The organism is Desulfobacter sp., assembly GCA_028768545.1.
Lineage (GTDB): Bacteria > Desulfobacterota > Desulfobacteria > Desulfobacterales > Desulfobacteraceae > Desulfobacter.
In genome coordinates, this window is sequence record CP054838.1 from 387,501 (window position 1) to 444,701 (window position 57,201).

A 57,201-nucleotide genomic window follows, 5' to 3' on the forward strand; every position below is an offset into this window, starting at 1 on the left:
TTCGACTTGCATGTGTTAAGCACGCCGCCAGCGTTCATTCTGAGCCAGGATCAAACTCTCCAGTTATAATCCTTTTACTAAAACTTGCGGTCACAGCTTCCAACGAAGCCGGACCTGCTCTTTTCTTCTTCACTGACCAATTTTCAAAGATCAAAAAAAATCTTCCCGGCAGAACCCGTAGGAGTTATCCCGTGAAGACCGACGTAATATGCATTAATTTTATTTGTGTGTCAACGATTATTTTAATCTTTTTTTAACAAACCCGTTTACATTCTGTTGCGGATTTTTGAGAAGTCCAAAAAATCAGAAACTTACCCCTTGCTTTCCTTAAAAAACAAAAGGCATAAACCTAAAAGGTTACAATTCAACAAAAATGACACAGCACTGCAAGTGTATACAAAAAAATAATTTACCTTTATAAAAAAGGTCAACATCTGTTCTCCAGGTTTTAAGACCAGGGATGGCTGCCCGAGGGCTTCCATATTATAAAGCAACTGGAACCCAAGGGCCCGGGCATGATATATATTGCCCACAAAATAAAGCTGCCGTCCCCAGCGCGGCAGCCTCTGAATTTAAATTTTATCCTGGATGGAATGAATCATGATTGATTTGAGAAGCGATACTGTTACCCAGCCTGTCCCCATGATGAAAGAAGCCATGATGGCTGCCCCAACAGGGGATGATGTCTACGGAGAAGACCCCAGCATCAATGAATTGGAAAAAAAAGCCGCCCGGATTACGGCAAAAGAGGCCGCCCTGTTCTGCTCATCCGGTACCCAATCCAATTTACTGGCCCTGATGACCCACTGCCAACGGGGGGATGAGTATATCGTGGGCCAAACCGCCCATACCTATAGATATGAAGGCGGAGGGGCTGCCGTTCTGGGTAGTATCCAGCCCCAGCCCCTGGAATTTGAGGCAGACGGCAGCCTGAATCTTGATCGGGTGGCCCGATTTATCAAACCCAACGATTTTCATTTTGCCAGGACTAGGCTTTTTTGCCTTGAAAACACCCAGAGCGGCAAGGTTCTGCCCATGGATTACCTTAAAGCTGCCCACAGTTTTGCGGCCTCCCACGATCTTGGATTCCACCTAGACGGAGCCCGGGGCTTTAATGCCGCAGTCAAACTGGATGTGGATGTCAGAAAGATTACCCGCCATTTTGATACGGTGTCCTGCTGCCTGTCCAAGGGCTTAGGCGCACCTGTGGGATCTGTTCTCTGCGGTCCCCAGGCCTTTATCAACAAGGCAAGAAGATGGCGGAAAATGCTGGGGGGAGGAATGCGCCAGGCCGGAATTCTGGCCGCTGCGGGCAGTTACGCCCTGGACCACCATATTGACCGCCTGTCAGAGGATCATGAAAATGCACTCAGGCTGGCCAAGGGATTGTCCGACATAGAAAAAATTGGAGTGAATCCCAATGAGGTTCAAACCAATATTCTCTTTGCCTGCATCGGGGACAAGATTGATGCTTTAGCCGATCACATGGAAACAAAAGGCATCCTGATAGACCGGGCCCAAGACCTTCGCCTGGTCACCCATCTTGATGTGGATCAGGACGGCATAGACCAAACCATCCGGGAATTTCGTTCCTTTTACAGATGATGGCCTTTAAACAATCGTTTTTTTAGACACCTCATCCTTTGCGCCTGGAAAAATTCACCAAAGAAACCGCTGGGGAAAATCAGTGATAATACCGTCAGCCCCGACATTGACAAACCGCATATAATCATGGGGGTCGTTTACGGTAAAAAGGTTCACTCGCTTCCCCCGTTTTTTAAGCGTTTTAAGCTCCTGGGGAGTGATCAGTTTTGCATTGATATTGAGAACCGGAAACTCTTCAGAGGTAAACTCAGGCGCTGAAAAATCCAAGGGGATATCATCATCATCTCCCACAAGGACATGAGTTTCAATATTTGGCATTCGTTCTTTTACCCATCTGATCCATTGGTGGTTAAAAGAAGATATCGCCACTTTTTAGATATCCATGCCCGCCCTTGCCAGTTCTGCCAGGGTATGGGAGGCTGTATAGTATAATTGAGGATCATTCCCATGATCCTTGAGTTCCAGATTGACTTTCCAGTTCAGCTTTCGGGTCAGCATCAGTCCCTCAAAAAGAGTGGGGATGGATTCTCCCTTAAAAGCTGCCAAATCCTTTGGATCGATTGCCTCAACCGTTGAAAAGGGATTATTCTTTTCAAAATAGCTCCCGGCATCCAGAATTTCAAGATCTGCCAGGGTATGGGAGTCCAACCGGTCTATGGTCTGCGCAGGCAGACCGGGCCAGAAGGTTTTTTCCGGATGATCCGGGTCATACCCCAGCACCTCAGGGGCATTGGTGCACCGGGTCAGCACTGGGTCATGAAATAGCACCAAACCGCCCTCCCGGGTCAGGGAAACATCGGTTTCCCAACCATGGGCACCGATCTTGTGTGCCAGGCGGGCTGCTGCCAGGGTATTTTCCGGGGCAAGGCTCCTGGCCCCCCGGTGGGCAATGATTTCAACCATTTTTCCTCCGCAAATACCGATCAGAACTCCTGGCCGGCATTCCGCTGTCCAATGGGGGTATAGTCATGGATAGTGGCCCCGGTATAGATCTGCCTGGGCCGGGAAATCTTCATCTCAGGATCCGCCATATCCTCTTTCCACTGGGCGATCCACCCGGGAAGGCGGCCAATGGCGAACATGACCGTGAACATATCGGTGGGAATGCCCATGGCCCTGAGTACAATACCCGAATAAAAGTCCACATTGGGATACAGATTTTTATCTTTAAAATAAGATTCCTCAAGCGCGGCCTCTTCCAGCTGCCTTGCAATATCCAATAAGGGGTCATTTCGTCTGACCTTGGAGAGTACAATATCACACATTTTTTTCATGATCTTGGCCCTGGGGTCATATGTCTTGTAGACCCGGTGCCCAAACCCCATGAGCCGGAACTCATCGTTCTTGTCCTTGGCCCGGGCAATACATTGTTCAATGGTAAGTCCTTCTTTTTGGATTCTCTCGAGCATCTGAATCACCGCCTGGTTTGCCCCCCCATGAAGGGGTCCCCACAAGGCAGATATACCGGCTGAAATTGCGGCATAAATATTGACCTTGCCCGATCCGACCACCCTGACGGCGGTTGTGGAACAATTTTGTTCATGATCGGCATGGAGAATCCAAAACACATTCAAGGCCCGGACCAGATCATCATCAATGCGGTAGGGCACCACTTTGGAGTCAAACATCATGTTAAGAAAATTGGTGCAATAGCAGAGATCAGGCCGCGGATACACCACCCGCTGGCCGATGGAAATCTTATATGCCATGGCTGCCATGGTTCTTATCTTGGAAATAATCCGCAAAAAGGTTTTGTCCATTTCCTCTTCAATGTCTATGAGTTCGGGATAAAAACTTCTCATGGCATTGACCATGGCGGCCAGGATCCCCATGGGATGAGACCGGGACGGATAATTCCGGTAAAAAGACTTCATGTTTTCATGAAGGGCGGAAAAATCATTGAGGTAAACAGAGGTTCTTGTCAGTTCCCCCCGTGTGGGCAACTTGCCTGTAATCAGCAAAAAAGCGGTCTCCACAAAGGTGGAATGCTCTGCCAATTGCTCAATGGGAATCCCCCGGTATCTGAGAATCCCCTGTTCTCCGTTCATAAAGGTAATCTGGCTTTTACAGGCACCTGTATTCCCGTAACCCGGATCAAAGGTGATGCAGCCAGTCTCCTGCCTGAGGCGTCTGATGTCAATGGCTTTTTCCCCTTCAGACCCTGTAAAAACAGGCAGAAAGATCTCTTTTCCGTCTATGATAAGTTTTGCCGTCTCTTCCATATAACCTCCTTAAGGCGGGCTGCCGTATGTTCGCTGATCACTTTGGTATAAGGGAAATGCTCTCCGAAGGGAGAACCAGTCGATTCAATAAAACTTATTTGGCAACAGGGAACGCCAATGGGAGCCTACCCCTTGGTTGCCCCCGGTACGGTGTAGGTTTTGCAGGTTCCGCTGGAACAGGTTCTCTCCTGGGTATGAACCCCCTTTGATCCTGCGCCGGGACCCGAATCGCCCATGGCATAATTGGTGGCGGAAACCACCCGCTGGAATTCCTGGGATTTGCATTTGGGACATTTAATTTCCTTGTCATCACCTGACCCCATGACAAGGACTTCAAAAAACTCTTCACACTCGGTGCACTTAAACTCAAAAATCGGCATTCTTACTCCTTGGATATACGCTTTGGTACAAATTTACAATAGCTTGCTAATATAATCATTTTTCAGGGGTTGTCAAGCAGGGGCTGTGGAAAGCCAGGGCTCACGCATGTAAATATTGTAAAGTGCCTATAGTTTGGGAATGTTCAGAATTCTGTGTCACGGTTTCGGTTCCCGGATCTGTCTCGGCGCCAGCGGAAGTAAAAGCCAGGTCCGAGAATGGGCCTTCAATCTGCCACGTCGGAGGAGTTGGCTTTTGCTGGAGCGGAGTTCCTGGAACCATCTTTTCCATCTGTAAATAAATCCCTATCAAATTCCCAGCTCTTTATCCAGCCGGCCTTCAAAGAAAATTGCCAACTGGGAAATTGTCAGTGACCAGTTTTGAACCGGCATTGTCCATTTCTTACTGGCGTTCTGGATCCCCATGTAAAGCAGCTTTAACAGGCTGTCCTGGTTAGGAAACGATCCCTTTGTTTTGGTCAGTTTTCGAAACTGTCGATGCACAGCCTCAATGGTATTTGTGGTGTATATTATCCGTCGGATCTCTTCTGGATATTTAAAGAAATGACTGAGGCGTTCCCAGTTGTTCCGCCAGGATTTTATCACAATCGGGTATTTGTCATTCCATTTATTTTCCAAGATATCCAGTTCTTCTTCGGCCAGATCCTTATTGACCGCTTTATAAACACGTTTTAGATCTGCCATAAATTCCTTTTTATTTTTGGAACCAACGTATTTCAATGAATTTCGGATCTGGTGGACTACGCAGAGTTGAACTTCTGTGTCCGGGAATATGGTCTCAATGGCCTCGGGAAAACCTTTTAGACCATCAACACAGGCAATCAGGATATCTTTTACCCCTCGGTTTGAAAGGTCTGTTAACACCTGCAGCCAGAAGTTCGCACCCTCATTCTCGGATATGTACAGCCCAAGAACCTCTTTGCGGCCCTCGATATTCACCCCAAGAATTGTGTAAACGGCTTTGCTGCCGACCTTTCCGTTTTCTCGTACTTTATAATGTATGGCATCAAGCCATATGATTGGGTACACATTTTCCAACGGCCTGGCCTGCCATTCTTTGACGGTATGGATGATTTTATCGGTAATGGTGCTCAGAGTGGCATTTGAAATCTCAAGTCCATAGATTTCCTGTAAATGGGAAGCCATATCATTATAACTCATGCCCAGGCCGTAAAGGGCTATTATCTTTCTTTCAATTTCATCGCTGAGCGTTGTCTGATGTTTTTTGACGATCTGTGGAGAGAAGGTTCCGACCCTGTCACGCGGGGTTTCCAGCTCAAATTTACCATCCAGGGATTTAATGGTCTTTTTGCTTTTTCCATTACGGCGGTTGGCAGAAACTTCCTGCCCAAGATGGGACTCCAACTCTCCTTCAAGAGCAGCTTCAGCAAGATTTTTGATTAATGATGTAAGGACGCCGCCCTTACCTGTGAAGGGTTTACCTTCCTGGATGCCTTTAAGGGCTTTTTGAAAATCAAATTCGGTGTTTTCTTCGGTCATGTCAGTTCTCCTTATTTAGCTGAGTATATCAGCTTTCATTCAACTGACACAGAATTTTGAACGCCCTTTCAGGGAACGCAATATCCAATACCCAATGCACTGAATTTTCAATTCCCCAATGCCTCCTGACAGCATTACCAAAAATATTGGGGTCGCTATCCAGGCTCGATATATAATATCGCTTTTCATGACTGATCTGGCCGTCCATTTCCCGGGTGGATTCAATCATTCCAATACTTTTCAAACCTTTCCAACTTTTTTTATCTTCAAACCAATCAATATCAGAGGTTATCACAGCCCTGCGCGTTTCGACTCGACCGTGCCCTCCGTCAACACTGGTCTGTTCATTAAACTGGTACCCCTGATTTTTCATTTCTTCCATTTTATTGAAAAAAAGTACCGCTTCATCATGCAAGGTTTTATGATTTTCTTTCAGGGCAAGGACATAGTCACACCCTTTGTTTATTATGGTTTCAGCGATTTTCTTTTGAGTGCCCATGGCATCAATGGTTATAATGCAGCCCGAGATATCTAAAAGTTTTAAAAGATTTGGAATGGCCGTAATTTCATTTGATTTTTCTTCGGTTTTTAATTGCCCTAAAACCACTTTATTAGACGAAGCCCACGCACTGATCATATGAATGGCTTTCTTATCATTGGAGGTATCGTGTGAACGCCTTAGAGTTTTGCCGTCGATTGCAATGACTTGACCTTTGGTCATCTTTGCAACCGACTGAACCCAGTGCATAAAACTGCTCTGAAATTCATTCGGGTTCATCCTTTCAAAAATTCTGCCAAAGGTGTCATGGGAGGGTATCCCATGGGGAAGGCTTAGAAATTTTGACAACCACCTTTTTCTCTTTTTGCCAAAGTTTTCAATTTGCTCATAAGTGTCTGCGCCAGCAACTACCGCACAAATTGCGATGATGACGACATCAATTAAATTATGAAGCTTATTGTGGTGTCTGGGGTCCTGAATATTGTCAAAAAAAGTTTCAAGAGATTTTTTTTCGTTCATTGGCAACTCCTTGTGTTTATTGCCATATATATCGTATCTGTGCAGCGATGTCTAGGAAAATTTTGTTCGATGCTCATATACTATAGCAAGCCAGGAGAGCCAGGCTGGGATAGGGTGAAGGGGGTGGAGTGGCGTAAATGAGCGGCCCGCCAGGACGGCATAGGTCCGATCATTTCCGCTTCTTAAGCGGTCAGGACGACCGCTTAAGATTTAACGGAATCCCCCTCACCTATTCCAGCCGGGTAAGGACGAATCTTAATAAAAGTTACATGCGATGACCCTGACGGCGTTCATTCTCTACCTTGTAACATCCAACGCATTGAAGTCAAAAAACATATGGGAACAGCTTATGGCTATTTTCGTCATTGTTCCTTTTCTCATGCGACTATTTTTCATCAAGTAAGGGAGATGCAACATGACGATCAACCATAAAAAAACAGGTTGGGGGATACTTGCGCTCTCCGTGCTCATAAGTGTTCTGCTGACCATAAATTATGTTAAGATGTGGAAGGATGACACCATCATTCCCGGTCCGGGCGTGACCCAGATTAAATGGCTCAGTGACTACCTGCCGGAACTGAAAGGAACCCTGGGAGATACCCGGGTTTTTATCATGGAGGGGGAAAAGCCCGGGGGAACATTTCTGGTGCTTGGCGGAACCCACTCGGACGAACCCTGCGGCTGGGGTGCGGCCCTGATACTGGTGGAACATTGTAAAGTGGCCGCAGGCAGGGTTATTGTTCTGCCCCACACCAGCAACACAGGCTTTACCAACAACTACCCCCAGGAAGCCCACCCTCAGTTTATCAGCTTTTCTCTGCCGGACGGCAGCAAGCGAAAGTTCCGTCACGGCTCACGCCTGGGTAACTCTGCCGAGCATTGGCCTGATCCGGAAGTATTTATCCAGTATCCCAGCAAGCAGAAATATTCCGGCGAGGAATTCCGCAACCCCAACCGCGCTTACCCGGGCCGTATGAACGGCACCTTTGCCGAGCGCGTTGCCTTTGGCATCCAGCAGCTGGTTCGCACCGAAAAGGTGGACATGCAGGTGGACATGCACGAAGGGCAGCCGGAATATCCCTTTGTCAACGCCCTTAGCGGTCATCGCCGGGCCCAGGATCTGGTTACCATTGCGACGCTTGAAATGCAGATGGCTGACCTGGCCATTGGGGCGGAAGTATCTCCCGATTCCTTTCGGGGGCTGAGCAACCTTGAGATGGGGGACATGTTTCCGAATCTTCTGGCCGTGACCTCTGAAACCGTTAACCCCACCCAGGGCAAAATGCGCGGTATCACAGATGAACATCTGCCCGTGGACGGCATTGATGCCTTCTATGACAAGGCTGCAGAACTGGGTTATCTGTTTACGCCCTGGGAAAACGGCAGCCCTCTGAAAATGCAGGTTGGCCGTAATATGCAAGAATTGCAGGCCATGTGTGTTGCTTTGGAGGAGGTGGCAGAAAAACAGATTGTGTTTGAAAAAATTCCTTCCTATGAAGATCTCATGGAAAACGGTGTGGGTTACTACTTAAACCCATTGCCGAAACAAGGTGTGCCCGATCCCGGGTTTCGTGCCCTGCCAGGTATATGGCGGCTGATAACCCAGGGGTAAGACTTTTTTTTTGCCTCCATAAAAGGTGCCCGGCCTATCCTAATCTTTTTGGACGGGCACCTTCCAGGGAGATCTTATGCTGTATTGGATTTGTTTTGTTTTAGTCATTACCCAGCTTGTGCTGGAGCGCTTAAAGCTTTACCGCAACCGCGCAAAGGTGCCGGTGCGCATCCATGTACACGGCACCAGGGGCAAGAGCAGTATCACCAGAGAACTTGCAGCCATTCTGCGCTCCCAGGGCCTATCGATACTTGCAAAAACCACAGGAGACAGCCCGGAATATATCCTGCCGGATGGTGCCATTATCCCTGTACCCAGAGTCAGCCCTGCCCGCATACAGGAGCATATCAGCATGCTGGACAAAGCCGCTTCCATGGGGGCGGATGCCGTTGTGGTGGAGGGCATAGCTCTGCAACCTGAAACCGTGTACCTCTCTGAAACAATTTTGCAGGCCAGCCACGCGGTTATCGTAAACATGCGGCCTGACCATGCCGAAACCATGGGGATAGGTCGCAAAGGCGTATTCCAGACCCTGGTACACATGATCCCGTGTTCGGGAAAACTTTTTACCGCAGAGGAAGCCGGAGCGGATTTTCTCAAAGAAGAGACCACCCGAAAAAAAATTGACTGCTCTGTTTTAAAAGCATTGCCCACAAGACAGGTCACGGTGCTGGCCCAGGCTGTGGCAGACGCTGTACTTTTGAAAAAAAAATTATCCCAGCCCCAAGGCCCCCTGGGTTTTTCAAAGCTTTCCCCTCCTTTTAAAACAGAAATTTTGGGAATACCGGTAGGGATTTATGATTTTCTTTCGGCCAATGACCTTGTTTCTTCACAATTGCTGCTGGAAGATTGTTCTTGGGGTGAAAATTTTTTAAGGGTGGCGCTTATTGCCACCCGGGGGGACAGGCCCCTTCGCACCCGGGATTTCATGAACTGGATACTGTCCGACTCCCGTTTTAACGCTGTTGCGATTATGGGCAGCCATGCAGGATATGCCCTGGTGCACGGTCTGCTCAACCCTAACCGCAAAAAAATTTTGCGGGCATGGCCCTGGCTTTCCCCGGATCATCTTTTAAAAACCATGGACAAAAAAGCCCTGAACCAAGGCAAAAAAGGCATGACAATAGTCGCTTTGGGTAATTTCCACGGCTATGGTGAACAATGGCGGAAGGCTGTACAGAATCCGACTATTTTCCCCCCTGTCCCTGATCAGGGTGCAAAACAGAATTTAGAAGATAAACATGCTGATTGAAGCCATTGCCATTGGTCTTGTCTATGGTTTTTTCTTTTTAGAGTGGACAGGACTTGTTGCCGGCGGTCTTATCGCTCCAGGCTATTTTGCCCTGGCCTTTGACCAGCCCTGGGCTATTGCTCTCTGCCTGCTGACAGCCCTGGCTAGCATGATTGCGGTGCGCCTTCTTTCTTTTGTCACCATCCTTTACGGGCGGCGCCGTTTCATTCTCAGCGTTCTGGTGGCCTTTGCACTGCAATGGAGTGTGGGGGCCATGGTCATGGGCACGGAACTGGCCCAGGGCAGGGTGGAAGTGGTTGGGTACATCATCCCCGGGTTAGTGGCCCATGAAATGGATCGCCAGGGAGTAGGGCTGACATTGTTGTCGCTTCTGGTTCTTTCCTGCCTGGTCTTTCTTTCGCTGAGGGGGATAGAATGGATGCGGATTTGATGAAATCTCCCCTCTGGGCGAAGAAACCCGGCCCCAAGTGCCTCTGGGTAATTTTTTTTATGGGGCTTACCTCTATTATTTTGACGTTTGCCGTATATTTGCTGACCCCTCCTGTCGTGTTAGACGCAGATGCCGGAAAGGCCATCAGGCAAATGGAAAAGGGAATAAAAGAATTGAAAGCCATGCGCCAGAGCATGGGCATCCCCCTGGAACCGAAACTCGATCCTGCCCTGTCAGGCCTCATTGGTGTTGATTATTCGGACATTACAAGCACCCTGGGGGATTTACGCGCCAAACAGACTTCCCTTAATCCACAATTTGCAGGACTTCTGGTTGTGTGGCTCAAGCAGGCAGGGATAAAAAAAAGGGACCGGGTGGCCCTCTCCTTTTCCGGCTCCTTTCCCGCCCTTAACCTGGCAACCCATTGCGCCTGCGACGTGCTGAACCTGAACACTTTCATCATCAGTTCCGTTGGGGCTTCCTGTTACGGGGCCAATATTCCCGGCTTTACCTGGCTGGATATGGAGTCCCGGCTGTTTGACAAGGGACTGATCCGTACCCGTAGTTGTTACGCCTCTCTTGGCGGCATCATGGATACTGGGGGAGGAATTGATGAAACCAGCATAGAGGCAGGGGAAGCGGCCATTATGCGGCACGGGGCCAGGTATCTTCGGGAAGGCACACCCCGTACCGTGGTCTTCGATGTGAAACGCCGCATGGATTTATATACAACAGGGGGACTGCCCAAGGCCTTCATCAATGTGGGCGGCAATGTCATGTCCATGGGCTGGGTAAGCGAGGCAGCCCTGCTGGACAATGGATTGATCAAGCGGATTCCTGATAGTTCAAGCCCTCAGAGGGGAACCATCTTCCGCATGTTTGAAGCGGGCGTACCCGTTATCCATCTAATCAATATAGAACGCCTCGCAGCTGCGTATCATCTGCCCATTGCTCCGGTAAATTTGACCCCGGGGGCAGACCTGGGCATGGATATGGATACTGGGTGGCGCGGGCATCTGTGGCAGCTGGGAGTTCTTTTGGCTGCATGGTTTTTTATAGGTTCTCTTTTTTTATTCTATGAACTTTCGCTCTGCCGCAAAAAGGCGGAGTAAAGACGAATATCCCTTTGAGGCCCCGGTCAACCATGTATTTACCGACGGTCAGGGATCCTGCCGGCTCCTTTGCCGGGGCTTTCAATACCATTGAAATCATCTGGACAGCCTTGCACAATGAAAATTCAAACACCAGTCTGTTTTTGGACTGTCTTAATCAACTGCCCAGGCCGTCATTAAGTAAATTGCCCTTGAGTTCAAGACCCAGGTGTGAGTCTTTCATAGGCTGTATTATGTCCTTTCTATCAGTTCCAGCTGCATTTCTCGGGTCAGGTTCACAAAAGAGTAAATTCACATAGGCGGACTATGGTGTCAACGGGTTTCTCCCGGGGATCTCTTGCCCGAGGAACCTGTTTCACATTAAAGGCAATGTTCTTATCCGTGTAATGGGGATTGAGTCCTGCCATATCCCGGATGCTGCCAGACAATTTTTCGAGGCCGAAGGAGGGTGGGATCCGGGTGGTATGATCAACAAGAAATTGCTGCTGAAGGGCAAAGGCTCCCGTAAAATTCAATGCCGGCCAGATCAATCAAACACCCGGGGATTGACCAAAAAGGGAACCCGGCCTGTTCTATAAAATTCAACAATATTTTCTGCCGCCCGAACGGACATATTGTCCCTGGCCTCCTGGGTGGCAGAACCCACATGGGGAAGGATGCAGACATTTTCCATGGAGAGCAGTGGATTGCCCCTGTCCATGGGCTCGGTATCGGTGACATCCAGCCCCGCCCCCCAGACCTCCTTTAATTCCAGGGCCTGTAAAAGATCTGCCTCATTATGAATCGGGCCCCGGGCCGTGTTGATAAAAATGGCAGAGGACTTCATCCGGGCAAAGGCCTGTCCATTAAAAATGCCCCGGGTTTCAGGGCTGAGCACTGAATGGACAGAAACCACATCACTTTGGGCCGCAAGGGTGTCAAATTCAACCCATTGGGCGTTGAGCAGATTTTCTGCCTCCATATTCCTGGACCGGTTATGGTAGATCACCTTCATATCGTAGGCTGCCTTGCAGAGCCGGGCCATTTGCATCCCGATCCTGCCCATGCCGAAAATCCCCAGGGTCTTATTCCGAAGTTCCATGCCAAGATTGGCCCTGGGCCTGAAAAAACCCCATTCCCCCCTTAAAATTTTTTTATGGAGAAAAAACATTTTCCTGGCCGTGGCAATCATGAGGCCAAAGGCAATGTCAGCCGTGGCCTCTGTCATGGTATCCGGAGTGAATCCCACGGGAATCTTAGCCTTTGTGGCAAAATCCACATCAATATTGTCAAACCCCACGGCAAACTGGGAAATCATCTCAAGCTGGGGATTGGCAGTGATAAAGGCCTTGTCAATTTTCTCTGTCAGGGTGCAGACCATGGCCTGGCAATTTTTGGCCCGTGATACCAACTCCCGGGGAGTCATGGGTCTGTCCTTTTCCCATGGATCCAGGTCAAAGCCGTTCCGGTCCAGAATTTCTAGGCCGGCCCCGGGAAAATCACGGGTGATCAGCACTCTTATTTTTCCATTCATCTGGTTTTCCTTTTAATCTCTGAATGAATGTTTAATTTATCTCCAAAATGGCCCATAAAAAACAAGGTTAAAAACATCCGCCCTGCACCAGGCAGGTCCAATCACCGGGCGTTTAGATCCAGGGTCATGAAAAGCACATCAAAGGGAAGATGGTCAAAAACCTTGGTGCCTGAAATCTCAAATCCCAGAGAAAGATACCAGTTTTTTAACGATTTATGGGCCTTGATAATACCGATACTGACCTGTTTTTTCTCATCTTTTCGGGCCCTATCAATAACATGGGAGACCAGTTTTTTGCCAACGCCTTTATTCTGAAACCCGGGTAAAACAGCCAGACGGTTCAGGTAGGCAATCTCCGGCTCAGGGCTCTCGTATGCCACACATCCCACGGCCTGGTCCCCCATCTGCCCCAAAAAATAGGCCTCACCCCTGTCCATGCCCGCAATGATCCACTCCGGGGTGCCAAAAGACGGATGGGAAGGGGCATTGTCCTGAAAAATTATTTTCCTGGTATTTTTACCCACCCTCTGGTTAAAGTCCAGTCGATTTTAACCAGAGGGAGATATCTTTGGTTAAAATCTACAAAATGGGTTAGAATGTGAATCATGAAACCCAAGCAAAATATCCTTGTTGCAGGCCAGGGCCCGGGATGGCTCTGCGTTGAAAAGCCCTCTGGCCTGAGCGTGCACAATCAGCCAGGCTTTGACCTTGTCTCCCGTCTCAAATCCTGCCCAGACCTTGAGTTTTCCATGATCCAGCCGGTCCACCGCCTGGACAAAGAGACCTCGGGGCTGTTGCTGATGGCCACAGACCCTGCCGTGCTTTCACGGCTTTCGGATCTCTTTGCCCGAAAAAAAATCCAAAAAAGGTACAAAACCCTGGTTCACGGGAATTTTGATCTGCCTGACCAGGCCCAAGGCCTCTGGGAGACCCCTTTGTCCAAACAGGCCGGGGGCAGAACCAATCCCGGGGGAAAAGGAAAAAAAGTCAAGGCAATGACCCGGTATCAAGTAGAGGCCCAGACCCCTCACTATGCCCTTTTGGACATTGAACTGATGACCGGTCGAAAACACCAGATCCGCCGCCATGCAAAACTGGCAGGCCATCCAGTTATCGGGGATACCCGGTACGGCTCTGCCCGGTCCATTGAATTTTTAAAAAAGAAAAAACAGGTGTACACCATGGGCCTGCACGCTTATTTCCTGGAATTTTACGATCACGATCAAAAGATCACCCTTGAAATTGAGGGCATTACCCCGGACATGGCGCGTCTTTTAACAGAAGAGGGGGAACGTGGATGAACCTTTTGGCAAAAGCGAACACTTATAAACGGCTTGCCCGCATTCCAGAACGATACTTTTTGATTACCCGAACCTTTCACTCGGGCATATTATCCGAGGCCATATACCGGCCCACCATTTCAACGATTAAGCTTTGGCAAGCATCCAGGTCCACAGCAGATTTATCTGCAATCCACTGAATTCCGACCCCATCCAGCATCCCCTGAATCACAGCAGAAAGAGCCTGGCCTTCTCCTTTGGGCATACCCTCCATTTGAATAAGTTTATCAAGACGCCGCCTGCACTCGGCATATTCCTGGGATCCGAAAAGCGAGTGCTGACTCATGGTATTCAGGTTGAACCCCACTTCCATAAGGATGCTGAATTTTTTTTGATTTTTACGAATAAAATCAAAATAGGCTTTCACATAGGCATTGAGCTGGCCTTTTCCCGGGGCCTGCTTTTTCATCTGCCCGATGGTAAAACTCCGGAGTTCTTCAAGCAGGGTCAACCCCGTTTGAGAGATAAGGTCTTCTTTATTTTTAAAATAGTAAAAGATCACCCCCTTGCTGAATCCGGCCTCCTTGGCAATGGCCGCCATAGTTGTCTGCTGATAACCGTTTCGGGAAATCATATCCACAGCAATGTCTAAAATTTGTTTTCTGCGGTGGATCTCAATGAAGGATCTGTTTTCTTTAGTTGTATTTCTCATTTTATTTCAAAAAATTATAATCTCACAGTATTTTTTTTGACCAACGTTCAATTTATAAATGCCAGGCAAAATCTTGTCAAGCCTTATGTAAAAAGGATGCCGAGATGGCATTCAATGCCAGTCGTTGATTCTTTTTAATAAAAGCTTGACAATTTTGATTGTCACTCATAAATTTAACCAATGGTCAGTTTTTTAATTTGGGGTATTTTTTATGACTGTCGTATTGAAGTTCTAAATCAACCCATTTATGCGAGAGGGTAAAATGAAAGCAAAAAGATTTTTATGGCAATATGTAGAACATTGGGCTTCAGTAGATCCTGATTTCACGGCCATGCGTTGTGATAAAAAATCATATACGTATAGTGACTTTGACGAAATGACGGAAAACATGGCCACGGCATTCCTGTCCGCCGGTATTAATCCGGGAGACATGATCGCCACCCTGCTTCCGGCCAGCATAGAGTATATCACAGCACTGGTTGCTGCGGATAAGATCGGGGCCGTTGTTACGGCTTTGGATGTGAAGTACAAAAAAGCGGAGTTAAAACGATTCCTTTCCCATGTCCGTCCTAAAGCAATACTTTCTCTGGCCAGAACCCAAGACTTTGACCTGGAATCGGCTTTGGAGTCCGTGATCCAAGACCTGGAATCGGAAGATACCATTGCTTTATACATGGTGGGAAAAACGTCTATCGGCCAGCCCTTTGACACCCTTTACATGTTGGATCCGGAACAACGAACCCGGCTTTTGGAATGCAAAGCTCGCCAAAAGCCTGACGACGGTCTTTTGGTTATATTTACGGGCGGCACCACTGGTGTCCCCAAGTCAGCGATGCTCAGCAAAGAGAATGTAACTGCCATGGCTGAAGCTGAAGCCCGGATATTGGCCAATTCAATGGAAGGCATTGGCATCAAGGGGAGAATCAAAAGCCTGGCCTATCTTCCCCCCAGTCATGTCGGCGGCTCTGTGGAGATGATCTGCAGCGCAATTGCTGCCGGGAATGAAATTATCATCCACGACACTTGGAGCCCGAAACGCTTTTTGGAAACCATTGAGAAGGAAAGCATCCCCTGGATCGGAGGTGTGCCTACCATGTATGCCATCATCCTCCTTTTACCCGAACTGGACAGCTATGACCTCTCTTCTTTAAAACTTGCAATCTTGTCAGGTGAAAAGGTAAAACTTGACCTGCTCAATCAGATCAAATCACGAATCTGTCCTAACATCATGATTGGATATGGCAGTACAGAGGCCGGTTCTGAGATTAGCTTTACCAGGCTGGACGATCCCCTTGAAAAAATTGCCAGCGGAACGGATTGCAGATCCAGACGGCAATCCTCTGCCGGCCGGAGAAAAAGGAGAAGTCCAGGTCCGGGGAAAGCTTACCATCAATTCTTATTTTAAAATGCCCGATGAAGATGCTGCCGGGTTTACTAAAGATGGATTCTGCAAAACCGGAGATCTCGGTATCCTGACCAGGAAAGGGAACCTCTATATCCATGGCCGCCTCAAGCATATCATTCGGGTCGGCAGTTACACGGTCATGCCATCCGAGGTTGAGGAGGTGGCAGTCCAGCATCCACAGGTCGGAATGGCTGCAGCCATTGGTATACCGGATGAAATATACGGCGAAACGGTCGTACTGGTGGTTTCGCCGGCACAGGGGCAGACCGTGGACGCCCAGGATATTATCACCCATTGTGCAAGTCAGCTGGCCAAGTTTAAAGTTCCCAAAAAAATAATTGTAGAACCCAATATGCCTGTCACCCGGGTCGGTAAAGTCCATCGTGTTGAAGTCCAAAACCGTATCACTAACTTATTGAAAGGTAACGCATAATGTCTACACCTGTCCATTACCAGACAAAAAATCGTATCGGCACCATTTCTCTGGGCAATCCGGAACAGTCCAATCGGGCGCATTCCCATTTTCCCGGTTTTAAAAAGGCCTGTCTTTTAGAGCAAAAAGAATGATATCCTCTGTTACGCTGAAATGAACATAAATGGATTGTGCTAATGAAGAAAGCTGAAGATTGTAATACTGTTGATGAAGTCCTTGCATGCCTCAAAAAACTGGAAGAAGATCCAAATCGCTTGGTTCGTAACGCTAACGAATTAGAACAGATAGAGCAGGAAATCCTTGAATATACAAATCGGATAAGCGCCTTTTTTTTAAAAAAAAGATCCAGGCCTCAGTAGATTCCTCTGAACAGGTCGACCAAGAAAAAGAATTGATGTCCAATTGGCCGGGACGGATGAAAAGCGAAGGGCTTGAGACAGTTTGGATTCAGCTTTGTACAGATAGTTCGGTTGATATTCATGTTCGATACTATCGAAGGTCCTGTGACCGCCGAAAAGGAAAAAGATATAAAGGTGCATACGCTGGTTTAATCCTTCTTGGAATCCATGATCGCTGCTCGCCTGCTTTGGCTTCTATGGTGAGTTCTTGGTCAGCCTTATTAAGTTCTTTTGAAGAAGTCCGTCAAGTGCTTTGTGACCGTGGGATGACGTTGGGTATAAAGGTCATCCGTAAACTGACCTATCGGTACGCAGAGCGGGCTCGAGCCGAACAACAAGCGGGCCGAATCCCATTAAATGATGGAGATTTACTTGAAGGGCGGCGAGTCGTTATCAGCACTGATGGTGGCCGCACTCGGCTCAGAGAGAAGAAAAGGGGACCAAAAACCCAAAAGGATAGAACCCGATTTCGTGGGGCATGGCGAGAACCCAAGCTTTTGATCATTTATGTAGTGGACGCCCATAGAAAACAAGAAAAAAGCTTTTCACCATTTATTGATGGCTGTTTCAATGGACCGGATGGTGTATTCCACTTGTTAAAGGGTTATTTGAACTCCCTTCATATTCAGAACTCAGACAAAATACTGTTTGTTGCAGATGGGGCACATTGGATTTGGAATCGAATCCCCGGACTGCTAAAAGCATTGGGTTTGGCTCCTGAGCGTGTGTATGAACTTCTCGATTTCTACCATGCAGTTGAGCATCTGGGTACAGTAGCAGGCTTAAGGAAGACCTGGTCATCCAAGGAACGCAAACGCTGGGTATCGAAGCAGCGAGGTCTTCTGCTGAAGGGAAAGGCGATTGAGGTGGTACAGGCCGTCCAGAAGCTTTGTAGAGGCAGAAACAGTAAGGCTATCAAGACGGAACGGGATTATTTTGTGCGCAATGAACTGAGGCTTAATTTTTCAACTGTAAAAGCGTTGAACTTACCTATTGGCAGCGGTGCTATTGAAAGTTCGATTCGGAGAGTCGTGAATTTACGTCTTAAAGGTCCATGCATCTTTTGGTATCGGGAGAATGCAGAAAAAATGATTATGCTGCGATCATTTTATAAAGCAGGGCGTTGGAACTGCCTGAAGCAGATGGCAAACATGCACAATCCAGTGCCAGCGGTATAACCGGGAAAATGGGAATGCGCCCGTCCAATCCGTTTGATCTCACCACGCTCACCGACCTGGTCCAAGCATTTAAAGAGAGCAGAGCCCAAAAAGATATCTGTATGATCTACCGTGCCCAGGGAAAAAATTTTACCTTTGGTGCCAACCTCAAGTACACCAATACACTCATAACAGAACCCGGGCTGGAATCAGAGGCAAACCGCTTCCTCTGGGCCTGGCAGGATGTGACTTCAGCCATGACTGAGCACCCCGGGGTTATTATCGTCGGATATCACGGCTGGGTTGTCGGGGGGGGGTCGAACATACTCTGGGAAGTGATTTACGAATTGCTGCTGACAACACCAGGATACTGATGCCTGAACTGGATATGGGAATCTTTTTTTCAAACGGTTCCATAAATATCCTCCCCCGTTTGATCGGGGAAAGCCGGGCCAAACAGATGATGCTTCTCGGAGAAGAGATTACGGCAGAAAAAGCCCTGGAATTCGGCCTGGTTACCGAGGTCTGTACACCTGAAACCCTGGATGACCACCTGCGTTGCCGTGCTGAGAAACTGGCGGCCAAGGATCCGTATGCTTTAAAACTTGCTAAACAGCTTATCCACGGGGCCAGGGAGGATACGCTGAACGGCAGCCTGTATAAGGAGGGCTGTGCCATGGTGGACACCGGCCGCTCCAAGGGGGCCAAGTCAAGAATTCAGGCATTTTAAAACAATAATCTTCCCACAATCAACCTTTTTTAACACAGGAGGTGCCATGCCAGAAAAACTTGAAAGATCCATTTCCCTGATGGGGGCTGTCGGATTGATCGTTGGTTTCGTCGTCGGCGGATCCATTTTTGTCCTGATTCCAAGCCTTGCAGGCATGACAGGCCCCAGCCTCTATCTTGCCTATGCATGTTCGGCCCTGCCCGCCTTATTTGCCGCCCTTTACCTAATCCAGCCGGGTTCGGCTCTGCCCGTGACAGGGGCGAACTATATTGCCATTACCCGCTGGGTTTCTCCTGTGGCCGGATTCACTTCATCTCTGGCGGTTTGTATCGGAATTATCTGCACCAACTGCCTTGTAGCCTGGGGATTTGGGGAATACCTTTCCGTTTATTTTCCCCAGATACCGGTCATTGTTTATGCGGTACTGGTGATTCTTTTTCTTTCCCTGATCAATTGGCTGGGAGTGGGGGTGTTTGAAAAGATCCAGGTGGCTATGATGGCCATTTTTATTTTGGCCATGCTCATCTTCGGCATTGGCGGCTGTCTTAACATGGACCCCGGATTGCATACCGAACTTTTTCCCAAAGGGATGGGGGCCTTTATAACGGTGGTCGCCATTGCCTCTTTTTCATGGGGCGGGGTTATTGCCGTTGTCAAGGTGGCAGGTGAAGTGAAAAATCCCAAAAAAAATATCCCGAGAAGCATCATTATCTCCATGATTATTATTGGAACCCTGTACGTCCTGCAGACCTATGCCCTTACCGGTAATTTATTGTGGAGTGAGGCCTCGGCCCTCGGGTCCACTGCCATACTGACGGCGGCGGCAACCTTTCTGCCCCAGTGGGGCGTTAATTTTCTTGCCTTAGGAGCGCTGCTGGCCATGGCCACGACTGTGAACACCATGATTCTCATGGGAGCCCGAGAAATATTTGCCTGGAGCAATGACAAGCTGATTCCGGAGGTCTTCATGAGAATACACCCAAAATACAAAACACCGGAGATGACAATCTTTCTCATTACTTTGCTTTCCATTATTGGGGTTCTGTTCTCGGCAGATCTTGAGAAATACGCACTTATGGTTGTTTTTGGCCTCATGGTGATCCAGTTGCTCGGTGCTTTTGCCGTATTTCGTATGCCAAAGGTTGCCCCGGAGGTCTTTGCCCGTGCGGGTATTCAATTTTCGCCCTTCTGGCGCGGGTTTACCTGGATCGGTTGTTTTATTGTATTTTTGGGAATTTTCATATTCGGATTCCTGGCCGACTACGTCACCGGTTTTGTCTTCTTAGGCATTTGGTTAAGTTCCATACTGTATTGGTTTGTCCGAAAAAAGTATCTTGAAAGACAGGGAATAAAAATATCTGATACCCTAAGGCAAAAACTCCCACAGACTTCACATACAGAAACATAGGTATGATAAATGACTTATCCGAAGAACAGATCAGAACAATGCTGCATCAGTGGTTGAAAGCCTGAAACCAATATGATCTTGTGGGAGACCCCTTTGTCCAAACAGGCCGGGGGGCAGAACCAACCCCGGGGGAAAAGGAAAAACAGGTGTACACCATGGGCCTGCACGCTTATTTCCTGGAATTTTACAATCATGATCAAAAAATCTCCCTTAAAATTGAGGGCATTACCCCGGACATGGCGCGTCTTTTAAAAGGGCGTTCAAAATTCTGTGTCAGTTGAATCAAAGCTGATATACTCAGCTAAATAAGGAGAACTGACATGACCGAAGACAACACCGAATTTGATTTTCAAAAAGCTCTTAAAGGTATTCAGGAAGGTAAACCCTTCACAGGTAAGGGCGGCGTCCTTACATCATTAATCAAAAATCTTGCGGAAGCTGCTCTTGAAGGAGAGTTGGAGTCCCATCTCGGACAGGAAATTTCTGCCAACCGCCGTAATGGAAAAAGCAGAAAGACCATTAAGTCCCTGGATGGTAAATTTGAGCTAAAAACCCCACGTGACAGGGCCGGAACCTTCTCTCCACAAATCGTCAAAAAACACCAAACAACGCTCAGCGATGAAATTGAAAGAAAGATAATAGCCCTTTACGGCCTGGGCATGAGCTATAATAACATGGCTGCCCATTTACAGGAAATCTATGGACTTGAGATTTCAAATGCCACCCTTAGCGCTATTACCGATAAAATTATTCATACCGTTAAAGAATGGCAGGCCAGGCCGTTGGAAAATGTGTACCCAATCATATGGCTTGATGCCATACATTATAAAGTACGAGAAAACGGAAAGGTCGGCAGCAAAGCCGTTTACACAATTCTTGGGGTGAATATCGAGGGCCGCAAAGAGGTTCTTGGGCTGTACATATCCGAGAATGAGGGTGCGAACTTCTGGCTGCAGGTGTTAACAGACCTTTCAAACCGAGGGGTAAAAGATATCCTGATTGCCTGTGTTGATGATCTAAAAGGTTTTCCCGAGGCCATTGAGACCATATTCCCGGACACAGAAGTTCAACTCTGCGTAGTCCACCAGATCCGAGAGGGCGTTCAAAATTCTGTGTCAGTTGAATGAAAGCTGATATACTCAGCTAAATAAGGAGAACTGACATGACCGAAGAAAACACCGAATTTGATTTTCAAAAAGCCCTTAAAGGCATCCAGGAAGGTAAACCCTTCACAGGTAAGGGCGGCGTCCTTACATCATTAATCAAAAATCTTGCTGAAGCTGCTCTTGAAGGAGAGTTGGAGTCCCATCTCGGGCAGGAAGTTTCTGCCAACCGCCGTAATGGAAAAAGCAAAAAGACCATTAAATCCCTGGATGGTAAATTTGAGCTGGAAACCCCGCGTGACAGGGCCGGAACCTTCTCTCCACAGATCGTCAAAAAACATCAGACAACGCTCAGCGATGAAATTGAAAGAAAGATAATAGCCCTTTACGGCCTGGGCATGAGTTATAATGATATGGCTTCCCATTTACAGGAAATCTATGGACTTGAGATTTCAAATGCCACTCTGAGCACCATTACCGATAAAATCATCCATACCGTCAAAGAATGGCAGGCCAGGCCGTTGGAAAATGTGTACCCAATCGTATGGCTTGATGCCATACATTATAAAGTACGAGAAAACGGAAAGGTCCGCAGCAAGGCCGTTTACACAATTCTTGGGGTGAATATCGAGGGCCGCAAAGAGGTTCTTGGGCTGTACATATCCGAGAATGAGGGTGCGAACTTCTGGCTGCAGGTGTTAACAGACCTTTCAAACCGAGGGGTAAAAGATATCCTGATTGCCTGTGTTGATGGTCTAAAAGGTTTTCCCGAGGCCATTGAGACCATATTCCCGGACACAGAAGTTCAACTCTGCGTAGTCCACCAGATCCGAAATTCATTGAAATACGTTGGTTCCAAAAATAAAAAGGAATTTATGGCAGATCTAAAACGTGTTTATAAAGCGGTCAATAAGGATCTGGCCGAAGAAGAACTGGATATCTTGGAAAATAAATGGAATGACAAATACCCGATTGTGATAAAATCCTGGCGGAACAACTGGGAACGCCTCAGTCATTTCTTTAAATATCCAGAAGAGATTCGACGGATAATATACACCACAAATACCATTGAGGCTGTGCATCGACAGTTTCGAAAACTGACCAAAACAAAGGGATCATTCCCGAACCAGGACAGCCTGTTAAAGCTGCTTTACATGGGGATCCAGAACGCCAGTAAAAAATGGACAATGCCGATTCAAAATTGGTCACTGACAATTTCCCAGTTGGCAATTTTCTTTGAAGGCCGGCTGGATAAAGAGCTGGGAATTTGATAGGGATTTATTTACAGATGGAAAAGATGGTTCCAGGAACTCCACTCCAGCAAAAGTCAACTCCTCCGACGTGGCTGATTGAAGGCCCATTCTCGGACCTGACTTTTACTTCCGCTGGCGCTGAGGCAGATCCGGGAACCGAAACCGTGACACAGAATTCTGAACATTCCCAACAATCATCAGCATCGACACATTGTCAGATATGGAATCGATATCAACCCTTTGTTTTACTTTGCCTTCTCCCTTAAGTATTAATTTGCGCCTGCCCATATCGTACCTGACCTTGAGTGCTTTGAATTCAGGTTTGTCGGTATACCGCACCCGCACAATGCCGTTTTTCACAACCAAGACGCACGGCTTTTTCTTCACGCCGAAAATGACCTCATCCCCGTTTTTATACCGCTGCTCTATCTGTTTCTGTCTAAAACCTGTCAATTCGTGATTAAGCCGATATAGGGTCTGGTATTTGCCATCTTTGGTGTGGTTGCTGTCCACAGAGAGAATGATCGCAGTTTTATCCTGAAGGTGCAGTTCCAAGGTAAGCTCTTTGCCTTCAAACACATTATTGACCGAATGAACCACCTCGCTACAATAAGAGTACACGACTTGTTCAAAATAGACCTTACGATCTTTGAAGAAAAACCATTGCTCTTTTTCATTAAGTTCAAAGGAATGCTTTTTGATACTGTCTGCATTGAGAAACATCGAATTTTTTCCTAAAAATTATTTTTTTGATAATACCGATCGTAGTGAATAATTTTTTCATTTAATCTTTGTGCAAGAAAAGGACTTGCTTTGCCCAGGTTTTCTAATATCAGCTGCGCCTCCTCTTGGTATGAGATCATCTTTGGTTTATCCCAATGCTGAGGGGGGGGGGCTGTAAATTGGTAATACGATCGCACAGCTTGACCATCCACACTTCTTTTGGCTGTTTTTTTATTCGACAGAAACTGTCTTGCATCTGTGCTGATTTTGACGGCAGCTCAGTATTTTTAGTGAGCGCTAAAATGCCGTTTGCAATGTCAACGCCAAAGTTCTTTTTTATCTCTTCATAGGTGGCGGGTGTGTCTTCCATCGCGTCATGTAACACCGCACATAAAACCAGAAGATCTGGATTGCCGACATCATCGTGGGCAACCGCAGCTGTCGCCTCCATTGCCACCAGACCGAGATGGTTGATATAAGGAATGTCACTTCCCGGTAATCTTTGATCCTTGTGGATATTAGAAGAAAAATGCCATGCCTGCTGATACTTGTTTTGATCCCATATTTTCATAGTCGCTGACTGTACGCTTTTTGTGTTTTTCTCACCCCAGAGTTTATTCTGGCCCACCTTTATCTGTTCTTGCAAAATTAAATTGGCGCCAGTTCCTGAGCCGCATTAAGGTTGCCCTTGTCCATATGCTGCATATACCATAACCAAGCACTTTTTCATAGATTCACAAGTGCTTTTCGCATCTTTCCGGGTAGGTGAAAAATTGTTTATGGATTTGCCCAGGGGAGCGTTTTTAGCAGGGGTCAGGCACCCTCAAGAATGGTCACATTGACCTTTCTCTGCCTTGGCCCGTCAAATTCGCAAAAAAAGATCCCCTGCCAGGTGCCCAGGACCAGTTGCCCCCGGTCCAGGGGAATGGTCTCTGAAGGGCCGAACAGGCTGACCTTGATGTGGGCGGCGGAATTGCCTTCCATATGGGAAAAATTATCGTCCCAGGGGATAACCTTGTTGATGCAGGAGAGAATATCTTTTTCCACGGCAGGATCTGCATTTTCATTGATGGTGACGGCCCCTGTGGTGTGCATGGAATAGACATGGACCAGGCCCTGTTTGATCCCGGAAGCCGTCACCGCCTCTTGGACCTGGGATGTAACATCGATCATCTGGGTACGTGCCTGGGTTTTAACAGAAAACTGCATCATCGTTCCTCCTTTGTCCGGACTGGAGTAAAAAACAAGAAAGACAAGTTTGCTGTCCTAATGCCGGACCCTTTATCCCGCATATTTCACGAATAAAATTGGCTTGGCAAGCAACCATAAATTACTGTATTTAAATAATATTAATATCCAGCTTCCTCAAATTCTGACCTTCAGGTTATGAAAGATTCGGGTTACGGTCGCTACAGTATTACAAACTTTAATTTTAAAAAAACCGGCACAGATCACCTGTAAAGGCGGCCTGTGCCGGCCCGAAAATTTCTCAACCCTGGAAATTACAACTCCAGAGCATTTTTCACGATGTTTTCAGCAGAGAACCCAAATTCTTTGAGCACGGTGCCGCCGGGTGCGGATGCACCAAACCGGTCTATGGAAATGGTCTTTCCCTGGTCTCCCACATACTTGTCCCAGCCCATGGAAATCCCGGCTTCAACGGCCAGGCGTTTGGTGATGCCGGGCGGTAAAATTCTTTCCCGGTAAGGGGCAGAGGCTTTTTCAAAGAGTTCCCACGAGGGTAAAGAGACCACAGAGGCCTTGATATTATGCTCTTTTTCCAGAATTCCCGAGGCTTCAACGCAGATGTGAACCTCGGAACCTGTGGCAATGAGCAGCATCTGGGCCTCTTTGCCTGCATCTTTAACCGTATAACCGCCCCAGATGGAATCTCCGTCTTTTACGGACATGTCCAGGGTGGGCAGTTTCTGGCGGCTTAAAATCAGGGCAGTGGGGCCGTCAGAGCGGGTCAATGCCTTCTGCCAGGCCATGGCCGTCTCATTGGCATCTGCCGGGCGGATCACATTAAGACCGGGGATGGCCCGTAAGGAGGCCAGGTGTTCAACCGGCTGATGGGTGGGGCCATCTTCGCCCACGGCAACGGAATCATGGGTAAACACATAGATAATGGGCAGTTTCATCAAAGAGGCCACCCTTATGGCGCCCCGCATATAATCGGCAAAGACCAGAAAGGTGCCGCCGTAGGGACGGACACCCGAATGCAGGTACATACCGGTCATGATGGCGCCCATGGCATGCTCCCGCACACCAAATCGAATATTTCGTCCCCCCCAGGCCTCTTTTTGAAACTCTTCGGAACAGCTCAGATAGGTCTTATTGGAAGGGGCAAGGTCTGCAGACCCGCCCATGAGTACGGGCAGGTTTTTGGCAATGGCGTTCAGTACCTGGCCGGATGCCGCACGGGTGGCCACAGGACCGTCTTCGGTTTTAAATACCGGAATTTCCTTTTCCCAGCCCTGGGTAAGGAAACCTGAAATCGCATCCACGAAAAGGCCGGCCTCATCCGGGAACTGACCCTTATATTCGCCAAAGACCTCCTGCCATTCACTTTCAGCCTGATCCCCGTAGGCCAGGGCCTTGCGGGTATTTTCCAGCACCTCTTCGGGCACATAAAAATCCTTGTCCTGGGGCAGTCCGTAGAATGCTTTGACCAGTTTGATCTCTTCTGCTCCCAGAGGCGCGCCATGGGCATCCGGGGTATCCTGCTTGTTGGGACTGCCATAGGCAATGTGAGTGGACACCTTGATCAATGAGGGACGGCCAACGGCGTCTTTACCGGCCTGAATGGCCTTTTCAATGGCGCCAAGGTCATTGCCGTCCTCAACTTCCACCACATGCCAGTTCATGGCTTCAAATTTGGCCTTTGTATTTTCAGTAAAGGCGATATCGGTCTTTCCCTCAATGGTGATGGAGTTGTCGTCATAGATGACAATCAGCCGGCCCAGGCCCAGATGGCCTGCCAGGGATGCCGCTTCCATGGTGACCCCTTCCATAAGGTCGCCGTCACCGCAGATGGCATAGGTGTGGTGGTTGATCAATTCCTGGTCTTCCTTGTTGAACCGGGCGGCCATGTGACGTTCGGCCATGGCCATGCCCACGGCATTGGCCACGCCCTGGCCCAGGGGGCCTGTGGTGGTTTCAACTCCGGCGGTTTCCCCGTATTCGGGATGTCCCGGGGTCTTGGAGCCCCATTGTCTGAAATCCTTGAGATCATCCAATTTTAACCCATATCCAAACAAGTAAAGCATGCTGTAAAGCAGGGAAGAACAATGGCCCCCTGAAAGGACAAACCGGTCCCGGTCGATCCATGAGGGATTGGCAGGGTTCTGCTTTAAAAAACGTTTAAACAGCACATAGGCGGCAGGGGCAAGGCCCATGGGTCCGCCGGGATGGCCGGAATTGGCCTTTTGAACCGCATCCATGCACAGAGCGCGAATGGTACTCACCGTCAGTTGATCAAGGGTTTCATTGGCATCAGCCATGGTACAAATCTCCTAAAAAATAGTAAAAAAGTTACAAGGCTCTCATGGATTCAGGTTTTAAAGGAACCTTTCCCTTGAGAGCCTGTGATATCAGTTCAAGTGTTTCTTCCTTGTCCCTGGGCAGCCGGGCCCGGATGGGAAGGTAATTGGAGGCATGATTGGCGTGGAAAAGCCCGTCCGTCAATGTGGTGGCGGCAATCATCGCCCCAAGCTCGGTCAGCATTTCTTCAGGGCCTAAGAGGGGAAATTCCCCGGCCTGGTATTGGTCGTGGAGTTCTGTGCCCGGAATCAGCATCAGGCTTAAGGCGCCCACATATTCAGGATCCATGGCCGTGAGGACCCGGCCGGTTTCCCGGGCATGATCCAAGGAACCTTTTCGGCCCCCAAGGCCCAAAAGCACGGTAACCGAGACCTTGATCCCGGCCGCCTTGAGCTTTTTGCCCATGGTGATCATTTTCTGGGAATCCGCCCCTTTATTGATGGCCTTTAACACCTTGTCATCACCGGATTCAAGGCCCATATAGGCAATTTTCACCCCAAGGTCGCGTAATTGGCGCAGCTCTTCAGGGGTTTTCATCTTGATGCTCTTGGTATTGGCATAGACGCCGATCCGCTCCACCCAGGGCAGGCGGTCTCTTATCCGTTCAAGAATGGGAACCAGCCGTTTCTGGGGAATGATCATGGCATCCCCGTCGCAGAGGAACAACCGGTTCTGGCACCGGCAATTGGCCCTTGCAAACTCAATGTCCTCAAAAATCACATCATCTTTCTTGATGTTGAACCGCTTGCCCCGAAACGTCCCGCAAAAGGTGCATTTATTATGGGAGCATCCCAGGGTGACCTGGAGCAAAATACTGTTGGCCTCACTGGGCGGCCGGATAATCATACCCTCATAGTGCATTGCGCATCCCCTGTTAAAAATCAAAACTTCTTTTTAACAGGTATTATTAAAAAATTCAATATCTTAATTCTTTTTTAGGACAAGGGTCTGGCCATGCCAGAATCTTTTGGCACTAAATTCAAAAGGTGGCCGGCATAGCGGCAGTCCCATCCTTTGGTTGTCATTTCAACCGCCGGAGCCTGCATGCCGGGGCCGCCTACCCATGAAAGTATTAGGGCTGATCCAGAACCACTTGGGTTCCGTTGAGATAGAGCTTGCCATCCTTGGTCTCTGCCCCATGGCAGAGTCTATCCCCTTTGGGGACAAAAAGCCCGGTCTCCATTCCCGGAAAAACCGGAGCGGTTAAATCCTGCCTTGGACCTGCCAGTTCCCGGGGCATGCAAAGCTCTGATTCAAGGGAAAAATAGTCCAGGGCCAGGGACGGCTGGCCTGCAAACAAAATAAACTGGGCCAGGGAGATATTTTTTTTCAGCCCCAGCAGAAACCGGCCCTCAATTTTACCCTGGGGCAACTTCATGTCCACCTGGGACACCTGAATTTCAAGTCCCTTTTTCAGCAGTTTTTCAACCTCGGCCATAATCTGAGCGCTGTTCTTTGCCATGGCACCTCCCATAATTGCCTGAATCTCTTCGGGCTGGATATTGGGGTTGGACATCTGGGAGAGATACTGGTTGGTAATTTTTGAATACAAAAGGATAAGATTTTCATAGGCCTGGGCGTCCATATGATTTACCCCGACCTGGAAAGACCAGCCGGACAGGTCCTGACCGTTAAAGTCCACCTGGTCTGCGGTCATGCCCATACCCAGGTTTAACTCTTTTTTATCTTCAGTGGCCGTCATATGGTAGGTCAGGGCAAGATTGGACAGATCAATCTTCTCCTGGTCTTCATCAATGGTAAACCGATCCACAGTCATGGATCCCTTACCCTGCCAGAGCAACCGGGTCAGACGGGTCATCTGGGAATCAAAATGGACGGGCCCTATCCCGTTTTCCTCATTCTCAAAAAGCCCGGCCCAGTTGCCCTGGAACTCTATTTTTTCAAAGCTTTTGTCCACAGAGACGGTCATGTCAAGACCCTTGACACTGAGGGGGGGGGGACTTGGGGGGGGGTAATTGAAAATTCATCCAGGGAGATGGTGCTGACAATGGGGCCGGAAACCGCGTACCGGGTCTGGATTTTCAAAGGATTTTTCCCGTTCAGATGGGTATTGACCCAATCGGTAAACCAGAGATTTTTTTCCAGGCTGGTTTCAGACGTAATGCCTAAAAACCCATGGGAGGCGGTTTCCACAAAGCGTATATCCTTGATGCCGTATACCGGTTCAAGGCTGCCAAAGTCGATTTTCCACTCAAACCGGGTGTCAAAAAGCCCTCTGTCATATTCAACAATGGCAAGTTTCAGATCCGATCCGGTCTGACTATACATCTGGTTGATATCCTGGAACCCTTTTTGAACGGTCCTCTCCATGAGAATACCGTTGAAAAAAAGCATCCCCGGAATTCCGGCTAAAACAAGTACAGCAATGACAAGAAACCCTTTTTTCATGACCTGCCCCTTTAAATTATTGAAAATTCAGAATTTTTAATTCCATTGAAAACACACCACCATCGGATATCAGACCCGGGAAAACGATGCAAGAAAAATAATGCCCAACATTACCAGGAACTTGTTTTTCAACACCCAAAAAACAGGGGCAGGTTCAACGGTGGTCAACCCGCCTAAACATCTATCAGCCGCTGCTTGAGTCCGGAAAGACGCAGGGCGGTTTTATTGTTTTCAAACGCGGTTTCAAAGGCCTTAGAAGAGCCCACAATGATGACCAGGTGTTTTCCCCGGGTCATGGCGGTATAGAGCAGATTTCGCTGAAGAAGGAGAAAATGGGGAAGGGTCAGGGCAATGATCACGGCCTGATATTCCGAGCCCTGGGACTTGTGTACGGAAATGGTATAGGCCAGGGTAAGTTCGTCCAGTTCGAGCAGTTCATAGGGAACTCTCCGGCCCTCATAGTCCACCACCACTTTTCCCTTGGTCTTGTCCGCCTCTGCCACCCGGCCGATATCCCCGTTAAACACCTCTTTTTCATAGTTGTTCTTAAGATGCATGACCTTGTCTCCGGGCTTGAAAACCACCCCATGACTCTCAATGCCCCCGGCCGAGGTGTTGAGGACCGCCTGGAGCTGCTGATTGAGGTTGATGGTGCCGGCTTCCCCCCGGTGCATGGGGGTGAGAACCTGGACCTCTTCAATATGGGGAAAGGCCTTGGGAATCCGCTTTGCGCAAAGTTCTGAAATGGTCTCAACCACCCGGGAGGGCTCCCGGGTTTCAATAAAGTAAAACTCAGATGCCGTATCAGGCCCGGCCGATTTTATATCGGGCATCCGGCCTTTGCGTATGGCATGGGCATGCATGACAATAGGGCTTTCAAGGGCCTGGCGAAAAATCCGGGTCAGCGAAAAAATCTCCACACATTTTGACTCGATAAGATCGGACAATACATTGCCCGGCCCCACCGAGGGCAGCTGAAAGGTGTCTCCCACCAGGATCAGGCTGGCGCCTGCGGGCATGGCCTCCACCAGGCGGTACATCAAAAAAGTATCCACCATGGAGGCTTCATCCACCACAAAAAGATCCAGGTCCAGAGGGTTGGCAAAGTTTTTCCCAAAGGTCCCGGTTTCATGGTCAAACCCTAAAAGCTTGTGCAGGGTAAAGGCTTTTTTACCTGTGACCTCTGAAAGCCTGCGGGCGGCCCGGCCCGTTGGCGCGCTTAGCACCACCTTGAGATCCAGCCCTTTGAACACCGTGCAAAGGGCCCTGACCAGGGTGGTCTTTCCAGTACCCGGCCCCCCTGTGATAATGGAGACTTTCTGGGCCAGAATCTGTGTCACCACATCCAGCTGCTCTTTGGAAAGCCTTACCGCCATGGTGGAGAGCACCTTCTCCGTGATCTGGTCTTCATTGATGGCAAATTGTCGTGCCGGCATGGACAAGAGTGCCTGTATCCTGCGGGCAATCCCTTGTTCAGCCTGGTAAAGCCGGTAAAGATAGATGCAGTTGTCTTCTGCCACCACCTCTTTTTGATCTGATAACTTGGATAAAACCGGTTCAAACATCCGAGGGTCCACCCCGGTCTGCCGGGCACATCCCCGGATCAAGGCCTGCTTTTCTCCGTATACATGCCCCTCCTGCGCCAAAAGAATGAGTTGACAGACAAGGCAGGCAGCCAGACGGTTTTCATCATCTCTGGGGATGCCGGCCGCTCTGGCCATGCGATCTGCGGCCCTGAACCCGATGGCAGGGATATCTTTTGCCAGAAGATAGGGATCGGTTTTAAGAACGTCAAGAGCGCCATTTCCGTAGGTTTTCAATATGGTCCCGGCATGGGCGACCCCCACGGGACTCCCCTGAAGAAAGTGCATCACCCGCCGGACGGAATGATGGGCGTTCCAGGCCTTTTCGATCAAATTTTTCTTGGCCTTGCCAATGCCGTGGACATCCAGCAGCTTTTCCGGCTGATTTTCAATCACCTCAAGGGTATCTTCACCCAAGGTATCCACGATCCTGTCGGCAAGGGAGGCACTGATCCCCGGGATCAGGCCGGATCCCAGATATTTTCGGATGCCTAAGATTGTATCAGGCAGGGTGACCTCATAGGTATCCGTCTTGAACTGGTCCCCGTATTTGGGATGGGAAATCCATGATCCGTTCAGGGTCAATTGCTCGCCTTCAGCCACCCCGGCCAGGTGGCCGACCACGGTAACCGGCTCAACCACCTTCGGCAGCCTCACCCGGCAGACCGTATAATGGTTGTCAGGATTCTGGTAGGTGATGCGGGAAAGCTTTCCTTTGATGGTGATCATGGCAGGGGGGCAAGGGTGGAAATAATCCAGGTGGCCGCCGCGTAAAGGTCCTGGGCAAAAAAATCAGGGATAATATTGCGGTCTGAAAGCAAGGCCAAGGCCTTGTGCCCGTTGCCCGTGGCCACCAGAATATTGTTTGCGCAGCCGGCAGCAATCCCGCATTCAATATCCTTGGCTGAATCCCCCACCATCACCGCTTTTTCAAGATCCATCCTGTGGCGGTCAACCGCCTGAATAATAAGGCCGGGCAAAGGTTTTCTGCAAGGGCAGTTTTCATCCGGGGCATGGGGGCAGAAAAAAATATCCTTTATCCGCCCCCCGGCCGCTTCCACCCCGGCGGTCATCCGGTCAAAAATCGCCTCCAGGGTCTTTTGGGTAATCATCTTGCGCCCGACAGCAGACTGGTTGGTAATGATCACCACCTCAAACCCGTGGGCTGTCAGCAAGGCAACGGCCTCGGGACTTCGGGGAATAAAGTGAAACTCATCCGGGGTTTTGATATAATCAGGAGAATCCACATTGATCACCCCGTCCCGGTCTAAAAAAATCGTATGTGTCATAAATTTACTCGGCAACGGCAAAGGTGTGGCCGAACCCCTCAAGCTGGTCACTGAACCTGACCGCATCCTTGAGATTGGAAAACTTTCCGATCCTTACCCGGTAAAACTGCCCCCGGTCATCTTCATACGGGACAATATGGGCGTTAAGATAGGTGGCAGATAATTTTTTGCGGTAGGCCTCTGCATTGGTTTTCACCTTGAAGGCCCCCACCTGTACGGTGAAATTGCCCTTCCAATAATCCACAGGCTTGAATGCCACAGGTGTATGGTCTTTTTTGGAATAGGAGGTGGCCCGGCCCAAAGCCGTGACCCTCACCCTTGCCGTGCCAGGACCGACCATGCCGATTTTATGGGCCCCGGAATAGGACAGATCAATAATCCTTCCTGTGACAAACGGCCCCCGGTCATTGACCCGCACCTGAATCTGCTGACCATTGTTCAAATTTTCCACCCTGACCCAGGTGTTCATGGGCAAGGTTTTATGGGCCGCGGTCATGGCATACATATTATAGGTTTCTCCGTTGGAGGTTTTCCGGCCATGAAATTTTTTACCATACCAGGAGGCGGTTCCCTTTTCCACATACCCGCTGGCCGTGGCCAGGGGCACATATTGTTTTCCCTTTATGGTATAGGGCCTCTGGGTGGCAGGGGTTTTGCCCGAACTTGTTTTCTTGGGCGGCCGATGTTGGCCTTTGTAAGGGTCTTTCACTTTTGAGGCGCACCCGGCACAGGCCAGGGCAAGACAAGAGATCAAAATAATCAGATACGGGGTAAATTTATTTTTCATAATTTATTGCAGAGCGATATCAAGGACATCTTCCATTTTATCGGTAAAAAGAAATTCCATCCTGGACTGGATGTAGGCGGGTACGTCTTCCATGTCTTTTTTATTCCACTGGGGGAGAATCAAGGTGCGAATACCGCCCCTGTGGGCGGCAATGACCTTGTCCTTGATCCCGCCCACAGGCAGGACCTCGCCCCTGAGGGTAATCTCTCCGGTCATGGCCATTCGGGGCCTGACCTTTTTGTCCGCGATCAAAGAGGCCAGGGCGGTGAGCATGGTCACCCCGGCTGAGGGGCCATCTTTAGGAATGGAGCCTTCGGGCACATGAATATGAATATCATGGGTATCAAAAAAAGACTCATCCAATGAGAGTTTTTTAGCATTGGACCGGATATAGCTTAAGGCGGTTGAGGCCGACTCTTTCATGACATCCCCGAGCTGGCCGGTCAATGTCAGTCCCTTGCCTCCCTTCATGGATACCGCCTCCACAAAAAGGACTTCCCCGCCCACAGGGGTCCAGGCAAGTCCCACCACCACCCCGGGGGTATTGATCCGTTTGGCCATGTCCGGCATATTCTGAACCGGGCCCAGAAACTGCCCAAGCTCATTCAAGCCTATGGTCAGGGTTTTGACCTCTTGTTCGGCAATTTTAGCCGCCACGCCCCGGCAGATGGCCCCGATGCGCCGCTCCAGGTTCCGCAGGCCCGACTCCCTTGTATAGCCTGAAATAATTTTTTTAACCGCGCCCGGGGTGATCCTGACCTGGCCGGATTTAAGGCCGTTGGCCTCACGCTGGCGGGGAATAAGGTATCGTGTGGCGATCTTGAGTTTTTCTTCCTGGGTATACCCGCTCAGTTCCAGCACCTCCATCCGGTCCCGCAAAGGGGCGGGAATGGTATGAAGCACATTGGCCGTGGTCAAAAACATGACATCGGACAGGTCAAAGGCCACATCCAGATAATGATCAATAAAGGTATGGTTTTGTTCAGGATCCAGAACCTCGAGCAAAGCAGATGAGGGATCCCCGTGGTAGGAGGAGTTGACCTTGTCAATTTCGTCCAGCATGAACACGGGATTTTTCTTGCCCGCCTTTCTCAGATGCTGGATGATCCTTCCGGGCAGCGCCCCCACATAAGTCCTGCGGTGGCCGCGGATTTCAGCCTCATCCCTGACGCCCCCCAGGGCAATGCGGACAAATTCCCGGCCCATGGCCTTGGCAATGGACTGGCCCAAAGAGGTTTTACCCGTGCCGGGCGGTCCTGTAAAACAGAGGATCGGGCCTTTGGAGTCTTTTTTTAATTTCCGGACGGCCAGGTATTCCAATATTCTTTTTTTGGGTTTTTCAAGGCCGTAATGGTCACGATCCAGAACCTGGCGGGCCTCTTTAATGGAAAGCCGTTCCTGGGAGGTTTCATTCCAGGGCAAAGAGGTCAGCCAGTCCAGATAGGTGGAGGCAACCACATATTCAGAGGAAGACGGATGCATCCGGCCCAGGCGGAGCAGCTCACGATCCGCCTCTTTTCTGGCCTCTTCAGGCAATTGTTTTTCTTCGATCAGGGCCTGGTACTCCCGGATTTCCACACTGTCGTCTTCGGTTTCTCCCAGCTCTTCCTTGATGGCTTTGAGCTGCTGGCGCAGGTAATACTCCCGCTGACGCTTGTCCATGTCTTCTTTGACCTGGTTCTGGATCTTGGAACCCATCTCAAGGATTTCAAGCTGGTCATTGACCAGGCGGGTGACTTTTTTAAGTCTCAGGTTCACATCCAAAAGCTCAATGACTTTCTGCTTTTCCATGACCGGGGCATTGATGGTGGAGGCCACCATATCGGCCAGAACATTGGGCTCCTGCAGGGATTTGACCATATGCCCCATCTCAGAGGGCAGTCCCGGGGACAGGTCAACAATTTTTTCATACTGGTCCACAATATTGGACATCAGGGCGCGGTTTTCCTTGTTCCGGTCTGCGTTCCTGCTTTTGAGGACGGAGATGTCGGCCTGCATGTACTGCTTTCCCTTGAGAAATTCAACCACCCGGAACCGGTTCAGCCCCTGGATCAGCAACTGGGCTTTTTCATCTTCCATTTTGGACATCTTGAGAATCATGGCCACGGTACCGATGCGGTGAAGCTCTCCTGCGGTATGTTTTGAATCAATGTCCGAGCGTTTGGACAAAAGCAGGCCCAGCATCCTGTTTCCGGCCATGGCTTCATCAATCAAATCAATGGCCTCTTTCTGGATCAAAACCAGGGGAAGAACCATCTTGGGAAACAGATTGGTATCCACAATGGGAAGAATGGGCAGGGTGTTTGGAATGTCGTCTGTGCTGATGGGAGAGGGATGTCTTAAGTCATCCATTCGTAGTCCTTATAGAAAATCCATAGACATATTCTGTTTTTGTTTCATTGTTTTTCCGAGTAATTTGCCCAGGGTAAGCTCAAGGAATCCCCTGGAAAACGATGCAGAGACCTTTTCCACATCAATGACGCTGGGCAGGTAGAGCACCCGCTCAAACTGCCCGAACTGGATCTCGGCCAGCCGGTATGTGGCTGTGGGTTCGGGCTGGCTGCTCTGCCTGTTGCCCGAAATTCTCACCGCCTTGTCGGAAAGCTCAATCACCATGTCTTCCCGCCTCACCCCGGCCATTTCAGCCTGGATAATAATTTCTTCTCTGGTTTCAAATATATCCATCTGGGGCTTCCACACCCGCTTTGAAAAACAGAACATTGGGTTAACCGACTGAAACATCTCCTCAAAGGTTTTTTCTTCTGTGGCAGGTGTTTCAATATTATCCCCAAACCGAATTTCTATATGTTCCATAAAAAGCTCCTGATAACGCTTATCCTGCTTAATGCCTGGTTACACAAGGCTTAAACCGATCAATGGACCGATCCTGCAAAAATACCATCTGCCAAAGTGCTTGTAAAGAGAGATGTAAAAATTGTCCTGAAAAATAAAACGTTTATCCCAAAAAAGCAGGTCGTCTCAACACTCGTTCCGGTCGAGAATATCGCGAATGGTCCTTGAAAATTTATCCATGGAATAGGGTTTTTGAAGAAATCCGTGACACCCTTTTCCCAAAAGGGTTTCAACCTCTTCATCCACGGTAAACCCGGTGGAGACCAGGACCTTAACCTCCGGAGAAATCTCTCGAATCTTGAAAAAAGCCTCTTTGCCGTCCATGACAGGCATGATCAAATCCAGGACCACAAGCGCAATTTCGCTGTGACCGGCCCTGACCATTTCCACCGCTTCCAGTCCGTTCCGGGCCAAAATTGGGGTATACCCCAATTTTTCCAAAAAAGCGTTTCCCAGGGTTAAAATCTCCTCTTCATCCTCCACAAGAAGGATGGTTTCACTCCCCCTGGGCATGAGTTCAAACCGGGGGTCTTTTTCCGTTTCGGTTTCAGGCGCAGACCGTCCCGAGCCCGGCAGGCAGACCCTGAAGGCAGACCCTTCCCCTTTTTGGCTGTCCACCGTAATAAACCCGCCATGGTTTTTGACAATGCCGAATACCGTTGACAGTCCCAGCCCCCTACCTTTGGTATCTCCCGCGGCTTTAGTGGAAAAAAACGGGTCAAATATTTTATTTTGAATGGTTTCATCCATCCCAATCCCTGTATCTTTGACCAGGATCTCAACATAGGGACCCGGCGCAATTTCAAAGTGAAACCCGTGATTTTCCCCTATCTTAAGATTACGGGTCTGGATGGTCAGCACCCCGCCGTCAACCATGGCCTGGGAGGCATTGACCAAAAGGTTGAGCACCACCTGTTCCAGCTGGGAATGGTCACCGTCCACTGAAAAAAGAGTGTCTGCCAGATCAGCCTGAATTTGAATATCCTTTTGGCCGGGCTGAAAAACATTCAAGGCAATGGAAACCACCTGATTGATGTCCAGCATGGTAATCTGGTATTTCCCTCCCCGGGCAAACCCCAGAAGGCGGCTGGTCAGATCCGCCCCTGTTTTCACCAGCTTGCCCATCTGCCTTAAATGCCCGCCCACCTTTTCGGGCCGGTTCAGATTAACCCGCATCAGGGAAATATGGCCCTGGATCCCCATGAGCAGATTGTTGAAATCATGGGAAACGCCCCCTGCAAGCACGCCAATGGCTTCCATTTTTTCCGCCTGCCGGGACTGAATCTGGACAGCGTTGAACTCGGTGATATCCGAGGCCGTGACCAAGGTCCCTTTGTCTGGATTGTCCGGATCCATCCAGGAGGTCCTGATCCGGCAGTCAAAGGTGGTGGTGTCCGCCCTGGACAGCCGAGTCTCCGTCATTGCCTCGCCCAGACGGTTCATTTTTGAATTTAAAAATGCGGCCACCCGGTCATAGGCCTTTTGGGTGGGATAGAGAATACGGCCAGCCTTGCCTTCAAGGCTGCCGTCACCATATCCGGTCATGGCATAAAATTTTTGATTGGCCCAAAGAATAATCCCCTGTCTTACAATGCAAAGCCCTATGGGCGCCCGGGAAAGGAATGCTGACATATCCTCAGCTAAGAGGGCACCTGCACCCATGGAGGGGGAAGAATCAGTTGCCGGAGCAGAATCAGCCTGTGTTGATTTGTTTGTTTGATCCCCTGTTGACATGAAAACCGACGTTATCCTCATTTCTATAAATTGACGAAAGTGCAGATAGTCTGGTAAGTATAGCAGACTTTTTTTACTAAGGCCCGGAAAAAAATGAACCCCATATCCCGATTATCCATTCTTTTGCCCTATTTTCCCGCCCTGGTTTCGGGTATGCTGCTGACCCTTGCCTTTCCGGATCACGCCCTATACCCTGTGGCCTTTTTTGCCCTGGTCCCCCTTTGGACATCCATGGCATCCATGGGCCCGCGCCAGGCCTTTTCTGCCGGCATGGTAACAGGCGTTTCCCATTTTTTAACCCTGATCTACTGGATTGTTCCCTGCCTGACCCGGTTCGGCAACCTCAATATTGGCCTAAGCCTGGCCTGCCTGGTGCTGCTCAGCCTCTATCTTGCCCTTTACACTGGCGGTTTTGCCTATATTTTAAACAAACTGGCCCCGCGGCCCTGGCTGGCCCCGTTCTGGGGCGGAACGGTCTGGGTGGGGCTGGAATTCATCCGGTCCCACGCCCTGACCGGGTTTCCCTGGGGCGTTCTGGGATACACCCAGTCTCCCAACATAGGTTTAGTCCAAATGGCCGACCTGACAGGGGTGCTGGGCATCTCCTTTGTGCTTCTGCTCTCCAACGGGATCTTGGCCCAGGCCTGGCTGGCCCTTGGGCCCCAAAACAGAATAAAATCGATTGTCCAAGAACAGAGAGGCGCCTGGATCTTTTCTCTTGTATTGGGAATCTTCCTGGTTGCAGGCGCCCATGCATATGGATTTTTCCGGCTGCCCCATGTTCAGACATGGATAAAATCAGCCCCGCACACAAAAATTTCAGTGGTCCAGGGCAATATTGAACAGGATCAAAAATGGGACAAGGCGTTCAAGGATTTTACTTTGGACCGGTATACATCCCTTTCCCTGAAGGCCTGCCCTGCAGACCTCATTGTATGGCCCGAGACGGCACTTCCCTTTTATTACGGCAGGGACCCGGTCTATTCCAGCCGGGTGGACCAGCTGATACGACAGACCCGCACCCATTTTCTTCTGGGCAGCCCGGCTGTTGACAGCCAAAAAGAGAGCATTTCATATTACAATAGGGCCTATATGCTCAACCCCCTGTCCATGGTCACAGGCACCTATGATAAAACCCATCTGGTTCCGTTTGGGGAATATGTGCCTTTCCAGAATCTGTTCTGGTTTGTAAAAAAGCTCACCCAGGCGGCCGGCAATTTTTCCCAAGGCAGAACAGGGGCGGTTCCCCTAAATTTTAAACCCCATAAAACCGGGGTGCTCATCTGCTTTGAAATCCTCTTTCCCGATATTTCAAGGGCCTTTGTCCAAAACGGGGCAGACATTCTCACCACCATCACCAATGATGCCTGGTTCGGCCAAACCTCGGCACCGGCCCAGCATTTTTCCTTTGGGGTGCTCAGGGCGGTTGAAAATAGAAGATCCCTTGTCAGGGCCGCCAATACCGGGATTTCAGGTTTCATAGATCCTTCAGGAAAAATCCTTTTGGCCACCCAGCTTTTTGTCCCTGCTGCAGCAACCCAAGACCTGCCGGCCCTGTCAAACATCACCTTTTATACCCGCCACGGTGATCTGATCGGTATTTTCGCCCTGGTTGCAATGGCCATGGGTTTTATGATAAAACCCATTAAAAATAAATTTAGGAGACTTGGACAATGAGTTTAGAATTTAAACAGATTATTTCATCCATTACTGCCAAAGCCAACAAACTCAAGGAGTATCTTTGACCTTCCTGTCAAGGAAAGACGGCTTAGGGAACTTGAACTGCTCATTGCCAAACAAGATTTCTGGGACAATGCTGACAAGGCTACCTCACTTTTAAAAGAACGCACTGCCATATCCGGCCTCATTGAGACCTGCAATACCATATTCACGGAAATAGAAGATGCCGAAGTCCTGTTGGAGCTGGCCCGGGAAGCCTCTGACAAGGAAATAGAACAAGAGGCCGGCGACCTTCTGACAGCCATTGAAAAAAAAATCAAGCGGTTCTCCGTGGAAATCACCCTGGACAATGAAGATGATTCACGGGATGCCATTGTTTCCATCAACGCGGGAGCCGGCGGAACCGACTCCCAGGACTGGACGGAAATGCTGTTCAGGATGTACACCCGGTGGATCGACAAAAAAGGATACAAGTGCCAGATCATTGATTACCAGGTGGGGGATGAAGCCGGGATCAAAGGGGCCACCCTCCATGTGACCGGAGAAAACTGCTTTGGATTCATGAAGGTGGAATCAGGGGTGCACCGGCTGGTGAGGATTTCACCCTTTAATGCCGGGGGAAAGCGTCAGACCTCCTTTGCCGCCGTGTTTGTCTATCCTGAAATCAAAGATGAAATCATCATTGATGTTGATGAGGGGGATTTGCGCATTGATGTATACCGGGCCAGCGGGGCCGGCGGCCAGCATGTGAACAAGACCAGTTCTGCGGTCCGGATCACCCACCTGCCCACAGGGGTGGTGGTCCAATGCCAGCAGGAGCCGTCCCAGCACCGGAACAAAGAAATTGCCATGAAGGTGCTCAAATCAAGGCTCTACCAGCTGGAAAAACAAAAACAGGACAAAAAGATGCAGAACCTCCACGACGGCAAGGATGATATTGCCTGGGGAAGCCAGATCCGTTCCTATGTGCTCCATCCCTACCGCATGGTCAAAGACCATAGAATTGATCTTGAAATCGGAGATGTAGACCGGGTATTGAACGGCGACCTGGACCCCTTTATCGAAGGGGTGCTCTTGTCCGGGTCAAAATAGATGAGGTCAATCTCCCCGGTCAGGCAAGCGGCCCAATCCATAGATCCCTTGACTGTTATCGAGCAATTCTACGACAAAGGCTCTCCTTTGTATCAGCTTTTGGTGGATCACTCAGAAAAGGTGGCCCAAAAAAGCCTTGAGATTGCTCATAACCTTGCCCATCTGGATCCTGACCTGGCCTTTATTGAAACGGCAGCCATGCTCCATGACATCGGTGTTATAAAAACATCCGCCCCTTCCATTGGATGCACAGGAAAATCACCCTATATCTGCCACGGATATCTGGGACGTAACATGCTCGACTCTCTGGGTCTGCCCACGGCCTTTGGCCTTGTTGCCGAGCGCCACACCGGGGCAGGCATCAGCAAAAACAATATTTTACAGGCAAACCTGCCCCTACCTCCCAGGGATATGAAACCTCTGACACTGGAGGAGAAAATCATCTGCTGTGCAGATAAATTCTTTTCCAAAAGCCCAAAAAAGAAAAAGACCCTCATGACCCGGGAAAAAATCATTGACGAGCTTTTCAAGATCAATCCCGGACATGCCCGTCGCTTTTCATCCTGGGCAGAACGATTCAACCTGTAAAAAACCTGCAGATCCCAGAGGACCTGCAGATTTTTCCTAAAACGATATTCTCTTCTGGCCGGAATTAAAAATTAATCTGCCATTTGACGCCTGCGTAAACCGTATCAGCCTCTTCAACACCGTCCTTATCCCTGTCTTTATCAATCCTGCCCACCTCGGGCACAAAAAAGACGCCGGGTGCCAGGGTCACGGTGGACTGTAAATAATAGGCCACCGTATCATCCTTGGCATAATTAAGATGGTCTATTTCCGCAGCCACATATCCATACCCCGCCTCAAAGGAAAACCGCTCATTGAGCATAAATCCGGCGGCAACCATGACACCGTAGGCATCATTATCCTCAAGGGTGCCTGCCACAACCTGGGGATCCCCGTCAGGAGAGCAGTTAAAATCATAGGGCCCCACATTTTGACCCGTCCAGATGTCTCCCCCGAGATAAGCTGAACCCAACCGAACCTGGCCCCCAAGGGCAAGGATATAGGAATCCACATCATAGGTTCTTAAACTTGAGGTGTCAGTCAGCTCATAGGTTTGATACCCCCCTGCAAGCTCAAGATACCCAGATTTCAGGTCAAGCCGGTATTTGGCCTCTATTTTGGGCAGTTTGACCTCCTGACTGCTGTTGGCCAGTCCCAGATCGCCGGTATCCGGCTGGACAGCCGCCACCTTAAAGTTGCCAAAGGTGAGCTGAAGCATGGGCTGACGTTTGGCATCCACGTGGCCGTAAGGATCCATCCCTGCATCCGTTCCATATACCTGGTTGCTCAAGGCAAAATTCAATGGAGAATCCGTCTGTCCGATCAAAAGTTTTCCAGACCCGAAATGCCACTCTCCGTACAAATGCCGAATGTTTGCATTGCCGCCTGACGCACCGTATTCAAACCGGCCCACCAGTTCGTCGCTGACCTTGACATTGGCCCCGATACGGGAATTGCTCTGGAGGCTGTGGCTCAGATTGGTGGAGGATGCACTGCCCGTGTCCACATCCTCATAAAAGGTCTGAACCCTGGCATTTCCGTAAAAATTCCAGTCTGCGGCAAAAGCGGTGCCCGAAGCTAAAATCCAAAGCACCAGGAAAATCCCGCCTATCCCTGTTAATCCCTTCTGTTTCATAATCCCCCCTTGATTTGTTTGTTGGTGAAATTAATATTGGCTCTGTTTTGAAAATGTCTTGTCGTCAATAAAACCGTGAAATTGAACCTCTTTCGATTAGAATCTGTTTTACCCATATCACATCCCCCAAAGATTTTCAGCCTTTTTTCCGGCAAAACTCTTTACCTATAAGAGGGGCTTGTCTGAGTTTTTTTATCTCCAGACAAAAACCGGGGCATTTTAGTCCTTATTTTCATTGATCTTGAATAATCACCCCCTGATTGTTATTGTATAAGGATACCATACCAACCTGGAAGAAAAAAAGCGGAGGAATTAATGGCCAGGGCCATTGAAAACCTGAGAAAATTTGTTGCCCCGGAGATCATTTTCGGCAATGGATCAAGATTTCTGGCAGGGGAATACTGCAAAAAATTTTATATTCAAAGGCCCATGGTTGTGACGGATCAAGGCGTGATTGATGCGGGCTGGGCCGGCCAGGTGAAAAAAAGCCTGCTCGAACACGGCATTGAGCCGGTCATCTTTTCAAAGGTTTCCCCCAACCCCAGACAGACTGAGGTCATGGACGGGGCCGGCCAATACCTGGACCAAGGATGCGATGCCATTCTGGCTGTGGGCGGCGGCTCTCCCATGGACTGCGCCAAGGGCATCGGCATTGTGGTTTCCAACAACGGGCATATCCTGGACTACCAGGGGGTGGACCGGATCAGTGCGCCTCTGCCGCCCATGATCTTTATCCCGACAACGGCCGGGTCCTCCGCAGATGTTTCCCAGTTCTGCATCATCAACAATACCCGTGAACAGGTTAAAATCTCCATTATCAGCAAAATCATCATTCCGGATATTGCCTTGATCGACCCTGAAACCACCCTGACCATGGATCCCTATTTAACCGCCTGTACCGGCATGGATGCCATGGCCCATGCAATTGAAGCCTTTGTGTCCACGGCCGGATCAAAAATCACCGATGTCCATGCCCTTGAGGCCATGCGCCTGCTTTCCACCCACCTGCCCATGATCACAAAACAGCCCACTGACATGGAAACAAGGGAAAATATCATGCTGGCCTCAATGGAGGCCGGGCTTGCCTTTTCCAATGCCGTCCTGGGTGCGGTTCATGCCATGGCCCACAGCCTGGGCAGTTTTCTGGACCTGCCCCATGGGGAGTGCAATTCCCTGCTTCTGAAGCATGTCATCAATTTCAACTATGGTGCGGTCCCTGAAAAGTTCAATCGCATTGCCCAGACAATTGGGGTAAATACCCGGAAGATGAATCAGGAACAGATCAAAACAGCCTTGTTTGAAAAAATCAGATGCATGCGCTTTGATCTGGGCATTTCCAAAAGTCTTGGCCAGGTCAATGTAAGGCCTGTTGATATCCCCAGCCTTGCGGACAAAGCAATGAACGACGCCTGCCTTCTCACCAATCCACGGTCGGCGGATAAAAGGGATATAGAGATTATTTATGAAGACGCGCTCTGATGACAAGCCCGTAAAACGGCCCATGGATAAATCCATTGCAAAACTCATGGGTCTGGGGGAGCGGTCTGTGCAGAAAAGCTATTATCCCCAGCTCCAAAAAAAATAAAAGAGCTTGAAACCAGCGAGGCAAGGTATCGACTCCTGGCTGAAAATATTTCAGATGTCATCTGGATGCTGGACCTTGATTTTTCCATTGTCTACATCAGCCCCTCCATTCAGAAGATGAGCGGATTTGGCCCGGAAGAGCTTACCGGCCGATCTTTTACACAACTTTTGGAGCCGGATCACGCAAGGCGGTTCACCCAAGAGATTACCCAAGAACTTGAGCACCCGAACGGCACCAAAGAAGGGGTCAGGGAAATGGAACTCTGTCAGCTCAACAAAGCGGGCACCAGCACATGGATCGAAATCCGGGTCTCTCTGGTGTCCAGCGAAGATGGGCCAAACAAAAAAATATTGGGCATTTCAAGGGATATTACCGAGAGAAAAGAGGCTGAAAAAGAAAAAAAACAGATGGAAAGCCAATTATTCCAGGCCCAGAAAATGGAATCCATCGGCACCCTGGCCGGGGGAGTTGCCCATGATTTCAACAATTTACTCACGGTGATCAACGGGTATGCCGAACTCATCCAGGCCAAGCTGGAAGAGGACCACCCCCTGACCCCCAAAGTCCAGGCCATCTCCCATGCCGGCCAAAGGGCCGAAAACCTGACCCGGCAACTTTTGGCCTTCAGCCGGAAACAAATATTCAAACCTGAAATTATCAGCCTCAACCAGACCATCAAATCCATGGACCAGATGCTCCGCAGGCTCATCGGCGAAGACATCCATGTCCAAACCATTGCCTCAAAGGGGATTGGCCCCATTTCAGCCGACCAGAACCAGATTGAACAGGTATTTACCAATCTGATCGTCAACGCAAGAGATGCGCTTTCAGGCCCGGGCAGTGACAAAATTAAAAAACGGATCACCATTGAGACAGGAGAAACCCTGCTCAATCTTAAGGAGGCCCAAAAAAGGGGGCTGGATCAGGAAGGAAAATATATTTTTTTCTCGGTATCTGACAATGGTCAGGGCATGGATCTGGAGACCCAAAAACGGATTTTTGAACCCTTTTTCACCACAAAATCCAAATACCAGGGCACAGGACTGGGCATGGCCATGATTTACGGGATTATAAAACAAAACAAGGGAAGCATCCGGGTATATTCAGAGCCAAACCAGGGCAATGTGTTTAAAATCTATTGGCCGGCATCTTCTCCCAAAAAAACCCTTCCGGCCAGAGATTGTCCCCCCGAAAATAAAAAAAAGCCTGGCCGGCGATGAATCTATTTTATTGGTGGAGGATGATCCCAGCGTATTGAATTTTGCGTCAAACGCCTTACCCCCTCTGGGCTATGAGGTTCACCTGGCCGAAAACGGAAAAATTGCCCTGGCATGGATCGAGAGCCGAATAGAACAAAAAAGGCCCCTGCCCGATCTAGTGGTCACGGATCTGATCATGCCCGAACTTGGGGGAAAGGCCTTTATTCAACAGGCAAAAACATATGTTCCCGGGATCAAGGTTATTTTTGTATCCGGCCACACCGACCATCATATTGTCCACAACGGGATGCTGGATCCGGGGGTGACCTTTCTTCAAAAACCCTATTCCCCAAACCTCCTGGCCGAAAAAATCAGAGAGGTCCTCTCAACTTCTGGACCCGGATAAAAAATTTTTTTTATGCTTTTCCCCGGATCCGGTTCTCAAAGCTGAGCAAATCAGAATATTTGGTCTCTATCTGCTCTTTTTCCCTTTGCATTTTGTCCCTGGTTCTGTTCAGCCGGGTCAGGATGACACGATAAAACCCCTTTTTGATGGTCTCCACAAGATGGCCGTCCTCAAGGTTCTCAGTCACGGACATGTCCATGCAAAGACAGATTCCCCGTGTTTTTGATACCACGGATGCTGTTCTTGGAATCCCTTCCAGCACGCTCATCTCCCCGAAGATTTCTCCGGGCTTTGAAAAGGTGGCCACAATTTCATGGTTTTGAATCACGTCAAACTGTCCTTTGACCACCCAGAAGGACCAGCAGTCAAAATCCCCCTCTTGGATCACGGTTTCCCCTGCCTCGTATTGGCAGAGTTTGGCAATACGAGCGTGATAATCCCCATCTGCGAGCAATAATTTTTTAATCTCTTTGCAAGAAAGATCGTCAAAAACCATGAACTTTCTAAGCACATTGATCGTCTGATCACTGACCAGATTTGCCTTTAATTTTTTGACCATTAAAATAACTCCGGGAAGATTAAAATCTTACTCTCGGTACCCGATATTATCCAAAAAATGCTGCCGTCTCAGCCGGAAAAGGGATTTGTCCTCGTTGACCAGATAATAGGTTTTCTGGTTCATCTCATCAAAACATTGATACAACCCCGTATATCCGGGGATATCACCAACATCGCAGACCCGTTCCACATCATCGTTAAATTTTGAACAGACCTCGGGCCAGTCTTCCTCAACTGCGTTTTTTTCAACCTTTATCTCAAAAGGCTCTTTGACATATTTTGCCTGGATTGCCTTCATCAGACCACCTCCGTGAATAAATACCGGACAAACCGATACTTTTAAAACGCGCTGTCAATGGTTTTATCCAGTTCCTCTTCTCCGCCCATGATCGTAAAATTATGCCATCTGGCCTCTTTCTCTTTTATGGAAGAGAGCATCTGACGTTTGACAGACCCCTTGAGCGCCTCTGTGTCCAGAACCATGAGAACGTACAAATCTGAACTGGGAGCAATCCATACATCCTTTTGGCTGGACCCGTTCAGGGTCTTTTGGGTCACCTGGTTGGAGACCTGTTTTCCCATACGGTCCGCGGTCTGGGTATTTCCCATCCCGGTCTGCAAGGCAAAATTTTTCACCAAAGAATGCACCCGGACCGACAATTGCCTGGCCAGTTCGTTCCGGGCCTGGGCCAGGGCCGCGGTTTTCGCAAACGGAATGCCTGACTTTCCGATTCTTGCAGATCCCACCGCAGAAAAAACACCTGTTTCATGCCCAATCAACACCCACTCGGGTGCATTTTCAAACTCTTCTTCCATGGCCTGGTTGTCAATATGCTTGTTGCCGCACCCCCAACCCACCATCACCGCCAGGATGAGAAGCATCCAATATCCATACCGCCTGTTTTTTCCCACAGATCTCTCCTTTTTTATTTTTCCCCGTATCCAAAGGCAGCCAGAAGCCTTGCGGTTAATCTATCGCCCAGGGCGCTTACGGCCCTGTGCCCTGCCTCATTCTCGTCTGAATGTCCCTTGCGGATACTTTCATTGATCTGGACAAAAAGGGCTTGTTCGGGTGTTTCAAATACCTGGACACTGCCCTGGCCCTGACAAACCGGGTCGTGGCATTTTTCAGGCTCATGGGCGAGACCTCAACCATCCCCAGGATCTGGGCATTGGCCGCACCCGGATCATGAACCAAAGCGATCCCTTTCCTGCTCAACCCCTGGGCAATGATCTCTTTGACCCGGCTCCCCGACTCCCCCTGGACAAGGATATGAAGCCTGATTTCGGACTTGAGCGCCGCCTGTTCATCCATAACAGCGCCCAGATCCACCCCGGTAAACGCCTCCACAGGATAATCAACCACCCTTAACCGGGATTCCAGAACCTGTCGGTCCAGGGCCAATGCCATGATCCTGTTCAAGGCGGCCATTCGGGACAGCCGGCCCTCCATGGTTTCAAGCACCCCGGCCTCGGCCTGGATCTGGTTGTCCACAAGCTCCAACCGGGACGTCCAGGTTCTGCCGGCATCTGCCTTGTCCAGAACGGCCAGGGCATAAAACAATCCAGAGGCGTCATCCTGCCAGGTTTTACCGATCCTGGCCCCCTGGAGGCGGACATCCGAGGCAATGCGGACCTTTGACTCCATCTCTTTTTCAAAGATTTCAGCCTGATCTGCTGCCAGGGAAGACCGGGCAACGCTTGTAAACCGGGAGACCACCCTGGATTCAAAAATCGCTGACAATTCAGCCATGGCCTGTTTGCGGGCATCCATAAGCGGAATGTGTCAATGACAATGAGACACTTTATGCCTAAAATTAGGCTCCAATCTTATCCTTCTCTTCCTGTTCCGGTTTGTTGATCCAGGCTGCTTCTGGTAAAGCTGGTGGCCGAGGGATTTTCCCCTTAAAGCGTATTGGGTTTTTAATAAACGCCTCTTTCAAAGTTCTACAGCGAGACCCATAAATCTCTTTAGCAATGCCATAATGAAACTGTTCCGGGGTTACCAGGCCAATACCAGAATGGTAATGCTCTTTGTTGTAATATCTAAAAAAATCCTGGCAAAAGGTTCTTGCATCCTCAATCGAACCAAAATGATTTGGAAATTTTGGACAATATTTCAATGTTTTAAATTGAGCTTCAGAGTAAGGGTTATCATTGCTGACGTGCGGTCTGCTGTGGGTTTTGGTTACCCCTAAATCGACAAGAAGCTGGGCAACCCCTTTGGATTTCATACTGGCTCCCCGATCTGCATGAAGTCCAAGCTGACCGGGTAATATATTTTGGTTTTCACAGGACTTCTCAATAAGCCTTTTGGCCAATGCTGTTTGTTCCCTATGGGCGACCATCCAGCCGACAACATACCTGCTGAAAATATCCATGATTACATACAGATAGAAATAAGTCCATTTTGTGACGCTTTTCAACTTGGTAATATCCCAGGACCAGACCTGATTCGGTCCGGTTGCCAGCAATTCAGGTTTTTTATATTTCGGGCGATTTACCTGCCGTCTTCGTTCCGGCACAGAACCATGTTCTTTGTGAAGAAGCCGATACATCGTTCTGATGGAGCAATAGTATTTTCCTTGGCATAGACCTGGTATGGGGCCTGGTCTCGATACGTATCCGAGTGAAGAATATCCAAAACCGTTTGTTGTTCATCAGGGTTCAAAGAAAGAGGAGAACTGCCCCGCTTTGATTTTACATGTTTTTTCGGAGAATAAAACCTATAAAAAGATGAACGAGGGACACCGAAAGCCTCACATGAAGGCTTTTTCCCAATATCGTAACTTAACGTTAGGGCGGCATTCATCAGTCGTCTCCTTTGAGGTCGTCCAGATTTTGTTGGATTCCCAGGATCTGAGAAATTTTTTTTTGGGCTTCAATGATGAGTTCCGCCTGTTTTAACTTATGCTCTAATTTAGATTTTTCTTTTTGAAGTCTGGCGACCTCTGTTGCCAATGGGTTCTTCTCTTTGGATTTCCTCCCTCGCTTTCGAGGTGCCATGGCGTTGAGAAGTCCTTTATTCCGGGCTTTGCGCCAATCGGCTAAATTTGAAGAATAGAGGCCCTCTCTTCGAAGTATCCTACCTATTCCTCCGGATTCATTGCAGTTTTCAACCTCTTGGAGAATACGCAGTTTATAAGAAGCAGTGAAATTACGCCGGGGCTTTTTCTCAGGAACTTCAGGATCAGGGATTGAATCCTGTCCCCCCAAGGAGGCACCAATTCCAGTCGCCCTATGGGCTCCTTCCATTGGTGCCTCCTTGGGGGCTGCCTGTTTTTCGGACTCTGGTAGTGGGTTCATTTTTATCGGTTTCATATAAGTATTGCCTTACCCGCCCTACACTAATTTATCAAGGGGTAAGTGTCTCACTTATATTGTCACAGAGGGAAGGGTTTTGCCCTCTGCCACGGCCTTTAAATACCGCTCATCTGGAAAATCAGGGCCTGCAGCAGGTTCCGGGGAAGGCGATCTTGCACATCCCCCTGCCAGGACCAAGGCCAAAAATACGATTACACTTGTCTGCCGTTTCAGGCAGGTTCCGAACCGGGCTGTTGAGCTGATCATTGAAACGCCCTCCCCAAAGAATCATTTACCACAATATACGATATTTGTCCGGCCTTCACCAGAAGGTTTCAGGGCTCACGCATGTAAATATTGTAAAGTGCCTATAGTTTTGATTGGTTCAAGTATCATCCAAACATAACTTCCTCCAGATATTTGATATCCATAGCAGCATTCAACCTTTTGGTTTTTACACTCCCTTTAAATGTCTTATTGTTCCGTAATATAGCAGAGCAAACAATTACTTGAACAAGGATTTATACAACTTATATTTTCCCCATGAGATATTCATCAGATTTACGCAAACGCGTTATAGATTTTGTAGAAAATGGAGGAAGCAAGACGGAAGCTGCCAGTCAGTTTAATGTATCCCGTGGAAGTGTTCACAACTGGACGTCTGCCGAAGATGGTTTGTCATACAAGAAACCCGGTCCAAAAGGACCACGAAGTTTGGATCTGGAAGCTTTGCGCCTCCATGTGGAGACAAATGATGACATGACACAATCGGAAAGGGCGCAGCATTTCGGAGTATCCCGTGCCTGTATCTGGTATAATATGAAACAACTCGGAATCACTCGAAAAAAAAGATGACGGGATACAGGGAGCGAAGCGACAGCAAAAGAAAGGCATATCTTCGTCTTCGTGAACGTTATGTACGTCGTTGCAAAACGTTTGTTTATGTTGATGAAAGCGGCTTTTCGCCTTATACAACCCGTCGCTATGGATATGCTCTCAAAGGGCAGCGTGTTCATGGTTTGATTGCAGGAACAAAGCACCCTCGAACGTCTTTGATTGCTGCCCGCATCGAATATAGTTTTGAAGAACCATTTTTGTTTCAGGGAACATGCAATGCGGATATCTTTAATGCTTGGATCGAACACCAGTTGAGTCCACATCTGAACGATAATCATGTCGTTGTGATGGATAACGCATCCTTCCACAAGGGCGAAGAAACCAAATATTTGATAGAAAGAACTGGTGCAGCTCTTTTGTTTTTGCCCCCGTATTCACCGGATCTCAATCCGATTGAACACGATTTTGCGGCCCTAAAAACCATCCGTGAATACAATGAAAACGAAACGATTGATGAAATTATCAGGATGTATAAATAATTATCGGCATTGCTATAAATTTAATGCAATGTGCCGAATCGCTGCAAAATTCTCAGGAGAGTTCCCCTTTCTGACTCTGCTTTCGTCTTCACGGAACGCAATATCCAATACCCAATGCACTGAATTTTCAATTCCCCAATGCCTCCTGACAGCATTACCAAAAATATTGGGGTCGCTATCCAGGCTCGATATATAATATCGCTTTTCATGACTGATCTGGCCGTCCATTTCCCGGGTGGATTCAATCATTCCAATATTTTTCAAACCTTTCCAACTTTTTTTATCTTCAAACCAATCAATATCAGAGGTTATCACAGCCCTGCGCGTTTCGACTCGACCGTGCCCTCCGTCAACACTGGTCTGTTCATTAAACTGGTACCCCTGATTTTTCATTTCTTCCATTTTATTGAAAAAAAGTACCGCTTCATCATGCAAGGTTTTATGATTTTCTTTCAGGGCAAGGACATAGTCACACCCTTTGTTTATTATGGTTTCAGCGATTTTCTTTTGAGTGCCCATGGCATCAATGGTTATAATGCAGCCCGAGATATCTAAAAGTTTTAAAAGATTTGGAATGGCCGTAATTTCATTTGATTTTTCTTCGGTTTTTAATTGCCCTAAAACCACTTTATTAGACGAAGCCCACGCACTGATCATATGAATGGCTTTCTTATCATTGGAGGTATCGTGTGAACGCCTTAGAGTTTTGCCGTCGATTGCAATGACTTGACCTTTGGTCATCTTTGCAACCGACTGAACCCAGTGCATAAAACTGCTCTGAAATTCATTCGGGTTCATCCTTTCAAAAATTCTGCCAAAGGTGTCATGGGAGGGTATCCCATGGGGAAGGCTTAGAAATTTTGACAACCACCTTTTTCTCTTTTTGCCAAAGTTTTCAATTTGCTCATAAGTGTCTGCGCCAGCAACTACCGCACAAATTGCGATGATGACGACATCAATTAAATTATGAAGCTTATTGTGGTGTCTGGGGTCCTGAATATTGTCAAAAAAAGTTTCAAGAGATTTTTTTTCGTTCATTGGCAACTCCTTGTGTTTATTGCCATATATATCGTATCTGTGCAGCGATGTCTAGGAAAATTTTGTTCGATGCTCATATACTATAGCAAGCCAGGAGAGCCAGACTGGGATAGGGTGAAGGGGGTGGAGTGGCGTAAATGAGCGGCCCGCCAGGACGGCATAGGTCCGATCATTTCCGCTTCTTAAGCGGTCAGGACGACCGCTTAAGATTTAACGGAATCCCCCTCACCTATTCCAGCCGGGTAAGGACGAATCTTAATAAAAGTTACATGCGATGACCCTGCAGAAGGTTTTTATGAATTTTTCTGTCCCGGGTGCCCATGGCAGCCTGCCATTGTCCAGGGGGCAAAAAAAACCGTCTCATATAAATCTGGCCGGGCAGGGTCCGCCAGGACCGGGTATCTGCATGCTCAACCAGGGTATTTAAAATATTTAAATACATTTTCAACGGTCTTCTGGGTTTCCTTGTTATCATTTTTGGCAATCTGGTGAATCACTGCCTGTTTAGCCGCGGCCCGGGCAATGGCTGAAAGATCAGAAACCAACGCCCCCTTTTTTTCAATGGTTTGCCCGGTTTGGGATCTCAGGCAAAAAACAGGGGCAATTCCCGGGGGATCCTGAGGGGCAAACTTCGGAAAGGCAATGGTCAAGGGGCCATGGGTCGTGGGAACCATGACCCGGTCCTCTTTTTTGGGGGGCATTTTCCCTGCCAGCTGAATCCAGACCACCTGGCCCGAACCCGGGGGCGTTTTTTCATGGAAAAAATCCCCATATCCCGTTAGGACTTCCATGGCATCCATGACCCGGCCTGTTTTTCTGGCCGCACGAAACAGGTCCGGCCCCAGATCCCGGGGCATGCCTGTCCCATAATTTTTTTCATAGTCTTGATAGGTTTCCACCGCTTTTTTATAGTCGATAAACGCCCCGGAAACGTCATTGTCCGCCTCTCTGAGAATCCCGCTCAGATAACGGGCAAAGGCATCTTCCCTGTACACATTTTTTGAGTCATACTTGTCATTGAACAGGGTCAGCAAAGAGTCCAGGCGACGGCATTCCACCAGGGCTTCCCGGGGCTGGCCCTCATCCAGAAAGGTCAGGGCGGACATGAGATGAATCATGGCCCGTTCAAAATCATCTCCCGGGTAGGCCAGGACATACTCATTGGTCACAAAGGAGATGGCTTCCCTGGACAGGCTCAGGGTATAAAGCTGCTCAGCCAAATCTTCGGCAGCCCTGAAATGTTTCTGGGCCCCATTAAAATCCCGGCATTCCATCTGAACCATGGCCGAATCCAGATGGAACAAGAGGGCGTCATTTTCCCCGTAATCTGATTCATGGGCAGCCATCAGGTCAATGGCTGCCTGACAATCGTTGCCGGACAGATGCCGATCTAAAACATCATAGGGAACGTGGGAGGCACACCCGGTAAACAACACTCCCAGGGCAAGAACAGTCCAATGCCCGAAACAAAAAAGATGTCTGATTAGAACCAGAATTTTTTCTTTTCCACCATTTTTTTAATCTTTTTCTCTCCCAGCCACACCTTTTTATGGGACTGGATATGGATCAGTTCCAGGTTGACCTGGTAGTATTTCACCTCTTTTCCTTCCACCCGATCGGAAATGGTATTGATATCGCCTTGAAGCATGAAATCCGCCCCCGTTTCCATGCCGTCCTCCTTGGCGGTTTCTTCTGAAGAATGGGTGACCTGATCCTGGCGTTCGGCCCGGACTTCCATCCGTTCCTGGCTGCTTGCCACAAGATCCACCTCACCGGAGTTGACCAGGGCCCGCTCCAGATCCTTGACAAAGGTCTGGGTGTTGATATGTTCATCACTCCTGTTGCGCACCGTGCCCACAATCACGGCAGGGGCCTGTCCCTGGTGGGACACCCGATAATCCCCCACCCAGGGCCTTGTCATCACATCCTGAACCATCTCCTCGGATACCAGCCTGGAGTCCGTGTCATTCCACCGCCCGCTCAGATCAATGGTCTTGTCCACCGCCACCCGGTCAACCCGGGTGGAGCTGCACCCGGCAACCGCCAAAATAATCCCCCGGCCTGCCCGTTTCAATGCCTTCATTTATATTTTCCTTTTTTAGTCAATGGATCTGTTCTTTAAACGATTTTTTTTTGTAAAACGCTGTTCCGTCCAAAGGGAATATTAAGCTTTTTCATCCTTTTGCGCAAGGTGGAGGGATTAATTTTCAACAGGGTTGACGCCCCCTTTTCCCCTTCCACACGGCCATTACAAAGATCCATGGCCTGGCGGATATGGGCGGAGATCACCTGGTCCAGACCAACAAACCCCTCTTTTGCAGGTCCCTGGATGGGCTGGGCCGGCAGGGCGGTAATCTCTTTAAAAAGAAGCCCGCCTTCCCGGTCCAGAATCATGGACCGCTCCACGGCATTTTCAAGCTCCCTGACATTGCCGGGCCAGGCATAGGCCATAAGCCCGTCCATGACATGGGCGGATACCCAAGGAATTTTGAGCAGTTTCATCTCCCTGGCTTTTTTTAAAATAAAATGATCCACCAGGGCCGGAATATCCCCTGCCCGGTTGCGCAAGGGGGGAATGGTAATGGGAAAGACCCTGAGCCGAAAAAACAGATCCGGCCGGAACCGGTTTTGGGCCATCATCTCTTCTAAATTCCGGTGGGTGGCGGCAATGACCCTGATATTGACCCGTATGGTCTCGGTTCCGCCCACCCGGTCGATCTCCTTTTCCTGGAGCACCCGCAAAAGGCGGATCTGGGCTTCGGCACTCAGTTCTCCGATTTCATCCAGAAACAAGGTCCCCCCCCGGGCCCGCTCAATCCGTCCCCGCTTTCTGGCCACTGCCCCTGTAAAGGCCCCTTTTTCATACCCGAAAAGCTCAGAATCCAGAAGGGAGGCCGGGATGGCCCCGCAGTTGACCCGGATAAAAGGGCCCTGGTTTCGAAGGGAAAAATTATGAATGGCATTGGCAATCACCTCCTTGCCCGTGCCGGTCTCGCCGAACAACAGCACCGGACTTTCCAGGGGAGAAACCTGGTGGACCATTTTCATCACCCCTTCAAGGCCCTGGCCCGCTCCGATCACGGTTTCTCCGGCCATACGGTTCAGCTCATCCTGGAAATACCGGTTATCGTCTGCCAACAGCTCTTTTAAATTTTTCAGCTCCCTGAACCTGAGGGAATTGGTCAGGGCAATGGCGCAGGGCTTGTCCAGCAGGCTCAGCAGCCGGACATGGTCATCTGAAAACCGGGTTTTGCCATTGTTGAACACGGAAAAAATACCCAGCATGGTCCCTTCGAGCACCAGGTCAATGACCACGGCAGACAAATCCCAGGCCTTGAGCCGGTCTGCCACAGGTCCTGTGATGGGATCATCTCCCAAACGGTCTATGGACCTAACCCGGTCCAGCCGTCGCTCTTCAATGAGGGTGCGCCCCTGTCCGGACAGAGGAATCTTCATGGACATGGCCTGGCCCCCATTGGGTGCGGCCAGGGCCAGGGTCTCCACAACACCGGCATCCCTGTGATAAACATGGAACCCCATCTGGTCTGCGGGCATGAACTTTCTGACATAGAGCAGGCAGTGGTGAAGGGCCCGCTCAATTTCAAGGCTCGAACAAAGCTTTAGGGTGGCTTCCCTGAAAAAATCGTTTTCATTCATCTCCATGGTATCGCTCCTCTGCCGGGTAAAGATAAAAAAGGCTTTCAGACTGTCCCATAAGACAGATTATTACAAATCCGGAAAATAGAACAGAAAAAACTTTTCCATGGAACAGAAATCTTAATTTTATGGCCAGGCAAAGGGCCGCAGCCCTCTCCTTTGGGCCTTTGAAATCCTGGCATGAATATTGCTTAAATTTGTTCAGAATATAACACAAAGGGAGGAGAGCAATGAAAAAAGTAACGGTTCTGGGGGCGGGCATCATGGGGGCAGGCATTGCCCAATGTGCGGCCCAGGCAGGATTTGAGGTCATCTTAAGAGACATGGAAGACCGGTTTGTTGAAAACGGTCTGACCACCATAAAATCCAACCTGGACCGGGCCGTGTCCAAGGGAAAAATGACCTCAAAAGAGGCAGACACGGTCATGGACCGGGTCTCGGGCACCACAGACCTGACCATGGCCGCCCGGGATGCCGACCTTGTCATCGAGGCCATCATCGAGGTCATGGAGATCAAAAAACAGGTCTTCAGGGAGTTGGATACCATCTGCAAAAAAGAGGCCTTGTTTGCCTCCAACACCTCGGGTCTTTCCATCACGGAAATGGCCTCGGCCACAGGAAGGCCGGGCCAGTTCATCGGCATGCATTTTTTCAACCCCGTGCCTGTGATGCGCCTTGTGGAGCTTATCCGGGGATTTACCACCTCGGACGACACCTTGAACATGGCCAAGGATTTTGTGGACAAAATCAAGAAAACCGCCATTGAGGTGAAAGAAGCCCCGGGATTTGCCGTAAACCGAATCCTCTGCCCCATGATCAACGAGGCCATCTTTGTTCTGGCCGAAGGCATTGCATCCCCCGAGGATATTGACAATGCCATGACCCTGGGAGCCAACCATCCCATAGGGCCCCTGGCCCTGGCAGACATGGTGGGACTGGACACCATGCTCCTGGTTTTGGAAGGCTTTCATTCGGAACTGGGAGAAGACAAATACAGGCCCGCCCCCCTGCTCAGGAAAATGGTCAGGGCAGGATATTTGGGAAGAAAAAGCGGCAAAGGCTTTTACGACTATACAACATAGGGTAACCCTTTTTTGAATACTAAAGAGCAACTTTAATCATCAAGGTTTTGGCTGATAATACAGACAAGGAGGCAGTATGGCGCAGCAGGTAGCAGACCGGCGGGATGTGGACTTTGTGCTCCACGAACAATTAAAGGTGGCGAACTTGAGCCGGCACGAACAATTTGAAGATTTTAACGAAAAAACCATTGATATGGTGGTTTCCGAGGCAAGAAACCTGGCCATCAAGGAGCTGCTGCCCTATCTCAAGGAGGCGGACGAAGAGGGCTGCACCTTTGACAACGGCCAGGTCTCAGTGCCCAAAGCCTTTCACCGGGCATACAAACTCTTTGCCGAAGGTGAATGGATTGCCATGTGCGATGACCCGGACTGGGGCGGCCAGGGCATGCCCGCAACCGTGGCTCTGGCGGCCAACAATTTTTTTAACGGAGCCAACTATCCGTTTATGCTCCACAATATCCTGGCCCACGGGGCCGGCAAGCTTGTGGAAAAATTCGGCACGGACAAACAAAAAGAACTTTACTTGAAAAAAATGTACACCGGTGTCTGGGGCGGTTCCATGCTGTTGACCGAACCCGAGGCAGGATCCGATGTGGGGGCGCTCACCACCCGTGCCACACCCAACGGGGACGGAACTTACTCCATTGTGGGCAATAAAATCTTTATCTCGTCCGGAGACAACGACCTGGTTGAAAACGTCATCCACCCGGTGCTGGCCCGGATTGAAGGGGCTCCTGAAGGCACTGCCGGCATCTCGCTTTTCCTGGTGCCCAAGTTCCGGGTGGGGGATGACGGGTCCATGGGCGAGTTCAACGACATCGTCTGTACCGGGATCGAAGAAAAAATGGGGATCCACGGCAGTCCCACCTGTTCCATGGCATTGGGGGGCAAGGGCCAATGCATCGGCACCCTTTTGGGCCAGGAAAACCGCGGCATGAGCGCCATGTTTGTGATGATGAACGAGGCCAGGCTCCACGTGGGCATGCAGGGGTTTGCCTGTGCCAGCGCCTCCTACCTCAACGCCTTAAACTATGCCAAAGAACGGGTCCAGGGCGCAGCCC

At 49.3% G+C, this 57,201-nt stretch carries 58 protein-coding genes, 1 rRNA gene and 2 pseudogenes (2 of these 61 running past the window's edge); 25 read left to right on the plus strand and 36 right to left on the minus strand.

Going from position 1 to position 57,201, the window contains the following annotated elements; all coding sequences use genetic code 11:
* Nucleotides 1-66 (minus strand): 16S ribosomal RNA (locus HUN05_01780); it reaches 1,496 nt to the left of the window's first position.
* A gap of 534 nt (nt 67-600) precedes the next feature.
* On the opposite strand from HUN05_01780, the gene ltaE reads away from it, so the two are divergent.
* Complete coding sequence (gene ltaE / locus HUN05_01785) at nt 601-1,605, plus strand: low-specificity L-threonine aldolase (GenBank protein WDP84043.1); 1,005 nt, start codon at nt 601-603, stop codon at nt 1,603-1,605.
* A 54-nt stretch (nt 1,606-1,659) separates the two neighbouring features.
* Here the strand turns inward: ltaE and HUN05_01790 are convergent, their stop codons facing one another.
* The 6 genes from HUN05_01790 to HUN05_01815 form a co-directional block, all read right to left on the minus strand.
* On the minus strand, nt 1,660-1,974 hold the full coding sequence (locus HUN05_01790) for a glycerophosphodiester phosphodiesterase (GenBank protein ID WDP84044.1): 315 nt from the start codon (nt 1,972-1,974) through the stop codon (nt 1,660-1,662).
* A gap of 3 nt (nt 1,975-1,977) precedes the next feature.
* Nucleotides 1,978-2,508 (minus strand): hypothetical protein, encoded by a 531-nt coding sequence (locus tag HUN05_01795; GenBank protein ID WDP84045.1) that lies wholly within the window; start codon nt 2,506-2,508, stop codon nt 1,978-1,980.
* Between the two features lie 20 nt (nt 2,509-2,528).
* Nucleotides 2,529-3,827, minus strand: a complete 1,299-nt coding sequence (locus tag HUN05_01800; GenBank protein WDP84046.1) for a citrate synthase — start codon at nt 3,825-3,827, stop codon at nt 2,529-2,531.
* Nucleotides 3,828-3,952: 125 nt separating this feature from the next.
* Nucleotides 3,953-4,207, minus strand: coding sequence for a zinc ribbon domain-containing protein (locus tag HUN05_01805; GenBank protein WDP84047.1), 255 nt, complete (start codon nt 4,205-4,207; stop codon nt 3,953-3,955).
* Nucleotides 4,208-4,513: 306 nt separating this feature from the next.
* On the minus strand, nt 4,514-5,725 hold the full coding sequence (locus HUN05_01810) for an IS256 family transposase (GenBank protein WDP84048.1): 1,212 nt from the start codon (nt 5,723-5,725) through the stop codon (nt 4,514-4,516).
* A 28-nt stretch (nt 5,726-5,753) separates the two neighbouring features.
* Nucleotides 5,754-6,743: an ISAs1 family transposase gene (locus tag HUN05_01815; GenBank protein ID WDP84049.1), complete on the minus strand. Its 990-nt coding sequence runs from the start codon at nt 6,741-6,743 to the stop codon at nt 5,754-5,756.
* Nucleotides 6,744-7,158: 415 nt separating this feature from the next.
* Between HUN05_01815 and HUN05_01820 the strand changes: the two genes are divergently transcribed.
* The 4 genes from HUN05_01820 to pgsW all read left to right on the plus strand — a co-directional run bounded on the left by HUN05_01820 (nt 7,159) and on the right by pgsW (nt 11,149).
* The gene (locus HUN05_01820; GenBank protein WDP84050.1) at nt 7,159-8,355 is read left to right on the plus strand and encodes a succinylglutamate desuccinylase; all 1,197 of its coding nucleotides are present in this window, start codon (nt 7,159-7,161) and stop codon (nt 8,353-8,355) included.
* A 76-nt stretch (nt 8,356-8,431) separates the two neighbouring features.
* Nucleotides 8,432-9,607 carry a hypothetical protein gene (locus tag HUN05_01825; GenBank protein ID WDP84051.1) on the plus strand — a complete coding sequence of 392 codons (1,176 nt, stop codon included), beginning with the start codon at nt 8,432-8,434 and terminating at the stop codon, nt 9,605-9,607.
* Complete coding sequence (pgsC, locus tag HUN05_01830) at nt 9,597-10,037, plus strand: poly-gamma-glutamate biosynthesis protein PgsC (GenBank protein WDP84052.1); 441 nt, start codon at nt 9,597-9,599, stop codon at nt 10,035-10,037. Before HUN05_01825 ends, pgsC begins: the two co-directional genes overlap by 11 nt.
* Nucleotides 10,038-10,189: 152 nt before the next feature.
* Nucleotides 10,190-11,149 carry a poly-gamma-glutamate system protein gene (pgsW, locus tag HUN05_01835; GenBank protein ID WDP84053.1) on the plus strand — a complete coding sequence of 320 codons (960 nt, stop codon included), beginning with the start codon at nt 10,190-10,192 and terminating at the stop codon, nt 11,147-11,149.
* A 526-nt stretch (nt 11,150-11,675) separates the two neighbouring features.
* On the opposite strand, the gene HUN05_01840 is transcribed toward pgsW, so the two are convergent.
* Nucleotides 11,676-12,662: a D-glycerate dehydrogenase gene (locus tag HUN05_01840; GenBank protein WDP84054.1), complete on the minus strand. Its 987-nt coding sequence runs from the start codon at nt 12,660-12,662 to the stop codon at nt 11,676-11,678.
* A gap of 101 nt (nt 12,663-12,763) precedes the next feature.
* Nucleotides 12,764-13,186 carry a GNAT family N-acetyltransferase gene (locus HUN05_01845; GenBank protein WDP84055.1) on the minus strand — a complete coding sequence of 141 codons (423 nt, stop codon included), beginning with the start codon at nt 13,184-13,186 and terminating at the stop codon, nt 12,764-12,766.
* Between the two features lie 81 nt (nt 13,187-13,267).
* Between HUN05_01845 and HUN05_01850 the strand changes: the two genes are divergently transcribed.
* Nucleotides 13,268-13,963, plus strand: coding sequence for an RNA pseudouridine synthase (locus HUN05_01850; GenBank protein WDP84056.1), 696 nt, complete (start codon nt 13,268-13,270; stop codon nt 13,961-13,963).
* A 76-nt stretch (nt 13,964-14,039) separates the two neighbouring features.
* Here the strand turns inward: HUN05_01850 and HUN05_01855 are convergent, their stop codons facing one another.
* Entirely contained in the window at nt 14,040-14,654 is a 615-nt protein-coding gene (locus tag HUN05_01855) for a TetR family transcriptional regulator (GenBank protein WDP84057.1), read from the minus strand.
* Between the two features lie 262 nt (nt 14,655-14,916).
* Here HUN05_01855 and HUN05_01860 point away from each other — a divergent pair, with 262 nt between their 5' ends.
* The 9 genes from HUN05_01860 to HUN05_01900 all read left to right on the plus strand — a co-directional run bounded on the left by HUN05_01860 (nt 14,917) and on the right by HUN05_01900 (nt 22,559).
* Complete coding sequence (locus HUN05_01860) at nt 14,917-16,059, plus strand: acyl--CoA ligase (GenBank protein ID WDP84058.1); 1,143 nt, start codon at nt 14,917-14,919, stop codon at nt 16,057-16,059.
* Nucleotides 15,947-16,492 (plus strand): long-chain fatty acid--CoA ligase, encoded by a 546-nt coding sequence (locus tag HUN05_01865; GenBank protein WDP84059.1) that lies wholly within the window; start codon nt 15,947-15,949, stop codon nt 16,490-16,492. The genes HUN05_01860 and HUN05_01865 overlap by 113 nt, the downstream gene beginning before the upstream one ends.
* Nucleotides 16,493-16,668: 176 nt before the next feature.
* The gene (locus tag HUN05_01870) at nt 16,669-16,851 is read left to right on the plus strand and encodes a hypothetical protein (protein WDP84060.1); all 183 of its coding nucleotides are present in this window, start codon (nt 16,669-16,671) and stop codon (nt 16,849-16,851) included.
* A 56-nt stretch (nt 16,852-16,907) separates the two neighbouring features.
* Nucleotides 16,908-18,068, plus strand: a complete 1,161-nt coding sequence (locus HUN05_01875; protein WDP84061.1) for a hypothetical protein — start codon at nt 16,908-16,910, stop codon at nt 18,066-18,068.
* Between the two features lie 14 nt (nt 18,069-18,082).
* Nucleotides 18,083-18,421 carry a hypothetical protein gene (locus tag HUN05_01880; protein ID WDP84062.1) on the plus strand — a complete coding sequence of 113 codons (339 nt, stop codon included), beginning with the start codon at nt 18,083-18,085 and terminating at the stop codon, nt 18,419-18,421.
* Nucleotides 18,337-18,777, plus strand: a complete 441-nt coding sequence (locus HUN05_01885; GenBank protein WDP87883.1) for an enoyl-CoA hydratase/isomerase family protein — start codon at nt 18,337-18,339, stop codon at nt 18,775-18,777. Before HUN05_01880 ends, HUN05_01885 begins: the two co-directional genes overlap by 85 nt.
* Nucleotides 18,778-18,823: 46 nt before the next feature.
* A complete protein-coding gene (locus tag HUN05_01890) occupies nt 18,824-20,185 on the plus strand; it encodes an amino acid permease (protein WDP84063.1) in 1,362 nt (453 codons plus the stop codon).
* A gap of 320 nt (nt 20,186-20,505) precedes the next feature.
* A complete protein-coding gene (locus HUN05_01895; GenBank protein WDP84064.1) occupies nt 20,506-21,312 on the plus strand; it encodes an IS256 family transposase in 807 nt (268 codons plus the stop codon).
* Nucleotides 21,313-21,347: 35 nt separating this feature from the next.
* Entirely contained in the window at nt 21,348-22,559 is a 1,212-nt protein-coding gene (locus HUN05_01900; protein WDP84065.1) for an IS256 family transposase, read from the plus strand.
* A 105-nt stretch (nt 22,560-22,664) separates the two neighbouring features.
* Here HUN05_01900 and HUN05_01905 read toward each other — a convergent pair whose 3' ends face one another.
* The 13 genes and pseudogenes from HUN05_01905 to HUN05_01965 all read right to left on the minus strand — a co-directional run bounded on the left by HUN05_01905 (nt 22,665) and on the right by HUN05_01965 (nt 37,360).
* Nucleotides 22,665-23,264, minus strand: a complete 600-nt coding sequence (locus HUN05_01905; GenBank protein WDP84066.1) for a hypothetical protein — start codon at nt 23,262-23,264, stop codon at nt 22,665-22,667.
* A gap of 11 nt (nt 23,265-23,275) precedes the next feature.
* Nucleotides 23,276-23,835, minus strand: a pseudogene (locus HUN05_01910) (bifunctional (p)ppGpp synthetase/guanosine-3',5'-bis(diphosphate) 3'-pyrophosphohydrolase).
* A gap of 242 nt (nt 23,836-24,077) precedes the next feature.
* Nucleotides 24,078-24,473: a YjbQ family protein gene (locus tag HUN05_01915; GenBank protein ID WDP87884.1), complete on the minus strand. Its 396-nt coding sequence runs from the start codon at nt 24,471-24,473 to the stop codon at nt 24,078-24,080.
* 293 nt (nt 24,474-24,766) lie between these two features.
* Nucleotides 24,767-26,767, minus strand: coding sequence for a transketolase (tkt, locus tag HUN05_01920; GenBank protein WDP84067.1), 2,001 nt, complete (start codon nt 26,765-26,767; stop codon nt 24,767-24,769).
* 31 nt (nt 26,768-26,798) lie between these two features.
* Nucleotides 26,799-27,668 (minus strand): radical SAM protein, encoded by an 870-nt coding sequence (locus tag HUN05_01925; GenBank protein WDP84068.1) that lies wholly within the window; start codon nt 27,666-27,668, stop codon nt 26,799-26,801.
* Nucleotides 27,669-27,879: 211 nt separating this feature from the next.
* Complete coding sequence (locus tag HUN05_01930; protein ID WDP84069.1) at nt 27,880-28,737, minus strand: DUF945 family protein; 858 nt, start codon at nt 28,735-28,737, stop codon at nt 27,880-27,882.
* Nucleotides 28,734-29,216, minus strand: a complete 483-nt coding sequence (locus HUN05_01935) for a DUF945 family protein (GenBank protein WDP84070.1) — start codon at nt 29,214-29,216, stop codon at nt 28,734-28,736. The genes HUN05_01930 and HUN05_01935 overlap by 4 nt, the downstream gene beginning before the upstream one ends.
* 173 nt (nt 29,217-29,389) lie before the next feature.
* Entirely contained in the window at nt 29,390-31,528 is a 2,139-nt protein-coding gene (locus HUN05_01940; GenBank protein WDP84071.1) for an ATP-dependent RecD-like DNA helicase, read from the minus strand.
* Nucleotides 31,525-32,088 (minus strand): D-glycero-beta-D-manno-heptose 1,7-bisphosphate 7-phosphatase, encoded by a 564-nt coding sequence (gene gmhB, locus HUN05_01945; protein ID WDP84072.1) that lies wholly within the window; start codon nt 32,086-32,088, stop codon nt 31,525-31,527. Before gmhB ends, HUN05_01940 begins: the two co-directional genes overlap by 4 nt.
* A gap of 4 nt (nt 32,089-32,092) precedes the next feature.
* Nucleotides 32,093-32,875: a septal ring lytic transglycosylase RlpA family protein gene (locus HUN05_01950; protein WDP84073.1), complete on the minus strand. Its 783-nt coding sequence runs from the start codon at nt 32,873-32,875 to the stop codon at nt 32,093-32,095.
* Nucleotides 32,876-32,878: 3 nt separating this feature from the next.
* A complete protein-coding gene (gene lon / locus HUN05_01955; protein ID WDP84074.1) occupies nt 32,879-35,227 on the minus strand; it encodes an endopeptidase La in 2,349 nt (782 codons plus the stop codon).
* A gap of 9 nt (nt 35,228-35,236) precedes the next feature.
* Nucleotides 35,237-35,689 carry an Hsp20/alpha crystallin family protein gene (locus HUN05_01960; GenBank protein ID WDP84075.1) on the minus strand — a complete coding sequence of 151 codons (453 nt, stop codon included), beginning with the start codon at nt 35,687-35,689 and terminating at the stop codon, nt 35,237-35,239.
* Nucleotides 35,690-35,854: 165 nt separating this feature from the next.
* Entirely contained in the window at nt 35,855-37,360 is a 1,506-nt protein-coding gene (locus HUN05_01965; GenBank protein WDP84076.1) for a response regulator, read from the minus strand.
* A 195-nt stretch (nt 37,361-37,555) separates the two neighbouring features.
* Between HUN05_01965 and lnt the strand changes: the two genes are divergently transcribed.
* From lnt to HUN05_01980, 3 genes are read left to right on the plus strand one after another with little or no spacing between them, the layout of a single operon-like run.
* Complete coding sequence (gene lnt / locus HUN05_01970) at nt 37,556-39,139, plus strand: apolipoprotein N-acyltransferase (protein ID WDP84077.1); 1,584 nt, start codon at nt 37,556-37,558, stop codon at nt 39,137-39,139.
* A 33-nt stretch (nt 39,140-39,172) separates the two neighbouring features.
* Complete coding sequence (locus tag HUN05_01975; GenBank protein WDP87885.1) at nt 39,173-40,234, plus strand: peptide chain release factor 2; 1,062 nt, start codon at nt 39,173-39,175, stop codon at nt 40,232-40,234.
* The gene (locus tag HUN05_01980; GenBank protein ID WDP84078.1) at nt 40,235-40,822 is read left to right on the plus strand and encodes an HDIG domain-containing protein; all 588 of its coding nucleotides are present in this window, start codon (nt 40,235-40,237) and stop codon (nt 40,820-40,822) included. It begins immediately after the preceding gene.
* Nucleotides 40,823-40,886: 64 nt separating this feature from the next.
* Here HUN05_01980 and HUN05_01985 read toward each other — a convergent pair whose 3' ends face one another.
* Nucleotides 40,887-41,936, minus strand: coding sequence for a hypothetical protein (locus tag HUN05_01985; protein ID WDP84079.1), 1,050 nt, complete (start codon nt 41,934-41,936; stop codon nt 40,887-40,889).
* Between the two features lie 315 nt (nt 41,937-42,251).
* Between HUN05_01985 and HUN05_01990 the strand changes: the two genes are divergently transcribed.
* The 3 genes from HUN05_01990 (at nt 42,252) to HUN05_02000 (ending at nt 45,126) form a co-directional block, all read left to right on the plus strand.
* The gene (locus HUN05_01990) at nt 42,252-43,415 is read left to right on the plus strand and encodes an iron-containing alcohol dehydrogenase (GenBank protein WDP84080.1); all 1,164 of its coding nucleotides are present in this window, start codon (nt 42,252-42,254) and stop codon (nt 43,413-43,415) included.
* Between the two features lie 171 nt (nt 43,416-43,586).
* Nucleotides 43,587-44,741, plus strand: coding sequence for a PAS domain S-box protein (locus tag HUN05_01995; GenBank protein WDP84081.1), 1,155 nt, complete (start codon nt 43,587-43,589; stop codon nt 44,739-44,741).
* A 34-nt stretch (nt 44,742-44,775) separates the two neighbouring features.
* Nucleotides 44,776-45,126: a response regulator gene (locus HUN05_02000; GenBank protein ID WDP84082.1), complete on the plus strand. Its 351-nt coding sequence runs from the start codon at nt 44,776-44,778 to the stop codon at nt 45,124-45,126.
* Nucleotides 45,127-45,136: 10 nt separating this feature from the next.
* Here the strand turns inward: HUN05_02000 and HUN05_02005 are convergent, their stop codons facing one another.
* From HUN05_02005 to HUN05_02035, 7 genes and pseudogenes are all read right to left on the minus strand, one after another.
* Nucleotides 45,137-45,685 carry a cyclic nucleotide-binding domain-containing protein gene (locus HUN05_02005; protein WDP84083.1) on the minus strand — a complete coding sequence of 183 codons (549 nt, stop codon included), beginning with the start codon at nt 45,683-45,685 and terminating at the stop codon, nt 45,137-45,139.
* 27 nt (nt 45,686-45,712) lie between these two features.
* Nucleotides 45,713-45,982 carry a hypothetical protein gene (locus tag HUN05_02010; protein WDP84084.1) on the minus strand — a complete coding sequence of 90 codons (270 nt, stop codon included), beginning with the start codon at nt 45,980-45,982 and terminating at the stop codon, nt 45,713-45,715.
* A 41-nt stretch (nt 45,983-46,023) separates the two neighbouring features.
* Nucleotides 46,024-46,596: an LPP20 family lipoprotein gene (locus HUN05_02015; protein WDP84085.1), complete on the minus strand. Its 573-nt coding sequence runs from the start codon at nt 46,594-46,596 to the stop codon at nt 46,024-46,026.
* 76 nt (nt 46,597-46,672) lie between these two features.
* A complete protein-coding gene (locus HUN05_02020; protein WDP84086.1) occupies nt 46,673-47,458 on the minus strand; it encodes a hypothetical protein in 786 nt (261 codons plus the stop codon).
* A gap of 43 nt (nt 47,459-47,501) precedes the next feature.
* A pseudogene (locus HUN05_02025) lies at nt 47,502-48,499 on the minus strand (IS3 family transposase).
* The gene (locus HUN05_02030; GenBank protein ID WDP84087.1) at nt 48,496-49,005 is read right to left on the minus strand and encodes a hypothetical protein; all 510 of its coding nucleotides are present in this window, start codon (nt 49,003-49,005) and stop codon (nt 48,496-48,498) included. Before HUN05_02030 ends, HUN05_02025 begins: the two are co-directional and overlap by 4 nt.
* Nucleotides 49,006-49,059: 54 nt before the next feature.
* Nucleotides 49,060-49,254: a hypothetical protein gene (locus HUN05_02035; GenBank protein ID WDP84088.1), complete on the minus strand. Its 195-nt coding sequence runs from the start codon at nt 49,252-49,254 to the stop codon at nt 49,060-49,062.
* Nucleotides 49,255-49,530: 276 nt separating this feature from the next.
* Between HUN05_02035 and HUN05_02040 the strand changes: the two genes are divergently transcribed.
* A complete protein-coding gene (locus HUN05_02040) occupies nt 49,531-49,842 on the plus strand; it encodes a hypothetical protein (protein WDP84089.1) in 312 nt (103 codons plus the stop codon).
* A complete protein-coding gene (locus tag HUN05_02045) occupies nt 49,839-50,363 on the plus strand; it encodes an IS630 family transposase (GenBank protein ID WDP84090.1) in 525 nt (174 codons plus the stop codon). Before HUN05_02040 ends, HUN05_02045 begins: the two co-directional genes overlap by 4 nt.
* Before the next feature lie 12 nt (nt 50,364-50,375).
* On the opposite strand, the gene HUN05_02050 is transcribed toward HUN05_02045, so the two are convergent.
* The 5 genes from HUN05_02050 to HUN05_02070 form a co-directional block, all read right to left on the minus strand.
* Nucleotides 50,376-51,401 carry an ISAs1 family transposase gene (locus HUN05_02050; GenBank protein WDP84091.1) on the minus strand — a complete coding sequence of 342 codons (1,026 nt, stop codon included), beginning with the start codon at nt 51,399-51,401 and terminating at the stop codon, nt 50,376-50,378.
* 265 nt (nt 51,402-51,666) lie between these two features.
* Nucleotides 51,667-51,843, minus strand: coding sequence for a hypothetical protein (locus tag HUN05_02055; protein WDP84092.1), 177 nt, complete (start codon nt 51,841-51,843; stop codon nt 51,667-51,669).
* The gene (locus HUN05_02060) at nt 51,812-52,834 is read right to left on the minus strand and encodes a hypothetical protein (protein ID WDP84093.1); all 1,023 of its coding nucleotides are present in this window, start codon (nt 52,832-52,834) and stop codon (nt 51,812-51,814) included. The genes HUN05_02055 and HUN05_02060 overlap by 32 nt, the downstream gene beginning before the upstream one ends.
* Nucleotides 52,835-52,884: 50 nt before the next feature.
* On the minus strand, nt 52,885-53,484 hold the full coding sequence (locus HUN05_02065) for a penicillin-binding protein activator LpoB (protein ID WDP84094.1): 600 nt from the start codon (nt 53,482-53,484) through the stop codon (nt 52,885-52,887).
* Between the two features lie 35 nt (nt 53,485-53,519).
* A complete protein-coding gene (locus tag HUN05_02070; protein ID WDP84095.1) occupies nt 53,520-55,064 on the minus strand; it encodes a sigma-54-dependent Fis family transcriptional regulator in 1,545 nt (514 codons plus the stop codon).
* Between the two features lie 224 nt (nt 55,065-55,288).
* Between HUN05_02070 and HUN05_02075 the strand changes: the two genes are divergently transcribed.
* The gene (locus tag HUN05_02075) at nt 55,289-56,140 is read left to right on the plus strand and encodes a 3-hydroxybutyryl-CoA dehydrogenase (GenBank protein WDP84096.1); all 852 of its coding nucleotides are present in this window, start codon (nt 55,289-55,291) and stop codon (nt 56,138-56,140) included.
* A gap of 76 nt (nt 56,141-56,216) precedes the next feature.
* Nucleotides 56,217-57,201, plus strand: the 5' portion of a protein-coding gene (locus HUN05_02080) for an acyl-CoA dehydrogenase (GenBank protein ID WDP84097.1). The gene runs 827 nt beyond the window's last position; only the first 985 of its 1,812 coding nucleotides appear in the window; it begins with the start codon at nt 56,217-56,219; the stop codon falls past the right edge of the window.

Excerpts from the sequence above, each read along its gene's own strand:
- ltaE (WDP84043.1), top strand. The coding sequence starts at position 601 with ATGATTGATTTGAGAAGCGATACTGTTACCCAGCCTGTCCCCATGATG.
- HUN05_01795 (WDP84045.1), bottom strand. The coding sequence starts at position 2,508 with ATGGTTGAAATCATTGCCCACCGGGGGGCCAGGAGCCTTGCCCCGGAA.
- HUN05_01800 (WDP84046.1), bottom strand. The coding sequence starts at position 3,827 with ATGGAAGAGACGGCAAAACTTATCATAGACGGAAAAGAGATCTTTCTG.
- HUN05_01805 (WDP84047.1), bottom strand. The coding sequence starts at position 4,207 with ATGCCGATTTTTGAGTTTAAGTGCACCGAGTGTGAAGAGTTTTTTGAA.
- HUN05_01810 (WDP84048.1), bottom strand. The coding sequence starts at position 5,725 with ATGACCGAAGAAAACACCGAATTTGATTTTCAAAAAGCCCTTAAAGGC.
- HUN05_01815 (WDP84049.1), bottom strand. The coding sequence starts at position 6,743 with ATGAACGAAAAAAAATCTCTTGAAACTTTTTTTGACAATATTCAGGAC.
- HUN05_01820 (WDP84050.1), top strand. The coding sequence starts at position 7,159 with ATGACGATCAACCATAAAAAAACAGGTTGGGGGATACTTGCGCTCTCC.
- HUN05_01825 (WDP84051.1), top strand. The coding sequence starts at position 8,432 with ATGCTGTATTGGATTTGTTTTGTTTTAGTCATTACCCAGCTTGTGCTG.
- pgsC (WDP84052.1), top strand. The coding sequence starts at position 9,597 with ATGCTGATTGAAGCCATTGCCATTGGTCTTGTCTATGGTTTTTTCTTT.
- pgsW (WDP84053.1), top strand. The coding sequence starts at position 10,190 with ATGGAAAAGGGAATAAAAGAATTGAAAGCCATGCGCCAGAGCATGGGC.
- HUN05_01840 (WDP84054.1), bottom strand. The coding sequence starts at position 12,662 with ATGAATGGAAAAATAAGAGTGCTGATCACCCGTGATTTTCCCGGGGCC.
- HUN05_01850 (WDP84056.1), top strand. The coding sequence starts at position 13,268 with ATGAAACCCAAGCAAAATATCCTTGTTGCAGGCCAGGGCCCGGGATGG.
- HUN05_01855 (WDP84057.1), bottom strand. The coding sequence starts at position 14,654 with ATGAGAAATACAACTAAAGAAAACAGATCCTTCATTGAGATCCACCGC.
- HUN05_01860 (WDP84058.1), top strand. The coding sequence starts at position 14,917 with ATGAAAGCAAAAAGATTTTTATGGCAATATGTAGAACATTGGGCTTCA.
- HUN05_01870 (WDP84060.1), top strand. The coding sequence starts at position 16,669 with ATGAAGAAAGCTGAAGATTGTAATACTGTTGATGAAGTCCTTGCATGC.
- HUN05_01875 (WDP84061.1), top strand. The coding sequence starts at position 16,908 with ATGAAAAGCGAAGGGCTTGAGACAGTTTGGATTCAGCTTTGTACAGAT.
- HUN05_01880 (WDP84062.1), top strand. The coding sequence starts at position 18,083 with ATGCGCCCGTCCAATCCGTTTGATCTCACCACGCTCACCGACCTGGTC.
- HUN05_01890 (WDP84063.1), top strand. The coding sequence starts at position 18,824 with ATGCCAGAAAAACTTGAAAGATCCATTTCCCTGATGGGGGCTGTCGGA.
- HUN05_01895 (WDP84064.1), top strand. The coding sequence starts at position 20,506 with ATGACCGAAGACAACACCGAATTTGATTTTCAAAAAGCTCTTAAAGGT.
- HUN05_01900 (WDP84065.1), top strand. The coding sequence starts at position 21,348 with ATGACCGAAGAAAACACCGAATTTGATTTTCAAAAAGCCCTTAAAGGC.
- HUN05_01905 (WDP84066.1), bottom strand. The coding sequence starts at position 23,264 with ATGTTTCTCAATGCAGACAGTATCAAAAAGCATTCCTTTGAACTTAAT.
- HUN05_01915 (WDP87884.1), bottom strand. The coding sequence starts at position 24,473 with ATGCAGTTTTCTGTTAAAACCCAGGCACGTACCCAGATGATCGATGTT.
- tkt (WDP84067.1), bottom strand. The coding sequence starts at position 26,767 with ATGGCTGATGCCAATGAAACCCTTGATCAACTGACGGTGAGTACCATT.
- HUN05_01925 (WDP84068.1), bottom strand. The coding sequence starts at position 27,668 with ATGCACTATGAGGGTATGATTATCCGGCCGCCCAGTGAGGCCAACAGT.
- HUN05_01930 (WDP84069.1), bottom strand. The coding sequence starts at position 28,737 with ATGACCGTCTCTGTGGACAAAAGCTTTGAAAAAATAGAGTTCCAGGGC.
- HUN05_01935 (WDP84070.1), bottom strand. The coding sequence starts at position 29,216 with ATGAAAAAAGGGTTTCTTGTCATTGCTGTACTTGTTTTAGCCGGAATT.
- HUN05_01940 (WDP84071.1), bottom strand. The coding sequence starts at position 31,528 with ATGATCACCATCAAAGGAAAGCTTTCCCGCATCACCTACCAGAATCCT.
- gmhB (WDP84072.1), bottom strand. The coding sequence starts at position 32,088 with ATGACACATACGATTTTTTTAGACCGGGACGGGGTGATCAATGTGGAT.
- HUN05_01950 (WDP84073.1), bottom strand. The coding sequence starts at position 32,875 with ATGAAAAATAAATTTACCCCGTATCTGATTATTTTGATCTCTTGTCTT.
- lon (WDP84074.1), bottom strand. The coding sequence starts at position 35,227 with ATGGATGACTTAAGACATCCCTCTCCCATCAGCACAGACGACATTCCA.
- HUN05_01960 (WDP84075.1), bottom strand. The coding sequence starts at position 35,689 with ATGGAACATATAGAAATTCGGTTTGGGGATAATATTGAAACACCTGCC.
- HUN05_01965 (WDP84076.1), bottom strand. The coding sequence starts at position 37,360 with ATGTCAGCATTCCTTTCCCGGGCGCCCATAGGGCTTTGCATTGTAAGA.
- lnt (WDP84077.1), top strand. The coding sequence starts at position 37,556 with ATGAACCCCATATCCCGATTATCCATTCTTTTGCCCTATTTTCCCGCC.
- HUN05_01980 (WDP84078.1), top strand. The coding sequence starts at position 40,235 with ATGAGGTCAATCTCCCCGGTCAGGCAAGCGGCCCAATCCATAGATCCC.
- HUN05_01985 (WDP84079.1), bottom strand. The coding sequence starts at position 41,936 with ATGAAACAGAAGGGATTAACAGGGATAGGCGGGATTTTCCTGGTGCTT.
- HUN05_01990 (WDP84080.1), top strand. The coding sequence starts at position 42,252 with ATGGCCAGGGCCATTGAAAACCTGAGAAAATTTGTTGCCCCGGAGATC.
- HUN05_01995 (WDP84081.1), top strand. The coding sequence starts at position 43,587 with ATGCTGGACCTTGATTTTTCCATTGTCTACATCAGCCCCTCCATTCAG.
- HUN05_02005 (WDP84083.1), bottom strand. The coding sequence starts at position 45,685 with ATGGTCAAAAAATTAAAGGCAAATCTGGTCAGTGATCAGACGATCAAT.
- HUN05_02010 (WDP84084.1), bottom strand. The coding sequence starts at position 45,982 with ATGAAGGCAATCCAGGCAAAATATGTCAAAGAGCCTTTTGAGATAAAG.
- HUN05_02020 (WDP84086.1), bottom strand. The coding sequence starts at position 47,458 with ATGGATGCCCGCAAACAGGCCATGGCTGAATTGTCAGCGATTTTTGAA.
- HUN05_02030 (WDP84087.1), bottom strand. The coding sequence starts at position 49,005 with ATGAAACCGATAAAAATGAACCCACTACCAGAGTCCGAAAAACAGGCA.
- HUN05_02035 (WDP84088.1), bottom strand. The coding sequence starts at position 49,254 with ATGATCAGCTCAACAGCCCGGTTCGGAACCTGCCTGAAACGGCAGACA.
- HUN05_02040 (WDP84089.1), top strand. The coding sequence starts at position 49,531 with ATGAGATATTCATCAGATTTACGCAAACGCGTTATAGATTTTGTAGAA.
- HUN05_02045 (WDP84090.1), top strand. The coding sequence starts at position 49,839 with ATGACGGGATACAGGGAGCGAAGCGACAGCAAAAGAAAGGCATATCTT.
- HUN05_02050 (WDP84091.1), bottom strand. The coding sequence starts at position 51,401 with ATGAACGAAAAAAAATCTCTTGAAACTTTTTTTGACAATATTCAGGAC.
- HUN05_02055 (WDP84092.1), bottom strand. The coding sequence starts at position 51,843 with ATGTATTTAAATATTTTAAATACCCTGGTTGAGCATGCAGATACCCGG.
- HUN05_02065 (WDP84094.1), bottom strand. The coding sequence starts at position 53,484 with ATGAAGGCATTGAAACGGGCAGGCCGGGGGATTATTTTGGCGGTTGCC.
- HUN05_02070 (WDP84095.1), bottom strand. The coding sequence starts at position 55,064 with ATGGAGATGAATGAAAACGATTTTTTCAGGGAAGCCACCCTAAAGCTT.
- HUN05_02075 (WDP84096.1), top strand. The coding sequence starts at position 55,289 with ATGAAAAAAGTAACGGTTCTGGGGGCGGGCATCATGGGGGCAGGCATT.